Origin of the sequence: Streptomyces sp. NPDC127106 (assembly GCF_042677605.1) — a bacterium.
In the GTDB taxonomy this organism is placed as follows: domain Bacteria; phylum Actinomycetota; class Actinomycetes; order Streptomycetales; family Streptomycetaceae; genus Streptomyces.
This window is the reverse complement of record NZ_JBHXTC010000025.1, coordinates 70,764-112,031: the sequence shown is the minus strand read 5'-3', so window position 1 is coordinate 112,031 and position 41,268 is coordinate 70,764. Positions and strand designations below refer to the sequence as shown.

At 75.1% G+C, this 41,268-nt stretch carries 32 protein-coding genes and 1 pseudogene (1 of these 33 cut by a window edge); 12 read left to right on the top strand and 21 right to left on the bottom strand.

The annotated features are described in order from the left end of the window. Positions 1-248: 248 nt before the first annotated feature. From ACFVGY_RS21520 to ACFVGY_RS21475, 10 genes are all read right to left on the bottom strand, one after another. Positions 249-1,307: a TIGR04222 domain-containing membrane protein gene (locus ACFVGY_RS21520; RefSeq protein WP_385679709.1), complete on the bottom strand. Its 1,059-nt coding sequence runs from the start codon at positions 1,305-1,307 to the stop codon at positions 249-251. Further along, positions 1,304-2,575 (bottom strand): DUF692 domain-containing protein, encoded by a 1,272-nt coding sequence (locus ACFVGY_RS21515; RefSeq protein ID WP_385679716.1) that lies wholly within the window; start codon positions 2,573-2,575, stop codon positions 1,304-1,306. Before ACFVGY_RS21515 ends, ACFVGY_RS21520 begins: the two co-directional genes overlap by 4 nt. Before the next feature lie 451 nt (positions 2,576-3,026). Beyond that, positions 3,027-3,230: a hypothetical protein gene (locus tag ACFVGY_RS21510; RefSeq protein WP_385679707.1), complete on the bottom strand. Its 204-nt coding sequence runs from the start codon at positions 3,228-3,230 to the stop codon at positions 3,027-3,029. A gap of 59 nt (positions 3,231-3,289) precedes the next feature. Then, the gene (gene tgmC, locus ACFVGY_RS21505; RefSeq protein ID WP_385679705.1) at positions 3,290-4,456 is read right to left on the bottom strand and encodes an ATP-grasp peptide maturase system methyltransferase; all 1,167 of its coding nucleotides are present in this window, start codon (positions 4,454-4,456) and stop codon (positions 3,290-3,292) included. Further along, positions 4,453-5,418 carry an ATP-grasp ribosomal peptide maturase gene (gene tgmB / locus ACFVGY_RS21500; protein ID WP_385679703.1) on the bottom strand — a complete coding sequence of 322 codons (966 nt, stop codon included), beginning with the start codon at positions 5,416-5,418 and terminating at the stop codon, positions 4,453-4,455. The genes tgmC and tgmB overlap by 4 nt, the downstream gene beginning before the upstream one ends. Continuing rightward, a complete protein-coding gene (tgmA, locus tag ACFVGY_RS21495) occupies positions 5,418-5,681 on the bottom strand; it encodes a putative ATP-grasp-modified RiPP (protein WP_385679701.1) in 264 nt (87 codons plus the stop codon). The genes tgmB and tgmA overlap by 1 nt, the downstream gene beginning before the upstream one ends. 178 nt (positions 5,682-5,859) lie before the next feature. Then, positions 5,860-6,018, bottom strand: a complete 159-nt coding sequence (locus ACFVGY_RS21490; protein ID WP_385679699.1) for a hypothetical protein — start codon at positions 6,016-6,018, stop codon at positions 5,860-5,862. Beyond that, a complete protein-coding gene (locus tag ACFVGY_RS21485) occupies positions 6,015-6,221 on the bottom strand; it encodes a hypothetical protein (protein WP_385679697.1) in 207 nt (68 codons plus the stop codon). Before ACFVGY_RS21485 ends, ACFVGY_RS21490 begins: the two co-directional genes overlap by 4 nt. After that, positions 6,221-6,430, bottom strand: coding sequence for a hypothetical protein (locus ACFVGY_RS21480; protein WP_385679695.1), 210 nt, complete (start codon positions 6,428-6,430; stop codon positions 6,221-6,223). Before ACFVGY_RS21480 ends, ACFVGY_RS21485 begins: the two co-directional genes overlap by 1 nt. A 256-nt stretch (positions 6,431-6,686) precedes the next feature. Continuing rightward, a complete protein-coding gene (locus tag ACFVGY_RS21475) occupies positions 6,687-7,862 on the bottom strand; it encodes a helix-turn-helix domain-containing protein (protein ID WP_385679693.1) in 1,176 nt (391 codons plus the stop codon). 94 nt (positions 7,863-7,956) lie between these two features. Between ACFVGY_RS21475 and ACFVGY_RS21470 the strand changes: the two genes are divergently transcribed. Beyond that, positions 7,957-8,505, top strand: coding sequence for a flavoprotein (locus ACFVGY_RS21470; protein WP_385679691.1), 549 nt, complete (start codon positions 7,957-7,959; stop codon positions 8,503-8,505). Positions 8,506-8,936: 431 nt separating this feature from the next. Here ACFVGY_RS21470 and ACFVGY_RS21465 read toward each other — a convergent pair whose 3' ends face one another. Then, entirely contained in the window at positions 8,937-9,695 is a 759-nt protein-coding gene (locus ACFVGY_RS21465; RefSeq protein WP_385679690.1) for an aminoacyl-tRNA hydrolase, read from the bottom strand. Between the two features lie 71 nt (positions 9,696-9,766). Here ACFVGY_RS21465 and ACFVGY_RS21460 point away from each other — a divergent pair, with 71 nt between their 5' ends. From ACFVGY_RS21460 to ACFVGY_RS21450, 3 genes are read left to right on the top strand one after another with little or no spacing between them, the layout of a single operon-like run. Continuing rightward, complete coding sequence (locus ACFVGY_RS21460) at positions 9,767-10,444, top strand: AIM24 family protein (RefSeq protein WP_385679688.1); 678 nt, start codon at positions 9,767-9,769, stop codon at positions 10,442-10,444. Continuing rightward, on the top strand, positions 10,441-11,274 hold the full coding sequence (locus ACFVGY_RS21455) for an ATP-binding cassette domain-containing protein (RefSeq protein WP_385679715.1): 834 nt from the start codon (positions 10,441-10,443) through the stop codon (positions 11,272-11,274). Before ACFVGY_RS21460 ends, ACFVGY_RS21455 begins: the two co-directional genes overlap by 4 nt. A 14-nt stretch (positions 11,275-11,288) precedes the next feature. Then, positions 11,289-11,945, top strand: a complete 657-nt coding sequence (locus ACFVGY_RS21450; protein WP_385679713.1) for an ABC transporter — start codon at positions 11,289-11,291, stop codon at positions 11,943-11,945. A gap of 69 nt (positions 11,946-12,014) precedes the next feature. Here ACFVGY_RS21450 and ACFVGY_RS21445 read toward each other — a convergent pair whose 3' ends face one another. The 4 genes from ACFVGY_RS21445 to zapE form a co-directional block, all read right to left on the bottom strand. Next, positions 12,015-12,923 (bottom strand): polysaccharide deacetylase family protein, encoded by a 909-nt coding sequence (locus tag ACFVGY_RS21445; RefSeq protein ID WP_385679686.1) that lies wholly within the window; start codon positions 12,921-12,923, stop codon positions 12,015-12,017. Between the two features lie 147 nt (positions 12,924-13,070). Continuing rightward, positions 13,071-14,420 (bottom strand): alkaline phosphatase PhoX, encoded by a 1,350-nt coding sequence (locus tag ACFVGY_RS21440; protein ID WP_385679684.1) that lies wholly within the window; start codon positions 14,418-14,420, stop codon positions 13,071-13,073. 458 nt (positions 14,421-14,878) lie between these two features. Beyond that, positions 14,879-15,304: an OsmC family protein gene (locus ACFVGY_RS21435; RefSeq protein ID WP_179177542.1), complete on the bottom strand. Its 426-nt coding sequence runs from the start codon at positions 15,302-15,304 to the stop codon at positions 14,879-14,881. A 72-nt stretch (positions 15,305-15,376) separates the two neighbouring features. Further along, entirely contained in the window at positions 15,377-16,486 is a 1,110-nt protein-coding gene (gene zapE / locus ACFVGY_RS21430; RefSeq protein ID WP_385679682.1) for a cell division protein ZapE, read from the bottom strand. Between the two features lie 36 nt (positions 16,487-16,522). Between zapE and ACFVGY_RS21425 the strand changes: the two genes are divergently transcribed. From ACFVGY_RS21425 to ACFVGY_RS21405, 5 genes and pseudogenes are all read left to right on the top strand, one after another. After that, a complete protein-coding gene (locus ACFVGY_RS21425) occupies positions 16,523-17,353 on the top strand; it encodes a pyrimidine reductase family protein (RefSeq protein ID WP_385679680.1) in 831 nt (276 codons plus the stop codon). A gap of 134 nt (positions 17,354-17,487) precedes the next feature. Then, positions 17,488-17,955: an indole-3-glycerol phosphate synthase gene (locus ACFVGY_RS21420; RefSeq protein ID WP_385679678.1), complete on the top strand. Its 468-nt coding sequence runs from the start codon at positions 17,488-17,490 to the stop codon at positions 17,953-17,955. A gap of 125 nt (positions 17,956-18,080) precedes the next feature. Further along, positions 18,081-19,481 carry a UDP-N-acetylmuramate--L-alanine ligase gene (gene murC / locus ACFVGY_RS21415; protein ID WP_385679676.1) on the top strand — a complete coding sequence of 467 codons (1,401 nt, stop codon included), beginning with the start codon at positions 18,081-18,083 and terminating at the stop codon, positions 19,479-19,481. Positions 19,482-19,522: 41 nt separating this feature from the next. Beyond that, positions 19,523-19,936: a peptide-methionine (R)-S-oxide reductase MsrB gene (msrB, locus tag ACFVGY_RS21410; RefSeq protein ID WP_385679674.1), complete on the top strand. Its 414-nt coding sequence runs from the start codon at positions 19,523-19,525 to the stop codon at positions 19,934-19,936. Between the two features lie 123 nt (positions 19,937-20,059). Next, positions 20,060-20,287 (top strand): annotated as a pseudogene (locus ACFVGY_RS21405) (type II toxin-antitoxin system RelE/ParE family toxin); the annotation flags it as partial. A gap of 128 nt (positions 20,288-20,415) precedes the next feature. Here the strand turns inward: ACFVGY_RS21405 and ACFVGY_RS21400 are convergent. Together ACFVGY_RS21400 and ACFVGY_RS21395 are read right to left on the bottom strand one after the other, a co-directional pair. Further along, a complete protein-coding gene (locus tag ACFVGY_RS21400; protein ID WP_385679672.1) occupies positions 20,416-20,796 on the bottom strand; it encodes a response regulator transcription factor in 381 nt (126 codons plus the stop codon). Continuing rightward, positions 20,793-21,422: a LuxR C-terminal-related transcriptional regulator gene (locus ACFVGY_RS21395; protein ID WP_385679670.1), complete on the bottom strand. Its 630-nt coding sequence runs from the start codon at positions 21,420-21,422 to the stop codon at positions 20,793-20,795. The genes ACFVGY_RS21400 and ACFVGY_RS21395 overlap by 4 nt, the downstream gene beginning before the upstream one ends. 380 nt (positions 21,423-21,802) lie before the next feature. Between ACFVGY_RS21395 and ACFVGY_RS21390 the strand changes: the two genes are divergently transcribed. The 3 genes from ACFVGY_RS21390 (at position 21,803) to ACFVGY_RS21380 (ending at position 28,613) form a co-directional block, all read left to right on the top strand. Continuing rightward, a complete protein-coding gene (locus ACFVGY_RS21390; protein WP_385679668.1) occupies positions 21,803-25,279 on the top strand; it encodes a type 2 lanthipeptide synthetase LanM family protein in 3,477 nt (1,158 codons plus the stop codon). Between the two features lie 92 nt (positions 25,280-25,371). After that, entirely contained in the window at positions 25,372-25,599 is a 228-nt protein-coding gene (locus ACFVGY_RS21385; protein ID WP_385679666.1) for a hypothetical protein, read from the top strand. 92 nt (positions 25,600-25,691) lie between these two features. Then, entirely contained in the window at positions 25,692-28,613 is a 2,922-nt protein-coding gene (locus ACFVGY_RS21380; RefSeq protein ID WP_385679664.1) for a helix-turn-helix transcriptional regulator, read from the top strand. Between the two features lie 25 nt (positions 28,614-28,638). On the opposite strand, the gene ACFVGY_RS21375 is transcribed toward ACFVGY_RS21380, so the two are convergent. The 4 genes from ACFVGY_RS21375 to ACFVGY_RS21360 all read right to left on the bottom strand — a co-directional run. Then, positions 28,639-29,928 carry an MFS transporter gene (locus tag ACFVGY_RS21375; protein ID WP_385679662.1) on the bottom strand — a complete coding sequence of 430 codons (1,290 nt, stop codon included), beginning with the start codon at positions 29,926-29,928 and terminating at the stop codon, positions 28,639-28,641. Between the two features lie 13 nt (positions 29,929-29,941). Beyond that, positions 29,942-31,234, bottom strand: coding sequence for a cytochrome P450 (locus ACFVGY_RS21370; RefSeq protein ID WP_385679661.1), 1,293 nt, complete (start codon positions 31,232-31,234; stop codon positions 29,942-29,944). Further along, complete coding sequence (locus ACFVGY_RS21365) at positions 31,231-38,805, bottom strand: amino acid adenylation domain-containing protein (protein ID WP_385679659.1); 7,575 nt, start codon at positions 38,803-38,805, stop codon at positions 31,231-31,233. Before ACFVGY_RS21365 ends, ACFVGY_RS21370 begins: the two co-directional genes overlap by 4 nt. Positions 38,806-38,977: 172 nt before the next feature. Next, positions 38,978-41,268: the end of an amino acid adenylation domain-containing protein gene (locus ACFVGY_RS21360; RefSeq protein ID WP_385679657.1), read on the bottom strand. It continues 4,183 nt past the right edge of the window; the window shows 2,291 of its 6,474 coding nt (coding positions 4,184-6,474); the start codon falls outside the window, past its right edge; it ends in the stop codon at positions 38,978-38,980.

Here is a 41,268-nt window from a genome sequence, read left to right as displayed (position 1 = left end):
GCGGGGGCGTCGGCGGGGGCGTCGGCGGGCGGGCCGGCGGGCGGGGCGGCGGGGACGGCGTGGGCCGGTGGCGGGCTGCCCAGCGTGAGGCAGAGCAGGGCCGCGGCGGCGGCGTGGCGGCGGTCGAGCAAGGTCCTCATGGCGGGCCGCCCTTCATCTCCTCGGATGATCCGATGAGATGTGCCGGGCGGGTGGTTGTACAGGACCCCCGCCGGGTGTCGCCCGGCCGTCGCCCGATCGAGGGAGCGTCAGGAGCTGCTGCTACTGCTGCAACTGGACCCGGACGAGCTGCTGCAACTGGAACTGCTGGAACTGCTGGAACTGGAGCAGCTGGATCCGCTGGAACTGCCGGAGCAGCTCGACCCGCTGGAGCAACTCGACCCGCTGCTGCCGCAGCCCGAGCCGGATCCGGACCCGCCGGTGTCGCTGCTCGCGCACCAGACGATCGGCACCGCGTCCGGGGCGGAGGACCCGCAGCCGTCGTCCGAACCGGAGCGTCGGGGGCTGCCGGAAGCGCCGGAGCCGGCGTCACGGGACCGGTGCTGGGCCGCGGCCAGCCGGGTGTCCCGGGCCGCCGGGACCAGCAGGGACCGCAGGTACGGGTCTTGCAGGCCGCGCAGCCCGAACAGGGCGGTGCGCACCTGCGGGCCGGCTTCGGCGGCGTACAGGGCCCGTATCGTGCGCAGGGCCTGCTGCCCGGCGGGAGTGATCCGCCGCTTGGCCCGTGACGCGCAGACGGCGCCCACGATGATGCCGACGATCAGGGCCGGGTACAGGCCGAGGAAGGCCGGTGCCGCGGAGGCGGAGCCCACCGAGACCGCGAAGAGGAGCATCGGCACGGACAGGAACAGCAGGACCCCGCACACGATCGCCTGGACCTTGCCCCAGCGCCGCCAGGTGCGCCCCCAGCCGGGCGGGGCCAGCAGTCCGCGGTGCGCCAGGCCGTCCCCGATCTCCTGGACCGCGGGGTCGATCATGGCCGCGTACCGCACCTGGTACAGCCAGCCGGACGGGGCCTGCGCGTACGCCTGGAGCACGGCGCGCTCGGCCGGGTCGGCGGCCCGGGCGCCGGGGCGGACCTGGACGATGCCGGGCCCGCCGGCGGCCATCCGGCCGTCGGAGAGGAGCAGGACGAGCGCCGTGTCCACGACCCCGCCGGGCCCACCCGTGAGGAACGCGGCCTCGGACAGGTCGTGCAGCCGCGGCGCCGGGTCCGCCGTACGGGGCCGGGCGCGCCGCAGCCCGGTCACGAGCAGCAGCGAAGAAACGAGGACGGCGATCCAGACGTCAAGGGCGAGGACGTTCACGCGGCCCTCCCCAGCAGGGTGCGGGCCCAGCGCACGATGCGCCGCGGTGGCCTCGCCCCGGCCCGGTCCTGCCACCAGGCGGTGAGCCGGTGCCGGGCGGCGGGGTCGGCGGGCAGGTCCCGGATCAGCAGGTCCTCGACGAAGTCGAGGGCGTCCCGGCGGTAGCCGCCGGTCATGGGGCGGGAGCGGGCGTACGCGAGGAAGGCCTCGCGGAACGCGGCCCGCCCGCCCAGGATCCCGGGCAGCTCGGGGGCGACCTTCGCGACGACGTCGGCCCGCTTCGCGGCCAGGGCGCGCGCCTGCACCCGTACGCGCTGCCGGTCGAAGCCCTCGGGCACGGGCGTGCCGGCGACGAGCGCGGACAGCAGCGCGGCCTGCTCCAGCCCGACCCGCATCCGCGCGGCGTCGGGGTCCGCCCCCGTGGGCGCGCCGACACCCGTGGCGGCCGCGGACGGCTGCGCGGTGGTCCCGACGGCCGCACGAATGGCGGCCAGCTCGCCGGCCAGCTCCTCCTCCGCCGGGAAGTCGTCGTCGCGCTCCAGCAGCACCCCGGCCGGGGCCGTCCGGCGGCCCAGCTCCGCCAGGACGTCCAGCACGGCGGGCGGCACCGGGTGCGCGTGCGTGTCGTGCCACACCCCGTCCCGCTCGACGCCCCCGGCGACGTGCACGTACGCCAGCGCCTCCAGCGGTATCCCGTCCAGCACCGCGGCCGGGTCCTCGCCGCGGTTGATGCGGTTGGTGTGCAGGTTGGCGACGTCGATCAGCAGCCGGACACCGGTCCGCTCGACGAGCTCCGTCAGGAACTGCGCCTCCGTGAGCTCCTCGTCCGGCCAGCTGATCAGCGCGGCGATGTTCTCCAGCGCGAGCGGCACCGGCAGGGCGTCCTGCGCGATCCGGACGTTCTCGCACAGCACGTCGAGGGCGTCCCGGGTCCGCTGCACCGGGAGCAGGTGGCCCGCCTCCAGCGCCGGCGAGGAGGTCCGTACGAACGCGATGTGCTCGGTGACCAGCGGCGCCCGCAGGGCCACCGCCCGCTCGGCGAGCGCGGCCAGCTTCTGGGCGTCGGGCCGGTCGGCACCGCCCAGGCCCAGCGAGACCCCGTGCGGCACGACCCGCACCCCGCGGTCCAGCAGCCGCTGCAATGGGTCGGGCAGATGGCCGGGGCAGACGTTCTCGGCCACCACCTCGACCCAGTCCAGGCCGGGCAGCCGCTCGATCGCCTCGGCGATCTCCGGCCGCCAGCCGATGCCCACCCCCAGCCGTTCCATGGGCTTCATGTCCCCTTGCCCCCTCTCAGCGGTCCGCGTACGGGCCCGTGTGCCGGTGTCATGACCCCGCCGGACCAGCCCCAATCCCGGACAGGGGACGTTCAGAGCAACATTTGAGGTTCCACGCCGGCCGAGTGCTGGAGAGCAGGCGGCGGGCGCTGGCTCTGACCCGCCTGCGCGCCGCAGCCGACGAAGGCGCGTTCGAACAGACACCCTTCGAGGACCAGAACCGCGGGTCGGGCTTGGCAACGCCCCACTCAGCGGAGGCAGCCACCCGCTCCGCGGGTAGGTCGAGGGCGCGCAGGAAGCCGGCCGGGGCCTGTACGGGATGCACTCCTGCGTGCGCAGGGCGGACAGGTGATCCTGATCGCGGACGCCGTCCCCCTCTCGCACCCGGTACGCGAAAAGCCCCGGCCGGGGGAGCACTCCGGCTGGGGCGAACTGCGGGCGGCTACCTCGCGACGACGAACCCGCGTGCGGGCCGTCGGGCGCGGGCGGCCGCCGCAGCGGCGAGGGTCGCGGCCGTGACGTCCCGGCCGGCGTCCAGCACCCGCCACGTCCCCGCCGGATCTCCGGGGGTCACCGGCGTCAGGGTGCCGGGGATGCCGTGCTGCCGCATTATGGCGTGCAGCTCGGCTACCTCATCAGCGCGCATGTCCTCACCTCTCGTTGCGGGTCGGGCTGCGCCACAGCTCCAGTGGTGGACTGAACATGTCAGCAGAGCGGGTGCTCCCAGTGAAGGTGCGGGGAGCCGTCGATCCAGTACGTGTGGGAGCGTTCGGTCACGCGGAGCTGGATCTCGGTGATGCCGGGGCGGCCGATGCCGTCCCATTCGAGGAGCGCCCGCTCGACGTCGTCCCACAGGGAGACCGGACCGCCCTGACGCAGGAGCCACCCCCCGTTGTCGTGCACGAGCTCGGCGAAGGACTCTCGGTCCGGGTCGAAGACGTAGAAGCGGGCCGAGCCATCGCCGGCCCGGGCCCGCAGGACCTGAGCCGCCGGCGCCGCCAGCTGGGCCAAGAAAGCCTGCATGGGCTGGTCCAGGGCGGTCGGGGTTACGACGGCCCGTCGCTCGGTCTTGGGGTACGCCACGCGGGAGGACAGGTCTCCGGCAATCGGTGTGACGGCCTGGGACCGCGCCTGCATGAAGTTGGTGTGGGCGACGAACCGCCCCTCAGCCGTCCCATCCTCGCGCACGGTGACCTTGGCGAGGCCGGTCCCGCTGAGCAGTGACCCGACGGTGGCGAGGATGACGCCGCCGGGGCGGGTCTGCTGTACCCACGTGTAGGGGATGCGTCGGACGCCGCAGGTGGCGATCACCCTGTCGTACGGGGCGCGGCGGGGCAGGCCGAGAAGACCGTCCCCCGTGACGGTCCAGGTGGAGAAGCCGGCGTGTTCCAGCGCTGCGTCGGCACGGGCGGCAACCCCTGCATCCACCTCGATCGTGGTGACGTTGTCCTCGCCCAGACGGTGACACATCAGTGCCGTGGAGTACCCGGTCCCGGTGCCAATCTCCAACACCTGGTGCCCCTCCTCGACCTCCATTTCCTCGATCATCTCCAGCACCAGTTGTGGAGCCGTGGACGAGGATGTGGGGATGCCCCGTACCGGGCCGGGAGCCTGGTCGGTGGTGAGTCGGTTGTCGAGTTGCGTGACGAGGGACTCGTTGGAGTACGCGATCTTGACCCACTCCGCCGGGTCCGTGCCGACGGCGGTCACCGGCCGCCAGAGGCCGTCGTGGGCGGGCAGGAAGACGCCGGGGTTCAGAAACAGTTCACGGGGGACGGCCTCGACGGCCTTCCGCCACGCGGGCGTCCGGACGGCGCCCGCCGCTTCAAGCCGGTCGGCGAGGGCCTGCCGCTCGGGGGTGGTATCGATCAACGGGTTTCTCCTTGGGTGAGCAGGTCGGCAAAGGCGGCTGCCATCGGGAGCCCGGTGCTCTCCTCCAGCCAGCCCCACTGTCCGTTGGGGTTAAGTTCCAAGAGCCAGTACGTTCCGGCGCAGTCCACGGCGAGGTCGAAGCTGCCGGACACGAGGCCGAAGGCATCGAGGAAGGCGAGGAGGGCCGCTTCCAGCGAGGCTGGCAGGATGAAGGCCGAATACGTCAGGGCAGAGTAGTCCCGGCGCCAGTCGAGGAGGCCGGACTCGATGCGCACAGCGAAGACTTGGCGGCCCACGATGAGGACGCGGACGTCGCACACCTTGTCGACACGTACCTGGAAGAGGTGCGGGACGGCTCGGATCCGGTCGTCGATCTCGTCGGCGGTGACCTGCTCCGCCCACGACACCACGGGAACGCCGTCTCGCTGGTAGGGCGTTGACCGCAGCGTCTTGTAAATCACTGCGGGGTGATCTGCGACGAACTCGCCTGCCTCGTCGGGGTCGTTGGTGATGAGGGTAGCTGGAACGGTGAGGCCAAGGCGCTGGGCGCGGGCCAGCTGATGGGGCTTGTAGTCGGCTTCGGCGTTCCGCAGGGGGTGATTCACCCACAGCGGGCCTTCAAGGGCGTGCAGCACACCACCGAGCCCGTACCGCGTCTGCGCTGCGGCGAACCGCGCGTCATCGGCGCTCAGCTGCGGGAAGTCGGGCCAGGTTGGCCGGCGCCAGTACACGGCCCGGACGTCATCCAATCGCGCGGCTCTCGACGTGGTGAGCAGCCGCCCGGCCGCGCGGGCCGGGCGGCTGCCGTACCGAGCCGAGACCGTCAGGCCGTCGCCGATGTCAGCGGGGTTGAACCTGACCACTGGCACACTTCGCCGGTTGAGTTCGGTGATCACCATGTCGGCCGTGACGTCGTCCGCCTCAGTGACCACCAGCACGGGCCTCTTCTCGGTGCCGGCCATCAGTCCTGCTGGCTGTCCTGGTCGCTGCCCTGGTCGCTGGTTCCCGGCCCCCCGTCGGGGCTGGTCGAGGTCGTGGTCCCTGTGGCGCTGCTGGTGCCGTGCTTGCCCATCTCGACCACCTTCCCGTACCGGTCACGGAAGACGCCGAGCTGGGTGGTGGGGTCGATGGTCACCGAGGCATGCGGGACGAGCACGGTGGTGGGGTAGGGGGCGAGGCGGCTGCTTCCCCACGGGGTGACGGGTAAGGAAGGCGTGATGGACATGGGACTCCGATCGGTGGATGAACCCGATCCCGGACGGGACCGGGAAGTCAGTGGGTGCCGCAGACCACCGCCAAGCAGGCGGCCGGACGGGGGCCTCAGGAGCGTGCTACGTCGACGACGAGTGCGGCAAGTACGCCAAGGGCGATCAGCACATACAGAGCTTGGCGGGCCCGCTCGGTCACCGTTCACTCGCCCGGATCGGGCGGCACGCCGGGTCGCCGCGGCGGTGGGCGTGCTGGTCCGGGCGGGCGCCGCTCGACGAGTGCACGGTGATCGTCTCGAAGCGGGTGTCGATGATCGGCCGCTGGCAGCGCGCGCAGATCCGGGCAGCGGTCACTGGCCGACCGCCGGCGGCGGGCACGCCCACGCGTTGACGGTCATGGGGTACGGGCCCTCGCGGCCCGTGGCGAAGCCGGCGAGCACCGCGTCGTCGGCCAGCTGCCCGCCGCAGGCTACGCAGGCCCGGCCGGCGACCTGGTCGGCGGTGAGCTGCTCGTACGACGGGATCGGCATGTCGACGCAGGCAACGGTCCGCGTCATCACGGCGCCAGCCGCATCTGCGCGGCGGGGATGACGAACTCGCGAGCGTCGGCGCCGCGAACGTAGGCCGCGTCGTAGCGGCCGCCGAACTGGTTCTCCTCGACGCAGACGTCCATCAAAATCCCGGTCTTGCCGCTGAGTAGATCCTGTACGCCGAGACCGAGCCAGGCATGCGGCACCGAGGACCCCAGAGGTTCGCCGGTGCTCATCGGGCGTCCTCGACGGGCGTCAGGCCACGCCTCTCGCGGCACGGCGCGCACGCGGACGTGCGAACCGCGGGGCCGGAGTTGCTGGCCCCCAGCACAGTTTTGACCGGGGTCGCGGACGGCCCGCCGTGCCAGTCACACCAGGTCTCGGGTTCGTCGGCCACAGCGGTGCTCTCCCTACCGTCGTCAGCGGGTGATGGACCCAGCTTGACGCCGTGGGAAGGGCGGAACACTCACAGTTTTGTGAGTGCTCCGCGTGCTACATACCGACCCAACGGGCCATACCACCCAGGCTGTCCGGCGCCCGGCGAGACATGTGGACCAGGCCGCGGATCGTGGCGCGCGTGCCGGGCAGGTGCCGGGTCTGCTCCGGCGCGATCTTCCGGGCGTCCGCCAGGTACCTCAGCGATGCTTTCGGGGAACCGGCCTCCATCTCGACGAGAGCGCGGTCTACGAGGTAGCGGGCGCGTCGCGAGGTCAGGGTCGAGGCGGGGAGCTTGAGCGCGCGGGCCTGGCCAAGGGCGGTGTCGTAGTCGCCCATGGCGATCGAGGTGCCGAGTTCGTGTAGGCGGACGTTCGTGCGCCCGAACGACAGCCAGTGCACCTCGCCGGCCTCGCCACCGACCCGCTCCGCCAACTCGCGCGCGGCATCAAGGTGCCGCTCCACACCGGCCCCGTCGCTGTGCTTCGCTGCCACCGTGGCGAGGCCGAGATGCAGCTGACCCGTCACGGCAAGGGCCTCCCGGCCGGTCTCTCCGTTCAGCAGAGCCTGCCCCGAGGTGATGAGCTGTGCGCTCGTCGCGCACCGCCACAGGGTGCCCCGCTTGTACCGCTGCACTGCCTCCATGCACGGATCCGAGGCCCGACCGGCGGCCCAACCCATCCGGTCCAGGGCAACGCGGGCGAGGTCGGGATGGTCCAGCTTCAGCGCAACGTCATGGGCGGTCCGGTACGCCGAGGCGAGGGCCCGCCACGACTCCGTGGACGGTGCGGTCCACACGGTGTGCGTCAGCTCTATGACGACCGTGGGCAGCTCCTTGGCTACGGCGCGCAGGCGGGTGGCTCTCACTCTCTGGCAGAGCGTCTCCGCCGCGGTCACCAGCTCCGGCAGGGGCCGGACGGCGGTCAGGTCGGGGTTCGGGCCGAGGTCGTACCGGTCGAGAGCCTCTCGGATCGGCGCGACCAGGGAGAGCAGGCGGTCGGGAGGCTGGGATGTCACTGCGGGTGGTCCTGTCAGCTCGGACGTGTCCACGCGCAGCGCCTGCGCCACCGCCGCCACGAACCCGGGAGTGGCAGGTCGGGCCCCGCACTCGACCTGGCTGAGCAGGCTGAGGCTGTACGGGATCCTGTTGGCTAACTGAACCTGCGTCAGCCGCGCGAGGCGCCGCTGGGTGCGGATCCGGGAACCGATGTGGTCATCGTCGGGTAGAGGCATACTGGTCTCCGTCCAAGACTCGTCATCAAGGACGGTATCGCCGATCGCCCCCGACTCCGCCCGGACCGGGGGCGATTGCATAGGCTCGACTCCCATGACGCGCACCCTGTACCTGTTCGGCTCGGCCGCCCCGCCCGTGTTCGACATCGCCCGCGTGATCGAGGACGCGCAGGCCCGCGGCTGGGACGTCTGCCTCGGCCTCACCCCGACCGCCGCGGAGTGGCTGGCGGACGGCCTCAACGGCCTCGCTGCGCTCACCGGGCACCCAGTCCGCAGCCGCTACAAGCGGCCGGGAGAGCCCGACGTGTGGCCTAAGGCAGACGCGATCCTCGTGGCCCCGGCCACCTTCAACACCGTGAACGCGTGGGCGCTCGGACTGACGGACCGGTTCGTGGTCGGTGTCGTCGCCGAGGGCATCGGCAAGGGCATCCGGACGGCGGTGATGCCGTGCGTGAACGCGGCCTACGTGCAGCACCGCGCGTTCGAGCGGTCCGTGCAGGAACTGCGCGAGATGGGCGTGCGGGTGCTCTATGGCGAGGGCGGGTTCGTGCCCAACCAGCCAGGCCAGGGCCGACCGGAAACGTACCCGTGGGGTCTCGCCCTGGACGCCGTGGACAGCCTGCTCCCGGTCGCCGAGGCGTAGACGCGCGAAAGCGCCCCCTCCCGCCCCGAAGGCGAGAGGGGGCAGTGTGTTCACGCGATGCGGGTCAACCGCAGCCACGACCCGGCCTTGATGACGGTCGGGAGTCGGGGTGGCGCTGCTGCTCTGGGCCCAGCGGAGCTGAAGCACGCAGTCCGTGCCCCCGACGGTCAGGCGGCTCGCCGGGCAGACCGAGGAGCCGGCGCCGATACCGACGCCGCTCGACGTCGTGGCATCGTGCCGCCAGGCGGGACCGACCACCGGTCGTCAGGTCTCCCGCAGGGTCGCCCTCGACGTCGAGGAATGCCTCGACCGCGTACCGACCGCCCGTGACAACGGACAGAGATGGGTGGTCGTCGCCTGGGAGCGCAATGGACGAGGCGACCGACCGCCGCGGGCCTGGCCGGGCCGGCTGCCTGGGCCTGCGGTGCAGGTCAGCGGGGTGCGAGGCGGGAGGGGAGGGCGGGGTGGTCGGCGATGACCGTGGCCGAGTTCGGGGCGATCTCCGTGAAGCCCGCGTCCCGGACCAGGGGGAGGCCGCTCGTGGTCAGGGTGGGCCACGTGTCGCGGTCCGCCGTGCGGACCTGGAGGCGGAAGCCCGACTGCTGCCAGGCCGTGCGTTCCGCCGTGGTCAGCTCCCACCAGGCGAGCTGGGCCGCGTGGCCGGCCTGGGCCATCGCCTTGCCGGCGGACATCTCCAGGTCCGGGTTGAGCCAGAGGACCGGGGTCTCGGGGGTGGGCGGGGCGACCGCGGCCGGGTCGTCCAGGTCGGTGCCCGACACCTGGAGCTTGGCCAGCTCCTTGGGCCAGCCGTCCAGCGGGATCGGCGGGAAGACCCGCACCTCCGCCGTTTCGCCGTGCACCGTGATGCCGGGGAGGGTGCCGGCCTTGCGCCACTCCGCGCCGCGCGCCCGCCGGACCACCTTGCGGATCCGGGCGTCCTGCCAGTCGCGCACCGCCTGCGCCCACTCGCCCTCGCCGTGCGCGCGCCCGTCCGACAGCAGGACCAGGACGGCACGGGCGGCCGTCTCCAACGCGTCCGTACGGGCGGGCGGTTCGGCCTTCTCGATCCGTACGACCAGGGGCAGCACGAACTGCGGCGCGTCGTCGCGGGCGATGCGCCCCTGCCGGAACGGGCTGTCGGCGCCCACGGCGGGTACGTCTGAAGTGGGGTGCGTGTCCTGGCTGCTCATCCTGCCAAGGATGCCAGGCTCCGCCTCCAGGAGGATGCCGCGGGGGCCCCGACCGAGCGAGGATCAGGTCCATGAAGAGCGACCTTTTCTCGTCCGAGAGCCTTGTCCGGCCCGCCGTCGCCCCCGGCATGTCCCTGCAGAACGCCAAGTCGGTGAAGTACGCCGTCAACGGTGAGATGTTCGCCCGGCAGGGCTCGATGGTCGCTTTCCGCGGCAACCTCCAGTTCGAGCGCAAGGGCCAGGGCATCGGCGGCATGCTCAAGCGCGCCGTCACCGGCGAGGGCCTGCCGCTGATGGCCGTGCGCGGTCAGGGCGAGGCCTGGTTCGCCCACCGGGCCGGCAACTGCTTCATCGTCGACTTCGAGCCGGGCGACGCCCTGAGCGTCAACGGGCGCAACGTGCTCTGCTTCGACTCCACCCTCGCGTACGAGATCAAGATGGTGAAGGGCGCCGGCATGACCGGCGGCGGCCTCTTCAACAGCATCTTCACCGGCACCGGCAAGCTCGCCGTGGTCTGCGACGGCACCCCGATCGTCATACCCGTCACCGCCCAGTCCCCGGTGTACGTGGACACGGACGCGGTGGTCGGCTGGAGCGCGCAGCTGGAGACGCACCTGCACCGCTCCCAGTCCGTCGGCTCCATGCTGCGCGGCGGCTCCGGCGAAGCCGTCCAGCTGAAGCTGAACGGCGACGGCTTCGTCATCGTCCGGCCCAGCGAGGTCACCGAGGCGACGGCGGCCGCCCACTGAAGCTGACCGGCGTCGGACGCCGCCACGGACCCCGGCGGCCCTGGGTGCTGCGCGGCGTCTCCCTGGAGCTGGCGCCGGGCACGCTGGTGCGCATCGAGGGCCGCAACGGCGGCGGCAAGTCGACGCTGATGCGGATCATCGCCGGGATCGACGCCCCGACCGAGGGGCGCGTGACGGGGCGCCCGCGCCGCACTGCCTTCGTGCCCGAACGCTTCCCGGCGGCCCTGCCGCTCACGGCGGCGGCCTACCTCACCCACCTGGGTCGGGTGCACGGGCTGCCGCGGGCCGAGGCCGCGCGCCGGGCCGCGTACTGGCTGGAGCGGTTCGGGGCCGGCGGGCAGGCCCGCACCCCGCTCGCCGAACTGTCCAAGGGCAGCAGCCAGAAGGTCGCCGTCGCCCAGGCCCTGCTAGCCGAGCCCGGCCTGCTCGTCCTCGACGAGGCCTGGACCGGCCTCGACGCGCCGGCCCGCGCCGAGCTGGACCGGGCCGTCGCCGAGCGGACGGCCGCCGGCGGGGCCGTGGTCTTCGTCGACCACGATCCGGCGCGGCTCGCGGGTGCGCCCGACGCCCGCCACCGGGTGGAGGGGACCGGCCTCGTTCCCGTCCCGGTGGGGGAGGGCGGCCCGGCGGTGGAGTTCGGGCCCCGGGTGCGGATCCGGGCGGCCGGGGCGGCCGGCGCGGTGCCGCCGCCCGGGCTGGACACCGCCTCGCTCGCGTCCGACGGCGGCCTGCTGGTCACGGTGCCCGCGGCCCGGTCCGACGCCGTGCTGCGCATCCTGCTGACGGCGACGCCGCCCTGGCACATCCGAGGGGTGGAGGAACTCCTGTGACCGGTCCCGCCGTGCTGACCGGGCTCATCCGGTATCAAGGCGTGCTGCTGCTGCGCTCGCAGCGGTGGATCGGGCCGTTGCTGCTCTACGCCGCCTTCCTGGCCGCCGGGATCCGGCCCGGGGAGCCGGTGCTCGACTCGCTGGGTTGGGCGGCGGCCGGGCTGGTGCCCGTCGCCGCCTGGCTGGTGAGGGTCTGCGTCACCAACGAGCCCGCCGCCGCGCGCGATTGCGCCGCCGCCGCGGCAGGCCCGGTACGCGTGCACGCGGCGGCCCTGCTGACCGCCCTGGGCGGGTCGCTGCTCGCCGGGGCGGTGGCCGCCGGGGTGGTGCTGCTGGTGGGCGGGCGCGCCGGGGTACCGGCCGGGACGGCCGCGGGCGCGGCGGCCCTGGCGGTGCCGGCCTGCGCACTGGCCGGCACGGCGGTCGGGGCGCTGGGCAGCCGGCCGCTGGTGCGCCCGACGGGATTCGCGGTCCTGGCCGGCGGCCTCGGCTCCCTGGCGGCCCTGGGCCTGGCCGGCTCCCCGGCCCGCGGCGCGGTGACGACGCTGGTCGTGGGGTCCCGTACGGGCACGGTGGCGACGGCCGGGTTGGCGGCGGCCACCGCGGCGGCGCTGGTCCTGGCCTGCGGGGCGGGGGCGGTGGCCTGCCTGGTCGCGCGGCGGCGCGGCTGAGCGGGCCCCGTACGGGGTCTCGACCGGCCGACGCCGCCGACGCCGACGCCGCCGCCGACGCCGACGCGCCTATGTTCCGATGAGCTCGGACACCTTCACGAACCGGTAGCCGCGGCTGCGGAGCTCCGGGACGATCGTGCGGATGGCCTCCTCGGTGACCGGGGCGGCGCTGCGCGTGCAGTGCAGGACCACGACCGAGCCCGGCTTCACGCCGGCGAGCACCTGCTGGGCCACCGCGTTCGGGTCCTTGGCGAAGGCGTCCCCGCTGACCACGTCCCACTGGACGGCCGTGACCTTGGCGGTGGACAGGGCCCGCAGCGCCTGGTCGTCGAAGCAGCCGCCGGGGAAGCGGAAGTAGGGGACGGTGTTGACGGCGCCCGCCGTGCGGAACGCGGCGAAGGCCCGGTCCACATCGGCCCGGGCGGCCGCGGCGTCGAGGGCGGGGAGCCCGTAACAGGGGGATTTGAAGGCGTGGTGGCTGTAGGAGTGGTTGGCGATCTCGAAGTTCGGGTCGGTGCCGATCGCCTTCACCTGGTCGGGGTACTCCTCGGCCCAGCGGCCCGTCATGAAGATCGTGGACGGCACCTTGAGGGACCGCAGCGTGGAGATCAGCTGAGGGTTGTCGAAGCGCTCCCCGCCGGCGGCGCGCGGTCCCTGGTCCGAGGTCATGTCGGCGTCGAAGGTCAGGGCGACGGTCTTCTCGGTCTGCTGCTTCGCCCGTGCGAAGACCGGGGTGAGGCCGTTCGGGCCGGGCGGCAGTATCGGGACCTTCCCGGGGCCGGGGGCGGCGGCCGGGGCGGTCTGGGGGGCGTGGGGGGAGGACGCCGCCGGCGCGGGGGCGGCGGGGGTGCCCAGACGGGCCTGCCCGCCCTGGCCGGAGGGGGCGGGGGTGCCGCCGCCTCCGCATCCGGCGAGGGCGGTGCAGAGCGCGGCACCGAGGGCGGCCGTGGCCACCGCATTGCGCACAGAAAGGGTCACGCAGGCAAAATATATGACGATCCGATTGACCGATGTTCGCGGCGCGAAGGTGGGCGGACCAATCCCCCGTCCGGCACCACAGGCGGCGTCGGGCCGGCCTCGGGCCGGGGACGGGCCGGTCTCGGGCCGGGGCGGGCCGGGGTCAGGTCAGTGCCAGGGGCCCGTGACGGCGAAGGTCGTGCCGGGGGTGTAGGCGTTGACGTACAGGGTGCGGCCGTCCGGGGAGAAGGTCACCCCGGCGAACTCGCCGAACTCCGGAGCTCCGGGCCGGCCGATGTCGTCGGCGTTGCGGGCCACCGGGTAGACCTCGCCGCCCGGAGTGACCCCGAAGACGTACTGGGCGCCGCCGCCGTCCTCGCACACCATCAGCCCGCCGTCGGGGGCCAGGCAGATGTTGTCGGGGGAGTCGCCCGGTAGCTGGATGTCGGCCGCCGGCCCGAAGACCACGTCCAGCCGTACCGTGCCCCGCCGCGGGTCGTGGAACCACACCTGGCCGTGGTGGTCGGCCGCGGCCCCCTCGGCGCTGCGGGCGTAGCTGGAGACGAAGTGGACGCCGCCGTCGCCCCAGTAGCAGCCCTCCAGCTTCTGGGCATGGGTGATGCCGCCCGGTCCGAAGTCCTGGAACCGGATCGGGGTGCCGGCCGCCGACGGGTCGGGTACGGGGACCCACTCCGCCGGGAACTCGGCGCCGGGCTCGGTGACCACGGACAGGTCCGGCACGCCCGACACGCGCAGCGCCTGGAGCTGCCCGCCGGCCCGCAGGGAGCCGGGGCCGCCGAGCGGCCGCTCCGGCAGGAAACGGAAGAAGAGCCCGAACGGCTCGACGAACGCGTCCTCGGTCTCGTAGACGGTGCCGCGGTACGGATCCACGGCGACGGCCTCGTGCGCGAAGCGGCCCAGGGCGGTCAGCGGGACGGCACCGGAGCGGTGCGGGTCGGCGGGGTCGACCTCGAACACGTAGCCGTGGTCCCGGGTGTAGCCGGAGGTGCCCGCCCGGTCCTCGGTCTCCTCGCAGCTCAGCCAGGTGTTCCAGGGGGTGCGGCCGCCCGCGCAGTTGACGGCGGTACCGGCGAGGGCGACGCGCTCGATGGTGACGGCGCCGGCCGGATCGAGGCCGAGGAGGGTGCAGCCGCCGAGGGCGGCCGGGTCGTAGGTCAGGCCCTCGACGGCCGGGACGCGCAGGGCGGCCGTGGTCCGGTTCTCGTGGTTGCGGACGAGCCGGACCCCGCCGTCGGCGCCGGCCGCGAAGGCGGCCATGCCGTCGCAGTTGGCGGGCACGGTGCCCTCACCGGAGCGCAGCGGGTCGCCGGCCCGGGACAGCACGCGGTACGCGAACCCGGAGGGCAGGTCGAGCAGCCCGTCCGGGTCGGGCAGGAGGGGGCCGTACCCGGCCCGGGCCCGGGCGGCGGCGCGCGGGTCGGCGGCGTGGAGCGCGCCGAGGCTCCCGGCGAGGGTGATGCCGGCGGCGGCGAGCAGACTGCGGCGGGAGAGGGACATGCGGTTCCCCGGGGCGAGGGCGGCGGTTGACCGGCCCGTGGTACCACGCCCACCGTCCCGCCCCCGCGCACCCCGCCGCCCCCTCACCCCACTGGCGCCGCCCCGAACCGCCGCCCCACGGCGGGGACTCCGGAGTCACGGGCGCCGGCCCGATGTGGGGCTGCCGGGTTGATGCGGGGCCGGCCCGATGTGGCGCGCCGGGCCGATGTGGCGCCGGGCCGATGTGGCGCCGGCCGGTCACGGGGCCGTGTCCGCTGCGCGGCGGATCCGCGCCCACCGCCGGAATGCCGGGCTTCGGGGGCAGGGCTTCGGGGGATCCGGCGTCGGGCCCGGGACCCCGGGCCCGGGCAGCCGGGACCCTGGGCCCGGGCAGCCGGGACCCCGGGCCCGGGCAGCCGGGACCCCGGGCCCGGGCAGGCCGGGGCCCCGGGGGTTCGCCGCGGGACCCTGGCGGGGCGTCAGGCGAGCTTGGCGCTCAGGGTGATGGTCGTGCCGGTCAGGGCCTGGCTCACCGGGCAGTTCTTCTTGGCGTCCTCGGCCGCGGCCTGGAAGCCCGCCTCGTCCAGGCCGGGGACCTCGCCCTCCACCGTCAGGTGGATGCCGGTGATGCCCTCGCCCGGCTGGAAGGTGACGTCCGCCTTCGTCTCCAGGCGGGTCGGCGGCGTGCCCTTGCCGGCCAGGCCGTGGGACAGGGCCATCGAGAAGCAGCTGGAGTGCGCGGCCGCGATCAGCTCTTCCGGACTGGTCTTGCCGTTCGCCGCCTCCGCGCGGGACGGCCAGGAGACGTCGTACGACCCGATGCCCGAGGAGTCGAGGGTGACGACACCCTTGCCCTCCAGCAGGTTGCCTTCCCAGACGGTGTGTGCGTGACGGGTGGTGGCCATGTTCGCTGGTATCCCTTCGGAGGAAAATGGGGAAACGGCCGGTCCGCCCGAAAGCGGTCCGGCACCCCAAACCTACTGGGACACCAGGGGTTTCGCGTCGCGCGCCAGGGCCGTGAGCCGGGATATGGCGCGGAAGTACTTCTTGCGGTAGCCGCCGTTCAGCATGTCGTCACTGAACAGCCTGTCGAACGGGACCCCCGAGGCGAGCACCGGTATCTCGCGGTCGTACAGCCGGTCCGCGAGTACGACGAGCCGCAGCGCGGTCGACTGGTCCGGCACCGGGACCACGTCGGTGAGGCAGACCGCGGTGATGCCGTCGGTGAGGGCGCCGTACCGGCTGGGGTGCACCTTGGCCAGGTGGTCGAGGAGGCCGGGGAAGTCGTCGAGGCTCGCGCCCTCGGTGGCGTACGCGGCCTTCGCCACCTGCTCGTCCGAGAACGGTGCCGGGGCCTCCGGCAGCCCGCGGTGGCGGTAGTCCTGGCCGTCGATGCGCAGCGGCCGGAAGTGGGCGGAGAGCCCCTGGATCTCGCGCAGGAAGTCCGCGGCGGCGAACCGGCCCTCGCCGAGCTTGCCGGGCAGCGTGTTGGAGGTGGCGGCCAGCGCCACGCCCCGCTCGACCAGCCGGCTGAGCAGCGAGGAGACGAGCACGGTGTCGCCCGGGTCGTCGAGCTCGAACTCGTCGATGCACAGCAGCCGGTGTCCGCCGAGGGTGTTCACGGTCTGCTGGAAGCCGAGGGCGCCGACCAGGTTGGTCAGCTCCACGAACGTGCCGAAGGCCTTCAGTGCGGGCTCGGCCGGGGTGGCGTGCCACAGGGAGGCCAGCAGGTGGGTCTTGCCGACGCCGTAGCCGCCGTCGAGGTACACCCCGCGCGGGGCGGCGGGGGCCGTGGCCTTCGGGGCGCGGGAGAACCAGCGCCGCTTGCCCACGCCGGTGGCGTGCGCACCGCCCAGCCCGGCGGCGAAGCCGCTGAGGGTGGTGACCGCCTCGGACTGGCTCGGCTGGGTGGGGTCCGGCACGTACGTGTCGAAGCGCACCGAGTCGAACCGCGGCGGGGGCACCATCTCGGCCACCAGCCGCTCGGCGGGCACCCGGGGCTCGCGGGCGCACAGGGACTGCGGGCCCGCGTCGGCTATCGGGGATCGCCCGTGGGTGGAACCGGAGGCGGAGAGTGATGTTGGCACAGCTCCTCACTGTACGCGGCGTGGCACACTGCACCGATGCGACGCCTGTTCCCTGTGACCGATCAGACACCCCGCCCCGCGGACGCCACCGGCCCCGGGGACCGGCCCGACCGGCCCGGCTCGCGCCCCGCGGACTCCGAGGACCGCGCGTGGTCGCTGGACGAGCTGGCGGAGGCCTACGCGTACCCCGAGACCGGGCCGGCCGGCCACTGGCTGCGGGCGAACATGGTGTCGACCCTGGACGGGGCCGCCCAGCACGAGGGCCGCTCGCAGCCGATCTCGAACGACACCGACATGCGGATCTTCGGCACCCTGCGGGCGCTGGCCGATGTGGTGATCGCCGGTGCGGAAACGGTTCGCCAGGAGGGCTACCGGCCGGCCCGGGCCCGGGAGGCCTTCGCGGCCCGCCGCGCCGCCGCCGGGCAGGGGCCCGCACCCGCCATCGCGGTGGTCACGGCCGGGGCGGACCTGGACTACGCGCTGCCCCTGTTCACCTCCCCGCTGGTGCCGACCCTGCTCGTCACCGGCGCCGGCGCCCCCTCCGACAAGGTGGCGGCGGCGGCCAAGGCGGGGGCCGAGATCGTCGTGGCCGGGGACGGGGCCGCCGTGGACCCGGCCCGCGTGGTGCGGGAGCTCGCCGACCGGGGGCTGCGCCGCCAGCTCACCGAGGGCGGGCCCCGGCTGCTGGGCCAGTTCGTGGCCGCCGACGTGCTCGACGAGCTGTGCCTGACGATTTCCCCGATGCTCACGGCGGGTGACGCCCAGCGCATCGCCGGAGGGCCCGCGGTGGCCGTGCCGCACCGGCTCGCACCGGCCTCGGTGCTGGAGGAGGCCGGGTTCCTCTTCACGAGCTACCGTCGGATCTGACAAAAGCGGAATTCCTCGTTCCGCTTGGCTTCCGCTGGGCACATATATCTGCGCACGCCCCGTGCGAGAGCGGGGCAGGATGGTTTCCGCAGGGCACGGCCGCCCGGTCGCGGCCCATGGAGGAGAGGGCGTCCGTGTTCACGAGCGTTTTGATGATCGAGCAGCCGCTGACCGCCGTCGACGCGGACTTCGTCACCACCCTGCACGGGGACGACCCGGTCTCCTTCATCGTGCTCATGCAGCCCAGGGGCGACCAGGACCGGCTGCTGCGCGCCATCGACGACGTCGCCCTCGGGGAACTCCCCGAGGCGCTCCACGAGGCGGACATCCCCGAGGGCGAAGCCGCGCTCGGCCCCGCCGAGCTGGCCCTCGCCCATTCCCTGGAGGCCCTGCGGAGAAAGGGGGCCCAGGCCGTCGGGGAGATCGTCCAGCACCACCCGCTCGACAAACTGCGCGAGGTCGTCGAGGCCTCGAAGGCCGACGAGGTGATCGTTCTGACCGCCCCGCACTTCGTCGAGGAGTTCTTCCACCGGGACTGGGCCTCCCGCGCCCGGCACAAGGTCGGGGTTCCGGTGCTCAAGCTCTTCGCCCACAACGAATAGGCTGGCGTCCGACACACGCGTCGAGCCCGTCGGGCCGGCCCCACCCCGGGCCGTCCGGCGGACCCGCCCGGCGCACACCGACGTACCGCCCGTACCGCCCGACCCGCACCTTGGGGAGCCCCGATATGACGCCGCCGCCCGGCCTGCCGAACGCCATGGAACGCCCGCACTTCATCGGCATCGGCGGCGCCGGGATGTCCGGCATCGCGAAGATCCTCGCCCAGCGCGGCGCCCGGGTCGCCGGCAGCGACGCCCGCGACTCCGACACCGCCCAGGCACTGCGCGCGCACGGCGCCACGGTCCACATCGGGCACGCAGCCGGCCACCTCGCCGCCGACGCCACCTGCGTGGTCGTCTCCAGCGCGATCCGCGCCGACAACCCCGAGCTGGCCCGCGCCGCCGAGCTCGGCATCCCCGTCGTCCACCGCTCCGACGCGCTCGCCGCCCTGATGGACGGCCTGCGGCCGATCGCCGTCGCCGGCACCCACGGCAAGACCACCACCACCTCGATGCTGGCGGTCTCCCTGTCGGCCCTCGGCCTGGACCCCTCGTACGCCATCGGCGGCGACCTCGACGCCCCGGGCTCCAACGCCCACCACGGCACCGGCGACATCTTCGTGGCCGAGGCGGACGAGAGCGACCGCAGCTTCCACAAGTACACCCCGCAGGTCGCGATCATCCTGAACGCGGAGCTCGACCACCACGCGAACTACGCCTCGATGGACGAGATCTACGAGTCCTTCGAGACCTTCGTCGGCAAGATCGTGCCCGGCGGCACCCTGGTCGTCGCCCACGGCCAGGCCGGCGCGGCCGAGATCGCCGCCCGCGTCAGCGGCAACCCCCAGCTGATGATCACCACGTACGGTGAGGACGAGGGCGCCGACGTCTGGATCCGGAAGATCACGCCCCGCGGCCTGACCAGCGAGGTCTCGGTCGTGATCGACGGCCGTGAGATCGTCTTCACCGTCTCCGTGCCCGGCCGCCACTACGCGCACAACGCCGTCGCCGCCCTCGCCGCCGGCGTGGCCCTCGGCATCCCGGCCGACGACCTGGCCTCCGCGCTCGGCAAGTACACCGGCGTCAAGCGCCGCCTCCAGCTCAAGGGCGAGGCCGCCGGCGTGCAGGTCATCGACTCCTACGCCCACCACCCCACCGAGATGACCGCCGACCTGGAGGCCATCCGGGGAGCGGCCGGGGACTCCCGGATCCTGGTCGTCTTCCAGCCGCACCTGTTCTCGCGCACCCAGGAGCTGGGCAAGGAGATGGGCCAGTCCCTCGCCCTCGCCGACTCCGCCGTGGTCCTGGACATCTACCCGGCCCGCGAGGACCCGATCCCGGGCGTCACCAGCGAGATCATCATCGGGGCCGCGCGCGCCGCCGGTGCCGACGTCACCGCCGAGCACGACAAGGCCGCCGTCGCCGAGGTCATCGCGGGAATGGCGAAGCCGGGTGATCTCGTTCTGACGATGGGCGCGGGAGACGTCACGGACCTCGGTCCGGCGATCCTGGCCCGCCTGTCCGGCTGACGGGCCGGAGGCGAGACACAGGGAGAGGGAGCGGAAGAGCCATGGCGTACGAGGTCGAGAAGACGGACGAGCAGTGGCAGGCGGAGCTGACGCCGTCCGAGTACCAGGTACTGCGGCTGGCGGGCACCGAGCCGGCGTTCCGCGGTGAGTACACCGACACCAAGACGACCGGCGTCTACAGCTGCCGCGGCTGCGGCGCCGAGCTCTTCCGCTCCACCGAGAAGTTCGAGTCGCACTGCGGCTGGCCGTCCTTCTACGACCCGAAGGACACGGACGCGGTCGAGCTGCGGACGGACACCTCGCACGACATGGTCCGCACGGAGGTCCTCTGCGCCCGCTGCGGCTCCCACCTCGGGCACGTGTTCGAGGGTGAGGGCTACCCGACGCCCACGGACCAGCGCTACTGCATCAACTCGATCTCCCTCCGCCTGACCCCGGACTCCGACGAGGGCTGACCTTCCTCCCCCCGGTGGGCCCTCGAGCCCGCCCCGGGACCGGTTCGCGGCGCGGTCGATTTCATTGCGGATCACTCGCACGAATGGTCCGCAGTGAATTCGGGTGGCCGGCATTAATGGTTCGGCCCCATGCTCGGTCGCCCGCACGTCGACCGGATCAAGGGTTCAGAGCAGCATCACATGAAGGAGCTGCGGCCGGGTTCTTCCGGTCGGAGCGAAATTCGGATCTTGTTCGCGTTCGACCCGGCACGCAGGGCGGAGGTCGCCACCCTGCGGCCCTATGTGGAGGCGTCGGGCGGCCGTCTGAAAGTGGTGGCGGACTTCGGGGACACCGAGTACACGGTCGCCTGACCGGCGGTCACGGTCACGTGGGTCGGCCCGAGGCCACGCCCCGTGACCTGTGGGCCTCGCCATCTGCGGGAGATCCGGGAGGAGCAAGGCCCGACCAGGCCGGTCGACACGGCCCTGCCCCGGCGGGGTCAGATCAGGCTGTGGCGGACGGCGCGGGCCACTGCGTGGGCGCGGTTGCGGGCCTGGAGGCGGCCCATCAGTTCGTAGATCACGTTCTTGACGGTGTGCTCCGAGCAGGACAGGGTGCGGGCGATCACGGCGTTGCCGTGCCCCTCCGCCATCAGGGTGAGCACCGCCGTCTGGCGGGCCGTGAGCCGCGGCGCGTCCGGGGCCGCCGTCGGGCGGGGCGCCGTCGGTGCCGGTGCGGTGGTCGGCCCATCGGTCGCGGGGCCGCCGCCGAGCAGGCGGACCAGGGCCGGGTAGGGCATCCGGCCGTCGCCGGCCTGGCGCAGCAGGGTCAGGCGGTCCGCCGGCCCGGCGGTACGGGGCAGTTCGGCCACGGCGGTCACAACAGGCCCACCCGGAGTGCGTAGGCGACCGCGTGGGCGCGGTTGCGCAGGCGGAACCGCTGGGTGATGTCGTGCACGACGGTCGTCACGGTGCGCGGCGAGTAGCACAACTGCTTGGCGATCTCGTTCGTTTCGTGGCCGTCGGCGACGAGCCGCAGCACGCTGCGCTCGCGCTCGGTCAGCCCGGCCGCGGCCCAGGGGCCCGTGGTTCTGCCCGCGGCCGCCCCGCCGTCGGGGGCCGGGCGTTCCAGCAGCCGGTCCAGGAGGTCCGGGGGCAGGGTGCAGTCGCCGCGGGACGCGGCCAGTACGGCGCGCGCCAGCCCGGCGGCGTCCGCCTCGCGGCGGCGCAGCAGCCCCCGGGCGCCGGCGGCGATCGCGTGCAGGGCGCCGTCGGGGGCCAACTCGGCGGCGACCAGGACGACATCGGGCCGGGCCGCGGTGTCGCGGACGGCGCGCAGTACGTCGAGCTCCGTGCGGCCGACCCGGTCCACGGTCATGACCACGACCCGAGGTGCGCCGCCGGGGGCCGTCAGACGCAACTCCGGGCAGGCGGACAGGGTGCTCTTGGTTCCGGCTTCCAGCACGGGGTCGAACGCGACGACGTCGACAGGGACGGCTTCTCCCACCAGGTCCTCCGTTGCTCATCCGCCGTCCGGGGTGCCGGGCGGGCGGGAAGGGGCACTGGACACAGGCTGCGGGCGGCGGGCAGGGGGCGGCATCGGGCCGCGGCCCCCACATTTGTGAAGGTGTGCCGCCGGGCGGGCGGATCCTGTGAAGACGGGCCGGTCGGCGGGGGGCCGACCTGGGCGGACGGGCGCGCGGTGCGGGCCGTGGCCGCCCCGTCCCGCCGCCCGCAGCCTGTGTCCACCCGTGTCCAGTTCCCCCGTCCGCCGGCCCCCTGCCCGCGCACGGTGCGGGGTGCGCGGGGGATACGGGGGCCGCTCCGCGGAATATGGGGGAACCGCCCCCATGCGCGACGCGCCCGCACTCTGTCAGGTTTCTCCTCGTGACCGACACCTCCCTCGCCGCCGCAGAACACCGGGTCGGCGCCCTCGCCCCCGCCTGGTGGGCCCGGGCCCTGAACCTGCGGGAGCGGCTCGCCGTCCCGGGCGCCCCGGCCCCCGCACCGGCCGACGCCCCCCGCACCCGGCCGGCGCCCTGGTCCCTCGGGGACACCGAGGGCTTCACGGCCCGGCTGGCGAGCCTGGGCCTGGCGGAGGGCGCGGTCCGCGCCCTCGCGGCGGAGGCGCCGGGCCGACTGGCCGCCCGTACCGCCACACCGGACTGGGCGCGGTACGTCGAGCGGGCCGTCGCCGCAGCCGAGGAGGCGTCCGGCGCGGCAGCCGTCACCACGGACGGCGGTGCGCCCGAGACGGGTGGGGCCGCCGTGTTCCTGCCCGCCCTGCGCCCGCTGGTCGGGCCGGCCTGGGCGGAGGTCGCGGCGCGCTCCGGGGCCGGCCTCGCGGAGACCGAACTCACCGCCGTACGAGCTGCGTTCGAGGGGTGGCTCGGCGACCGGCTGGTCCGGCAGTCGGCCCGCACCCTGGTCCGGGAGCTCCACCGGGCCCGTACCGCCGGGCTGCTGGCCGGGGACACCCCGCGGGAGCGGTTCACCGCCTTCGTCGGTGCGCTCGCCACCCGGCAGGGCCTGGCCGAGCTGTTCACCCGCTATCCGGTGCTGGCGCGGATGCTCGGCCAGTCCTGCGCGTACGCCGCCGAGGCCTCGGTGGAACTGCTCGACCGCTTCGCCGCCGACCGGCCCGGGATCGTCGCCGGGCTGTTCGGCGGCACCGACCCCGGCGCCCTGGTACGCCTCGACCTCGGCCGGGGCGACGTCCACCAGGGCGGACGCTCCGTCGCCCTGCTGCGCTTCGCCGACGGCTCGACCGCCGTCTACAAGCCCCGGCCACTGGACCAGCACGCCCTGCTGGACCGGGTGGTGGACTGGGCCAACGCCAAGGTGCCCGGGCTGGACCTGCGCACCCCGAGGTCCCTCCGGGCGGCCGACTACGGCTGGCTGGAGTTCATCGGGCACCGCTGGTGCGCCTCGACCACCGAACTCGACCGGTTCTACCGCCGCCAGGGCGCCCTGCTCGCCCTGCTGTACGCGGTCGACGGGGTGGACATGCACTACGAGAACGTCATCGCCTGCGGGGACCAGCCGGTCCTGGTGGACGCCGAGACACTGTTGCACTCCGGGATCCCGGCGGCCGTGACCTGCGGGGCCGACCCGGCGGCGGACGCCCTGGCCGCCTCCGTGCACCGCACCTGCCTGCTGCCGAACCTGCTGATCGGCGAGAACGGCGCCATGGACATCTCCGCCCTCGGCGGCGGCGACGGCGGCTCGTACCCCGGCGACGGGCTGCGCTGGGAGGCCGCCGGCACGGACGCGATGCGGCTGCAGCGCGGCCGGGTCGCCGGCACCGCCGGCCGGAACCGGCCCGCGCCGCAGGGTCGCGACGCCGGTCACACCGTCCACCGGGAGGCCCTGCTGGAGGGGTTCCGGGCCGGGTACGACGCGATCGCCGCGCACCGGGCCGAACTCCTCGGCCACCCCGGCCCCGGCCCCGACCGCGAGCCCGAGCCCGCACCCGACCGCGACCCCGACTACGGCTCCGACGCGGGCGAGGCCGGGCTGCTGGCCGGCTGGGTCGTCGGCCCCGGGCGGCTGATCGCCCGCTCGACCCGCCTCTACACCACCCTGCTGGACGAATCCACCCACCCCGACGTGCTGCAGGACGCTCTCGCCCGGGATTCCGTCCTCTCCGTGCTGTGGACGGAGTCCGAGCACGACCCGGCCCGGGCCCGACTGATCGAGGACGAGATCGCCGACCTGTGGTGCGGGGACGTACCCCTCTTCTTCCACCACCCCGCGCACACCTGGCTGCGGACCTCGCGGGGCACCCGCCTCGACGGGGTGCTGCCCGTCCCCGGCCTGCGCGCCGCCCGCGACAAGATCGCCGCCATGGGGGAGGTGGACCGCCACGACCAGGAGTGGGTCATTGCGGCGACGCTCGCGGTCACCGGGGCCAACCGCGGCCCCGGCGGCCCCCGCCCGGCGCCGGCCGGACCGGTCGCCCCGGCCCTCGCGCCGGAGCCGTCGCGACTGCTGGCCGCCGCGTGCGGGATCGCGGACGAGATCGCGGGCCGCGCGGTGCACGGCGACGGCCGCGCCAACTGGCTCGGCCTGGAACAGGTGGCCGGCGAGCACTGGGCCGTCCTCCCGCTGGGCGGCGGGCTCGCCCAGGGCTACTGCGGGGTGGCGCTGTTCCTCGCCCAGCTCGGCGCCCTCACCGGCGCCGACCGGTACACCGCGCTGGCCCGACGGGCCGTACGGCCGCTGCCCGCGCTGGTGTCCGGGCTGGCCCGGGACCCCGACCTGGCCGCCGCGGTCGGCCCGGGCGCCCTCCACGGGATCGGCGGCATCCTCCACACCCTGGCCCGGCTCGCCCCGCTGCTCGGCGACGGCCTCGGCGACTGCCTCCCCGACGCCCTCACCGCCCTGGAACGCGCGGCCGACACCGCGCCCGGGGGGTCCGCCGGCCTCGCCGACGGTCTCGCCGGGGCGCTGGCCGCCGCGGTCGCGGTGCAGGGGACCTACGGGGTGCACGGGGCGCACGGGGTGCCCCTGCTCCCCGGCGCGGCGGGAACCACCCGCCGCCTCGCCGACCGGCTCCTGGTCCGCGCCGAGGAGCGGCTCGCCGTGCTGGACCCGGCACCCGGGGCCGAGCCGCGCCCGGGGCGCGGGGGGAGGACAGGGGTGGCGCCCGGCTTCGCGGACGGGGACGCCGGGATCGGGTGGGCGCTGCTGCGGTACGCCGCCGTCCGGGCGACGGCCGGGCGGAACGCCCCGATCAGTGCCCCGATCCCGGCCCCGGTCCCGGCCGCAGCCGTATCCGCCGTGCCCGCCGTGCCCGCCGGGTCCGCGGACCCGTACGCCCGCGCCGGGGCCGCGCTGCTGCGTGCGGCGCTCGGTGAAGCGCTGCGCCGCCCCACCGAGCTCGGCTGGTACACGGGTCTCGCGGGGACCGCCCTGGCCGCGGCCGACGCGCTGGGCACCACCGGCGAGCCGGTCGCCGCGGCCGACCTCGACACGTGCGCCGCCCTGCTCGGCGCGCCCTCCGCCTGCCCCGACCTGAGCCTGCGGCACGGTGCGCTCGGCCCGCTGGAACTGCTCGGCGTCCTCGCCGGGCGGGGTCACGCGGGAGCCGCGGCCGCGCTCGGCCGCCGGGCCGGCGAGGCACTGGGCCGGCTGGAGGACCACGGCCGCCGCTGCGGCACCCCCGACCACGTCCCGTCCCCCGGGTTCCTCACCGGGCTCTCCGGCATCGGGTACGCCCTGCTGCGGCTCGGCTTCCCGGAGGCGGTCCCGTCCGTCCTGCTGCTCGAACCCGCCGAACCCGCCGAACCCGCCGAACCCGCCCAACCCGCCGCGCCCGCCGCGCCGGGCCCGGACGGTGGCGGCCGGCACCGCACCCCCTGACCACACCGGCACCACACGGCACCACGAACCACGGCACCACCGCACGCCCCGAGCACCACTTTCCTCAGGCATCGAGAAAGGTACTCACCACCATGCAGAAGCCCCAGGTCAACTCCGAGCCCGTGGCCGCCGGCGAGGTGCTCGACACCGAGGCGCAGGTCGCGGACCCGGTGGACCCGGCCGGCGGGATCACCCTGTCGGGGCGGAACAAGGCGTGCGCCCGGGCCCGTGCACTGGCCGGAGCGGTGCTCACCAGCGGCATCGTGATCACGCTCAGCACGATGGACACCAGCGTCTCGGCCCCGGACTTCACCTGGTAGCGCAGCACGCTGACCGATAGTCGGCTGTTGCGGCCCGAAACGGCCAACTTTCGTCGCACGACGCGTCGTTCGCATGAACTAGATTGCGCGTCATGCGTTCCCGTTCGCGGTACATCGTCGGTCGTGACGCGCAGCTGCGGGAGATCCGGCAGGCTTTGACCGACGCCCGCGACGGGCGCGGCGGCGTCGTCTTCCTGGTCGGCGAGGCGGGTATCGGCAAGTCCCGCCTCGCCGCCGAGGCCGTCGGCACGGCCTTCGGCATGGGCGTCCGCACGCTGCGGGGCCGGAGCAGCACCACCGGCCCGACCGTGCCCTTCCGGCCGCTCACCGAAGCGCTCATGTCCCTCTTCCGTGGCGGGCTGCCCCTCGACGACCTGCCGCTCGGCCCCTACCGGCCGGCGCTCGGCCGGATCATCCCCGACTGGGGCAACGAGGCCCAGAACGACAGCAGTTCCATGGTCATCCTGGGCGAGGCGGTGCTGCGGCTGCTCATCGCCACCGGCAAGGAGCACGGTCAGCTCCTGCTGCTGGAGGACCTCCACGACGCCGACCCCGAAACCCTCGCGGTCGTCGAGTACCTGGTCGACAACCTGGAGTACACCAACGTCGTCCTCCTGGCCACGATCCGCACCGAGCCCTGCGACGCCCTCGACATGGCCGACTCGGCGCGCCGCCGCGGCGTCGGGACCGTACTGGAGCTGGCCCCGCTCACCCGACCCGAGGTCCGCGCGCTCATCGCCTCCCAGCTGGACACCGAGCCCGGCCTGGTGCCGGAGGCCGCCCTGGACCGGCTGTGGGACGACAGCGCCGGCAGCCCCTTCCTCGTCGAGGAACTCCTCCAGGGCATGATCGGCAGCGGGGCGCTCGTCCGCTGCGAGGACGCCTGGCAGGTCGTCGGTGACCTGCGCAGCGACGTGTCCACGGCCCTCGCCCGCGGCATCCTGCGCCGCATCGACCGCCTCGGCCCACAGGGGCTGACCCTGATGTCCGCCGCGGCCGTGATCGGCCGGCGGTTCCCGCTGACCGTGCTCCAGCGGATGACCGGCATCGACGACCGCGGCCTGCTCAGCCACCTGCACGCGGGCGTCGCCGCCCAGCTCGTCGTCCCCGACGAGCCCGCCCCCGACTGGTACGCCTTCCGCCACTCCCTCACCGCCGAGGCGCTGCTCACCCAGCTCACCCCCGGCAACCGGGCGGCGATGTCCGGCCGGGCCGCCGACGCGGTCCAGGCCCTCTCCCCGGACCTGGAGGGCGACTGGTGCCCCCTGGTCGCGCAGCTCCGGGCGCAGGCCGGCGACGACGCCGAGGCCGGCCGCCTGTTCACCGACGCCGGCCTGCGCGCCCTGTCCGCCGGCGCGATCGGCTCGGCGATCACCCTGCTCGGGCGGGCCGAACGCCTGCTGGCCGGCACCCAGGACGCCGCCGCCCGCACCGACGCCCTGGAGGCGCTGCTGCCCGCCCTCGCCGAAGCCGGCGACTTCGACCAGGCCTTCGGCTTCGCGGAGAACCTGCACACCCTCGGCGGCAGCGGCCTGAGCGCGCCCCGGCTGGCGGCCCTGCACACCCGGCTCGCCAAGGTCGCGCACACCGCGGGCCGCTGGGAGGACGGCAACAGACAGATAGCGCAGGCCAGATCGCTCCTCGCCGGCCACCCGGACGAACGGATCAGCGCCTCCGTGGACGTCGTCGCCGCGTACCTGGCCCTCGACACCCCCGGCCCCGACCGCACCCAGCTCGCCGAGAAGCTCGGCCACTGCGCCCTCCAGGCCGCGCAGCGCCACAGCCTGGCGACCGTCGCCTGCCAGGCCTGGGAACTCCTCGCCACCCTCGCCCGCGAACGCGACTTCGACGAGGCCACCGCCCTCCTCGAATCCGCCCTGCACACCGCCGAACAGCACCAGTTGCCGGTGCAGCGCATGTACGCCCTCACCCGGATCGGCGGCAACACCTGGCTCACCGAGGGGACCACCGCCCCGCTGCTCGCCGCCCGCGGCGAGGCCCAGCGCCTCGGCTCCGCCACCATCGTGTACACCGTCGACGGCATCATGATCCTGGACGCGGTCCTGCGGGCCCGGTTCACCGCCGCGCAGCAGGCCGCCGAGGAGTGCCTGGCCGTCGTACAGCGGCTGCGCCTCGCCCCCGCGACCCGGTACGTGCTGATGGCGCAGGCCGCCCTCGCCGCGCACCGGGGCGACCGGCCGCAGATGGAGCGGGCCCTCGCCGTGTTCGCGCAGTGGGACGGCGCCGGGTCCCAGGAGGAGCCGCTGACCCGGGGCCTGGCGCGGGCGTTCTGCGCGCTGATGGAGGAGGACCGGCCCGCCGCCGCGGCCGAACTGCGGGCCGTCGCCGAACTGGAGGACACCAACCCCACCACCTACTACCTCAGCGGCCGCTACGGCATCGGCCTGCTCCTGGACGTCCTGGCCGGGGCGGCCGGCCGGGCCGCGTACGAGGAGGTCGCCGCCACCTCGCCCGGCCGGATGCGCTGGAACCGGCAGTTCGTCCACCTGGCCGGCGCCGTGCTGCTGGGCCGCGAGGGCCGGGCGGAGGAGGCCGCCGCGGCCGTCGCCGAGGCCGCCCGCGCCGGCGAGCCGTACACCACCGCCCTCCACCTCGGGCTGCGGCTCGTCGCGGAGGCGGCGTACGCGGACGGCTGGGGCGAGCCGGTGGCCTGGCTGCGCCGCGCCGAGCAGTACTTCCACCAGGGCGGGGTGGCCGCCGTCGCGGGAGCCTGCCGGGCGGGGCTGCGCCGCATGGGAGCCCCCGTCCACCAGCGCCGCACCGGCTCCGGCCGCATCCCGGAAGGGCTGCGGGCCCAGGGCGTCACGGTCCGCGAGTACGAGGTCCTGCTGCTGCTCGCGGACCGCCTCGGCAACAAGGACATCGCCGACCGGCTGTACATCTCCCCGCGCACGGTCGAGAAGCACATCGCCGCCCTGACCTCGAAGACCGGCCGGACGGGCCGGGCCGCCCTGTGCGAGCTGTCCGCGTCCCTCGCCGCCGACCCGGCCTGAACCGGGCACACGTCCCGCGGAGCGCTCAGCGCATCTCGCGGACCGGTTTCGAGGTGAGGATCGCGGCTGCCGTGACGGCGAGGACCACCGCCGTCAGCGTGAACATCGGGGCGGTGCCCGACTGGGCGAGCGCACCGCACACGACCAGCGACAACGGGGCCACGGCATAGCCGATGACCATGTCCACCGAGATCACCCGGCTCAGCACCGAGCCGTGGATGTTGCGCTGGATCCAGCTCAGGCCGAACACGCCTTGGAAGCCCATGCCGAAGCCCATCGCCAGGACCGTGGCCAGGGCGCCCGCCGTGCTGTCGACGAGCCCCAGCAGGCCCGTGCCGACCGCCAGCCAGCCGGCCAGCGCGGAGATCAGCAGGCCCACCCGGGGGCGGCCGCCGACCGCCCCGCCGGCCAGGGTGCCCAGCATCGCCCCGCCGGCGAGGGCGCCGTTGAGCAGGCCGAGGACCGTGGAGCCGCCGTCCAGGTCGACCTTGGCGAGGGTGGCGAAGCCGACGGTGAACGGCCCGGCCTGGCAGAACGTCACCGCCGCGTCCACGGCCAGGATGGTACGGATCCGGGGGTCCTCGAAGGCGTACCGCAGGCCCGCGCGGATGCGCGCCCCCAGCGAGTCGCCCGCTCCGGCGGCGCCCCCGGACTTCCCGGGCGCGCCCGTCGCCCCTGCCGCCGGCTCCGGTTCCGCCGGCTCCGGGCGGGGGAGCGGCCGGACGCCCGCCACGCACAGCCCGCACAGGGCGAAGCACACCCCGTCGACGAGGAAGGCCACCGACGCGTCGGAGAACGCCACCACCATGCCGCCGACCGCCGGGCCCAGCACCGCCGCGACCTTGGTGCCGACCGCGAGCAGCGCATTGGCCGGGGCGAGCATCTCCGCGTCCACCACCGAGGGCAGGATCGAGGCCCGGGCCGGCTGGAAGAAGGCGTCCACCGCGCCGAAGGCCGCGGCCGCACAGCACAGCATCCACAGCGTGAGGGTGCCGGTCGTGCCGGCCAGGCCCACGCCCGCCATCAGCCCGGCCCGTGCCCAGCTGGAGAACTTCATCAGCGCCCGCGGCGACCAGGTGTCGCTGAGGGAGCCGCCCACCAGGGTCAGCAGGGCCCGCGGCACCGCCTGGAAGGCCAGCACGTAGCCGAGGGCGAGGGTGGACTGGGTCAGGCTCAGCGTGATCCAGGAGAAGGCGATGTAACTGAACCCGTCGCCCAGCAGGGACAGGGACTGCCCCAACCACAGCAGCCGGAACGAGGGCAGCCGGGCCGGTGCGCGCAGCCGCGATCCCGCGCCCGCCAAGGTGGAAGCCATGCGAGGAAACCTTTCAGTAGCGGACCGGAAGGGCCGTCAGGGCCCGGTTGAGCAGGGACGGCTGCCAGGAGTGCCGCTCCTGCAGCAGCTCCAGGCCCGGGTAGTCGCGGACGAGCACGTCCACCACCGCGCACGCGACGAGCCGGGCGAGCGCCGCCCCGATGCAGAAGTGGGCGCCGAAGCCGAAGCCCAGGTGCGAGGCGCTGCCGCGCAGGACGCTGAACCGGTCGGGGTCGGCGAAGCGCTCCGGATCCCGGTTGGCGGCGGCGGTCACCAGGAACATCCGGTCGCCGGCCCGCACCGGCCGCCCGTCGAGGTCGAAGTCCCGGGCCGCCGTGCGGATCGACATCTTCGACGGGCCGTCCCAGCGCAGGCCCTCCTCGACGGCCATGGACACCCGCGCCGGGTCCTCCCGTACGGCCGCCAGTTCCGCGGGGTGCTCCAGCAGGGCGAGGACCGTGTTGACGATCAGGTTGCTGGTGGTCTCACCGCCGGCGAAGGCCATCTGGGTCAGCATCCCGACGAACTCCTCCTCGCTGACCGTCTTCCCGATCCGGCCGCCGGCCAGCACGGAGCTGATCAGGTCGTCCTGCGGGTCCGCGCGGCGCTCGCGCACCAGGCCCGCCAGGTAGTCGTCCAGGCTGACCAGGGACGTGAGGGAGGTGCGGTACTCGCGTTCCTCCTGCGCGGCGCCCAGCACCAGGTCGCCGACCCGGGCGTTCCAGTACCAGAAGGACGGCCCGTGCGCCTGCGGGACGCCCAGCCAGCGGGCGAAGACCAGGGCCGGCAGCGGCCGGGCGATGTCCGCGACCAGGTCGCCGGCCCGCCCGGGGACGGCGCGCCGGGCGAGCATGGCGCGCGTGGCGCGTGCCACGAAGGCCCGGTACCGGCCGACCGCGCGGGCCGCGAACTGCTCCTGGAAGACCTGGCGCAGCCGCCGGTGCTGCGGCGGGTCGTTGAACACCATCCAGCGCGACAGGATGGCGAAGGCCCGCTCGGCGTCCTCGCGGGCGCCCTCCGGGACGGCGTCCATCAGCGGGCGGACGCGCTCGGCGGAGACGGCGGGGTCGCGCAGGCAGTGCATCAGCTGGGCGTGCCCGGTCACCAGCCAGGCGCGGTGCAGGGGGCTCCAGAACACGGGGTCGTGGTCGCGCAGGGCGCTCAGGTAGCCGTACGGGTCGGCGTTGACGGCGGGGTCGAGCAGATAGCGCTCGGTGAAACCGCCCGCCGCGCCGGGTATTGCCGTCGTGGTCGTGGTCGTGGTCGTGGTCGTGTTCGTCGCGGTCGGCGTGGTCATCGTCGTCATCGGCAGGCCTCCGCCCGGATCGAGTGCAGCAGCTCCGCGGTCCGGTGGACCAGCGGTTCGGACATCAGGGACATGTGGTCGCCGTCGGTGACGTGGACGGTCAGCCCGCCGCCGGCCAGCTCGCGCCAGCGGGCGACGTACTCGGCGTAGCCCACGTCCAACCCGGGCATGGGCTCCTCGTCGGGCAGTGCGGCGGCCAGGCCGCTCATCACCAGGTGGATGCGGCCCGGGTAGGGGCGCGGCGCGTAGTCGGCGAGCGCGGCGAGCAGCGCGTGCCACACCTCGACCGGGGCGTTCTCGGCGAGGGCCGCCTCGGTGGGGCTCATGCCGGCGCCGAGCAGGACGGCCGTCAGCTCGGCGGCCCCGCGGTCGCGTTCCGCGGAGGGGGCGAGGGTGCGGAGCCGGTCGCGCAGCCGCAGGGCCTCGCGCAGGTCCCGGCCCACGCCGGCGAGCCGCTTGCGGGCGGCCGGGTTGGGCAGGTACGGCTCGATGAGCAGCAGCGGTTCCACGGTGTGCCCGGCCCCCGCCTCGTGCAGCTGCGTGGCCAGCTCCAGGGCCAGGTTGGCGCCCATCGACCAGCCGAGGAGGTGGTGGGGGCCCGTGCTGCCGTGGGCGGTGAGCTCGGCCGCGTAGTTGGCGGCGATGCCGCCGACCGTGCTCGGGTCCGTCCCGCCCAGCAGGCCCCGGGCCTGGAAGGCGTACACCGGCGAGCCGGCCGGCAGGGCGCGGGCGAGCCCGACGTACCAGGCGGCGCTGCCGCCCGTCGGGTGGAGGCACCACAGCGGGGTGCCCTGCCCCTCGCGCAGCCGGACCAGGGAGGTGACCTCCCGTCCGGCGGGCCCGGCCGCCGCGGCGTCGACGCGGGCGGCGAGCTCGGCGATCGTGGGGCGTTCGACCAGGTCCCGTACGGAGACCGGCAGGCCGAGGGCGGTCGCCCGGGCGCTGACCCGGACCGTCGACAGGGAGCTCCCGCCGATCCGGAAGAAGTCGTCGTGGACGCCGACGTCCGGCAGCCCGAGGACGGCCCGCCACACCTCGGCGAGTGCCTGCTCGGTGGCGGTGCGGGCGGCCACGTACGGGGTGTCGCGGTGCAGGATCCCGGCCGCGGGCAGCGGCAGGGCCCGCGTGTCGACCTTGCCGCTGCCGTTGACGGGGAACGCGTCAAGGAAGAGGAACCGCGCGGGCACCATGTAGCCGGGCACGGACGCCCGCAGCGCCCGCCGGAACGCCTCGACGGACGGCACACCACCGGGCCCGCCGCCGGACTCGCCGCGGGACTCGCCGCGGGACTCGCCGCCGGACTCGCCGCCGGGCCCGCCGCCGGGCCCGCCGCCCGGCTCGGGGACCACGTACGCCACCAGCCCCGGCTCGCCCGGCAGGTCCCGCCGCAGCAGCACCACGGCCTGCCGGACGCCGGGCAGGGCGCGCAGCGCGTGCTCGACCTCACCGAGCTCGATCCGGAAGCCGCGCAGCTTGACCTGGTTGTCGCGGCGGCCGACCAGTTCGACGGAGCCGTCGGGCCGCATCAGGCCGATGTCGCCGGTGCGGCAGAGCCGTTCCCCGGGGGCGCCGTACGGGTCGGGCACGAACGCGGCGGCCGTCAGCGCGGGCCGGTTCAGGTAGCCGCGGGCCACGGGCAGCCCGCCGATGTGGATCTCACCGGGGACGCCCACCGGGAGCGGCTGGAGGTCCTCGCCGAGCACGTACACCCGGCTGTTGCGGACCGGCCGGCCGACCGCAGGCCGCTGCCCGTCCGGTGCGAGCCGTGCGTGCAGGTTCCACACGGAGGTCTCGGTGAGCCCGTAGACGTTGAGGAAGCGCCGGCCCCGGGCCCAGGTGCGGGCCAGTTCGGCCGGGCAGGCCTCGCCCGCGACCTGGAGGACCGCCAGCTGCGGGTACCGGTCCTCGCCGAGGACGGCGAGCGCACCGGGCGGCAGCACGGTGCCGGTGACTCCGTACTCCAGCAGGGTCGCCGACAGGTCCGGTCCCGGCCGCAGGGTCTCCTTGGGCGGGGTGCACAGCCGAGCGCCGTTGGCGAGGGCCCAGGCCAGCTCGTACACGCAGGCGTCGAAGCCGATGGACGCGAACTGCAGGATCCGGTCGGCGGGGCCGGGGCCGAAGACGTCCCGCTGGGCGCCGACCAGGTTGGCCAGGTTGCGGTGGGTGAGCGCGACGCCCTTGGGGGTGCCCGTCGAGCCGGAGGTGTAGATGACGTACGCGGTGCCGTCCGCGGCGACCCCCGGCAGCGGCGGCCCGGCCTCCTGCCCTCCCGGGCCGGGGTCGGCCGTGGCGTCGGGTCCGTCCAGGAGCAGCTCCGGCCCCTCGAACGGTACGGTGCCGACCAGCGCCGTCTGGGTGAGGAGGACCCGCATCCCGCTGTCGCGGGCCGTGAACGCCAGCCGCTCGGCCGGGTGCTGCGGATCCAGCGGCAGGAACGCCCCGCCCGCCTTCAGCACCCCGAGTACGGCCCGCACCAGGTCGGGCCCGCGCTCCACGCAGATCCCGACGACCGTCTCGGGGCCGACGCCGAGGCGGCGCAGCCGGTGGGCCAGCCGCCCGGCCGCCGCGTCGAGTCCGGCGTACGTGACCTCGCCGCCCGCGTGGGCGACGGCGATCGCGTCCGGGGTGCGCCGGGCGTGCCCGGCCACCGCCTCGTGGAAGGGCAGCGGGTCCTCGTCGGGCAGGACCGGCCCGTGCGCCCAGTCGCCGAGCACGCGCTCGCGGGCCGCCCCGGTGGGCGCGGGCGGCACCACCGGGGCGTCCGGGTCGGCGACCATGGCCTCCAGCACCGAGCACAGCACGTCGGCGAGTTGCTCGGCCGTGGCGGCGGGGACGCACTCGGGGTCGGTGTCCAGGGCGAAGGCGTCCACGCTCGCGTTCACCACCAGCGGGAACATCGTCCGGGCGATCTCCACCGACCCGTCCCAGGTGTCCCCGGACAGCCGGTGGAAGTTGACGTAGTTGAAGACCGCCTCGATCAGCCCCGGTTCGCCCGGCCGTAGCTGCTGGAGCCGGAACAGCGGCACCCGGCGGTGCGGCATCATCGCCTGCTCGGCCGCGAACACCGACCGGACGTACTCCAGCCAGCTGCCCGTGGGCCGCCGCACCCCGAAGGGGACGGTGTTGAGGAACAGGCCCCGCATCCGGTCCGCGCCCGGCAGTTCCGGCCGGCCGTTGGTCACCAGGCCGACCGAGTGTCCGGCGGCGGCCCCGTCGCGTTCCGCGAACAGGCCCATGGTGTGGTGGAAGGCGGTGAGCAGGACGGTACGCCGGGGCACACCGGCCCGCTTGGCGAGCCGGCCGAGGGGCTCGGCGAGGCGCCGGCAGGACCGTACGGTCTCGTGCACGGCGGCACCGCCGCCGACGGCCCCGTCCCCAGCCGCGTCCCCCGTCGCCTCCGCGGTGCAGGCCCCGGCCTCGCCCCCGCCCCCGGCCCCGGCCCCGCCTCCGGCCCCGCCCCCGGCCCCGGCCCCGGCGGCGTCCGTGCCGCCCTGCCGCCGGAACCGGACCGGCAGCAGGTCGGCCAGCGCCGTACGCCAGTGACCGAGCGCCTCCTCGTCCTCGGCGGCGGCGCGCTCCAGCGCCACGTACTGCGCGAACCGCGGGGCGGCGGGCAGCCGCGGCGGCCGGCCGTGCGCGACCGCCTGCCGGTGCAGGTCCAGCAGGTCCGCGATGAGCGAGGTCAGGCTCCAGCCGTCCAGGACGACGTGGCAGTCGGTGAGGGTGAGCCGCAGCTCGGTGTCGGTGAACCGGTGCAGGTGGATGCGGATCAGCGGGGCCTGCGCCAGGTCGAACCGGCGGCCGAACTCCGCCTCCACGAACTCCCGCAGCACCGCCTGCTGTTCGGCCTCCGGCCGGCCCCGCAGGTCGGTGACGCCGACCGGCACCCGGGCCGTGCGGTGCACCAGCTGGAGCGGCTCCGAGAAGGAGACCAGGTCGACGGAGGACCGCAGGACGTCCTGGCCCTTAACGACGGTGTCCACGGCTGCCTGGAAGACCGCCGCGTCGAAGCCCTCCGGGACGGTGATCTTCAGGGAGGTGACGTTGTGGTACGCGCCGCGCCCCGGGTCGGCCAGCATCTCGTGCAGCATCCCGGCCTGGAGCAGGGTCAGCGGGTACGCGTCCGCCAGACCCGCCGGCAGCCGCCCCCGGTCCGCCGCGTCCAGCAGCGCGAACGGCTCCACGGCCGCGGCTCCCGCACCGCCGGTCCCTCCGGCGGGCTCCGTGGTGGCCAGCCGGGCCAGGTCGGCCAGGGTCCGGGCCCGGAACACGTCCGCCACGCTCAGCCCGAGACCGGCCGTACGGGCCTTTCCGACCACCCGCAGCGCGAGGATGGAGTCGCCGCCGAGGTCGAAGAAGTTCGCGTCGCGGCCGACCCGTTCGCCGCCCAGCACCTCCGCCCAGACCGCGGCCAGCGCCTCCTCCGTCTCCCCGACCGGTGCGGTGTACCCGGCGGGGGCGGCGGCCCCCTCGGCCGCGACCTCCGCCAGGGCGGCCCGGTCGACCTTGCCGTTGGCGGTGACCGGCAGCCGGTCGTGCCGTACGAACAGGGCCGGGACCATGTACGGGGGCAGTGTCAGCCCCAGCCGGTCCCGCAGGTCGGACGCGTCCAGCGGCCTGCCCTCGGTCAGCACCACGTGCGCCGCCAGCCGGGCCCCGCCGTGCCCGTCGGGCCGGGCCACCACCGCGGCGTCCCGCACTCCGGGCAGGGCGCGCAGGGCCGTCTCGATCTCGCCGGGTTCGATCCGGTAGCCGCGGATCTTCACCTGGTGGTCGGCGCGGCCCGCGTACGCCAACTGCCCGTCGGGCAGCACCCGTACCAGGTCGCCGGTGCGGTACATGCGGCTCCCGGCCGGGCCGAAGGGGTCCGGCGGGAACCGCTCGGCGGTCAGCGCGGGCCGGTTGCGGTAGCCGCGGGCCACACCGCCGCCCGCCACGTACAGCTCGCCGACCGTGCCCCGGGGCACGAGCCGGCCCGCCCGGTCCAGGACGTACCCGTGCTGCCCGGCCAGCGGGCGGCCGATCGGCGAGGACACCGGCGAGACGGTGTCCTCCTCGGTGATCGGCCGGTGGGTGACGTGCACGGTCGTCTCGGTGATCCCGTACATGTTGACCAGCGCGGGCCGCTCGCCCTCCGGTACGGCGAACCAGTCGCGGTAGTCGCGGACGTCGAAGGCGTCGCCGCCGAAGACGACGGTGTGCAGGTCGAGTTCGGCGAACCGGGCGCCCCGCCCGTCCATGTGTGCGCGCAGCCCCTTGAACGCGGCGGGCGTCTGGCTGAGCACGGTCACCCGGTGCTCGCGCAGCGCCGCGTGCACGGCGGCGGGGTCGCGGACCTCGTCCGCGGTGAGCACGACCACCGTGCCTCCGCTGGTCAGCGGGCCCCACAGCTCCCAGACGGAGAAGTCGAAGGCGGGGGAGTGCAGCAGCGTCCACACGTCGTCCGGGCCGAAGGCGAAGTGCCGGTCCGCCGCGTCGAACAACCAGGCCGCGTTCCCGTGGGTGATCTCCACGCCCTTGGGCCGCCCCGTCGATCCGGAGGTGTAGATGACGTACGCGAGGGAGTCCGGTCCCGGGGCCGCCGCGGCCAGGTCCCCCTCCCCGCCGGGCGCTTCCTGCGGGGCGCCGGCCTCCAGCGGGACCACCCCCACCGGGAGCCCCTCCACCGCAGCCCGCCCGACGGCGTCGGCGACCACCCACTCCACCCGCGCGTCGGCCACGGTGTACGCCCGCCGGGCCCGCGGGTGCGCCGGGTCCAGCGGCAGGTACGCCGCCCCCGCCCGCCACACCCCGAGCAGCGCCACGGCCAGGTCCACCGAGCGGTCCAGGCACACCCCGACCAGGTCCCCCGGGCCGACGCCGGCCGCCCGCAGCCGCCGGGCCAGGGCGTCCGCGGCCGCGCCGAGAGCGCCGTACGTCAGGCTGCGCCCGCCGCCGCGCACCGCCACCGCGTCGGGTGCCCGCCGCACCTGCTCGGCGACCCGCTCGACGGCGAGCCGCGGTGCCGGCCCGGGCAGCCCGTCCCGCGGGGCGCGGGCGGCGGGCCCGTCGGGGCCGAGGAGCTCGCCGGCCTCCTCCTCGGTGAGCAGGACCGCCCTGCTCAGCGGGAGGTCCGGGGTGCGGGTGAAGGCGCGCAGCGCGGCCTCGGTGTGCGCGGCCAGCCGGGCGACCGACTCCGCGGTGAACAGGTCCGGCCGGTACACGAACCGAAGCTCCAGCCGGCCCGCGCCGGCGTCCTCGTACAGGTCCAGCGTCAGGTCGAACTTGGCGGTGGTGAGGTCGACGGGAACCGGCGCGCCCGTCGCCCCGCCCAGCGCTACGGGGCCGGCCGGCCCGCCCAGGGTGTGCGAGAACAGCACCTGGAACAGGGGGTTGCGGGACAGGTCGCGGTCCGGGCTCAGCTCCTCGACGACCCGCTCGAAGGGCAGCCCCTGGTGCGACAGGGCGCCGAGGACGCTCTCCCGGGTGCGGGCCAGCAGCTGCGCCGGGGTGGGGTCGCCGCCCAGGTCGGTGCGGATGACCAGGGTGTTGACGAAGAACCCGACGAGCTGCTCGGTCTCCGGCCGCTCCCGGTTGGCGACGACCGTGCCGATCGCGATGTCGTCCTGGCCGCTGTGGAGGGCCAGCGCCGCCTGGAACGCCGACATCACCGTCGTGTACGGGGTGGTGTCGGCCCGCCGGCCGAGCCCGGCCAGGGCCTCGGTCAGCTCCTGCGGCAGCTCCCGCGCGTGCACGGCGGCGGCGTGGGAGCGGACGGCCGGGCGGGGGTGGTCGGTGGGCAGGGCGAGCGGGGTCAGGCCGGCGAGGGCGGTGCGCCAGTGGGCGAGGGCCGCACTCTCGTCGTTGCCGCGCTGCCAGAGCGCGTAGTCGAGGTAGCCGATGGCTTCCGGGTCGGCCCCGGGCGCCGGCCCGTTCCCGGTCCGGGCGCGGTAGAAGGCCTGGAGGTCGCGCAGGAGCAGGTCCAGCGACCAGCCGTCGGAGACGATGTGGTGCAGGGCGAGCACCAGTACGTGGTCCTCGTCGGCGACCCGCAGCAGGTGCGCCCGGAAGGCCGGTTCGGCGGCCAGGTCGAACGGGCGCACCGCGAGCTCCCGCACGGCGGCGGCGACCGCCGCCTCCTCCGCCTCCTCCGCCTCCTCCGCCTCCTCCGCCCCCTCCTCGTTGGTGCGGACGGACGGCGGCAGGTGCGACACGTCCAGGCCGGGGCCCCGCCCGGGCAGCACCACCTGTTCCGGAACGCCCTCCACGTCGGGGAAGACGACCCGCAGCTGCTCGTGCCGGGCGACCAGGTCGCCGATCGCCGCGTCGAGCGCGGCCACGTCCAGCGGCCCGGTGAACCGCCAGGCCGCGGGCATCAGGTACTCGGTGCCGCCCGGCTCCAGCCGGTCGAGGAAGTACAGGCGCTGCTGGGCCGCCGACAGCGGCGCCCGCTCGGGGCGCGGCTCCAGGCGGGGGATGCCGGCCGGAGCGGCGACGGACGCCTTGCCGCGCAGCCGCCGTTCCAGGAGCGCGCGGGCGGCCGGGGACAGACCGCCGGCGGCGGGGGAGGATTCGACCGGGGAGGTGGTCATGGGAAGTGCCGTCCAATCTGGGGCTGTGCCGTCGGGGACGATCGGGGGTCCGGCCGGGGGCCGGTAGCCGGAGGCCGGGGCGGGGTCGGAGGCGGGGGTGGGGCAGGAGGCCGGGGCAGGAGGCCGGGGCCAGGGGCGGGGCGGCAGCCCCGGCCCGCGCCGGCCGGACCGGTCAGCAGTCGGAGGTGAGGGAGAGGTCGATCTCGTCGTCGCTCATCGCGGAGATCTGCTCGACGAGCTGGCGCTCCACCTCGGCGGCGAGCCGCTCCACGGTCGGGTGGTCGAACAGGTCGCGGACCTGGATCGGGCAGTCGAAGGCGCTGCGCAGCCGGGACGCGGCGGCCACCGCACGCAGCGAGTGCCCGCCGAGGGCGAAGAAGTCCTCCCGGACCGACACCTCGGCCAGCCCCAGCACCTCCGCCCAGATCTGCGCGACGACCACCTCGGTCGGGGTGCTCGGCGCCGTGAATCCGGCGGGCGCGGGCAGCGCGGGGTCGGGCAGGGCGGCGGTGTCGAGCTTGCCCTGCACGGTCCGGGGCAGCTCGTCGAGGACGAGGAGGGCGGCGGGGACCAGGTAGCCGGGCAGCAGGCCCCGGCAGTGCGCGGCCAGCGCCCCGGTGTCCAGGCCGCGCCCGGAGACGTACCCGACGAGGACCCGGTCGCCGCGCACCTCGCGGACCAGGACGGCGGCGCCGTGCACGCCCGGGTGCTGTTCGAGGACGGCCTCGACCTCGCCGGGTTCGATGCGGAACCCGCGGATCTTGACCTGGTCGTCGGTCCGCCCGAGGAAGTCCAGCTCCCCGGACGGCAGCCGGCGCACGATGTCGCCGGTGCGGTAGAGCCGGCCCCCGGTGCCGCCGTACGGGTCCGGGACGAACCGCTCGGCGGTCAGGTCCGGCCGGCCCAGGTAGCCGCGGGCCAGTTCCGGGCCGCCGACGAGGAGTTCGCCGGGTACGCCGTCGGGTACGGGCCCGTCGTGCGCGTCGACCACGTACAGCCGGCGCTCGCCCCAGGCCGTGCCGATCGGCACGCGGCCCTCGACCGGGCCGGTGACGAGGCGGGAGGTGGCGGAGATGACCGATTCGGTCGGCCCGTAGGTGTTCTGCACGGGCACGCCGGGCAGGTACCGGAACCAGCGGGCCAGCGGCGCCGAGGGCAGCGCCTCGCCGCCGGTGACGGCCAGGCGCAGGCTCTTCAGGTCCCCTGCGACGGTGTCGAGGCGGGCCGTGACCTCCTCCCAGTACGAGGGGGTGAGCTCCATGACGGTCACGCCGTCGGTGCGTACCCGCGCGGCGAGTTCCTCCACCGACCACACGTCGTCGGGCCGGACGACCACGGCGGCGCCCGCGGTCAGCGCGGGCAGGACCTGCTCCAGGGAGGCGTCGAAGGAGAACGAGGCGAAGTTCAGCACCCGGTCCCCGGCGGTGATCCCGAACCGTTCGCGGGCGGTCCGGACGTGCGCGCCGAGCGCGTGGTGCTCGACCCCGACCGCCTTGGGCCGGCCGGTGGAGCCGGAGGTGAAGATGACGCAGGCGAGTTCGCGGGGGCCGGGCGCGTGCCGGGGCGCGTCGGGGGCGGGCCGGACGCCGTCGACGGTGAGCAGCGGCCGGCCCGGCGCCCCGGCCCGGGCCGCGGTGGCCGCGTCGGTCACCACGCACCGCACCCCGGCCTGCTCGACCATGTACCGCAGCCGGTCCTCCGGGAGCCCCGGGTCCAGCGGCACGTACGCGCCGCCGGCCCGCCAGACGGCGGCCATGGCCGCCACGGACCACACGCCGCGCCGCAGGCACACCCCGACCGGGACCTCCGGGCCGACGCCGGCCGCCGCCAGGTCCAGGGCGAGGCCGCCGGTCAGCCCGTCCAGCTCGCCGTACGTCACGGTCCGCTCCCCGCACACCAGGGCCGGTGCGTCCGGCGGGCCGGCCACCGCGAACGGCGGGGCCGCCGACACCGCGGGCGCGCCGGCCGCCGCCGCGGTCAGCTCCGCGTACTCGCCGGCCGTCAGCAGGTCCAGGCGGCCGACGGGGCGGCCCGGGTCGGCGAGGGCCGACTCCAGCACCCGGCGCACGTGCCCGGCGAAGCGGGTGGCGGTGGCGGCGTCGAACAGGTCGCTGGCGTACTCGACGTTCAGCGCGAACCGGTCCGGGTACAGCAGGAAGGTGGCCGTCAGGTCGAACTTGGCCGACCCCCACGGCAGCGGGAAGTGCTCCGCGTCCAGGCCCTCGACGCGCGGTCCGCCCGCGGCGCTCTCCTGTACGTCGAACATCACCTGGAACAGCGGGTTGCGGGACGGGTCCCGCTCCGGCCGCAGCTGCTCCACCAGCCGCTCGAACGGCACCTCCTGGTGGTCGAAGGCCCCCAGCACCGCCTCGCGGACCCGCCCGAGGTACTCGACGAACGACGGCTCCCCGGACAGGTCGCCGCGCAGCACCACCGTGTTCACCAGCAGCCCCACCAGCCGCT

Excerpts from the sequence above, each read along its gene's own strand:
- ACFVGY_RS21515 (WP_385679716.1), bottom strand. The coding sequence starts at position 2,575 with ATGGAACGGCTGGGGGTGGGCATCGGCTGGCGGCCGGAGATCGCCGAG.
- ACFVGY_RS21510 (WP_385679707.1), bottom strand. The coding sequence starts at position 3,230 with ATGCGCGCTGATGAGGTAGCCGAGCTGCACGCCATAATGCGGCAGCAC.
- tgmB (WP_385679703.1), bottom strand. The coding sequence starts at position 5,418 with ATGGCCGGCACCGAGAAGAGGCCCGTGCTGGTGGTCACTGAGGCGGAC.
- tgmA (WP_385679701.1), bottom strand. The coding sequence starts at position 5,681 with ATGTCCATCACGCCTTCCTTACCCGTCACCCCGTGGGGAAGCAGCCGC.
- ACFVGY_RS21485 (WP_385679697.1), bottom strand. The coding sequence starts at position 6,221 with ATGACGCGGACCGTTGCCTGCGTCGACATGCCGATCCCGTCGTACGAG.
- ACFVGY_RS21480 (WP_385679695.1), bottom strand. The coding sequence starts at position 6,430 with ATGAGCACCGGCGAACCTCTGGGGTCCTCGGTGCCGCATGCCTGGCTC.
- ACFVGY_RS21475 (WP_385679693.1), bottom strand. The coding sequence starts at position 7,862 with ATGCCTCTACCCGACGATGACCACATCGGTTCCCGGATCCGCACCCAG.
- ACFVGY_RS21470 (WP_385679691.1), top strand. The coding sequence starts at position 7,957 with ATGACGCGCACCCTGTACCTGTTCGGCTCGGCCGCCCCGCCCGTGTTC.
- ACFVGY_RS21465 (WP_385679690.1), bottom strand. The coding sequence starts at position 9,695 with ATGAGCAGCCAGGACACGCACCCCACTTCAGACGTACCCGCCGTGGGC.
- ACFVGY_RS21460 (WP_385679688.1), top strand. The coding sequence starts at position 9,767 with ATGAAGAGCGACCTTTTCTCGTCCGAGAGCCTTGTCCGGCCCGCCGTC.
- ACFVGY_RS21440 (WP_385679684.1), bottom strand. The coding sequence starts at position 14,420 with ATGTCCCTCTCCCGCCGCAGTCTGCTCGCCGCCGCCGGCATCACCCTC.
- ACFVGY_RS21435 (WP_179177542.1), bottom strand. The coding sequence starts at position 15,304 with ATGGCCACCACCCGTCACGCACACACCGTCTGGGAAGGCAACCTGCTG.
- ACFVGY_RS21425 (WP_385679680.1), top strand. The coding sequence starts at position 16,523 with ATGCGACGCCTGTTCCCTGTGACCGATCAGACACCCCGCCCCGCGGAC.
- murC (WP_385679676.1), top strand. The coding sequence starts at position 18,081 with ATGACGCCGCCGCCCGGCCTGCCGAACGCCATGGAACGCCCGCACTTC.
- msrB (WP_385679674.1), top strand. The coding sequence starts at position 19,523 with ATGGCGTACGAGGTCGAGAAGACGGACGAGCAGTGGCAGGCGGAGCTG.
- ACFVGY_RS21385 (WP_385679666.1), top strand. The coding sequence starts at position 25,372 with ATGCAGAAGCCCCAGGTCAACTCCGAGCCCGTGGCCGCCGGCGAGGTG.
- ACFVGY_RS21380 (WP_385679664.1), top strand. The coding sequence starts at position 25,692 with ATGCGTTCCCGTTCGCGGTACATCGTCGGTCGTGACGCGCAGCTGCGG.
- ACFVGY_RS21375 (WP_385679662.1), bottom strand. The coding sequence starts at position 29,928 with ATGGCTTCCACCTTGGCGGGCGCGGGATCGCGGCTGCGCGCACCGGCC.
- ACFVGY_RS21370 (WP_385679661.1), bottom strand. The coding sequence starts at position 31,234 with ATGACGACGATGACCACGCCGACCGCGACGAACACGACCACGACCACG.
- ACFVGY_RS21365 (WP_385679659.1), bottom strand. The coding sequence starts at position 38,805 with ATGACCACCTCCCCGGTCGAATCCTCCCCCGCCGCCGGCGGTCTGTCC.